We start from the raw sequence: 56,668 nt of genomic DNA on the forward strand, positions 1-56,668 counted from the left end.
GGGTCTCCGGCACGGTCGGCGGTGTCGCCAAGACCGCCACCGGGACCTACACCGTCGTCGTCAGCTCATGAGGGAAGCCCTGACGCGCGGCGGGCGTGCCTTCACGGCGGCCGCTCTCACCACGACGGCCGCGGTGCTCCTGTGCGCGGCAGGGCTGGTCGTCGCCGGCGGCAGCGGGGACGCCCGCGCCGCCGGCGGTGCCGTCGTGCTGGACGAGGGCGAGCTCGACTTCACGCCCCGGCAGGTGGACGGCGGGCTGCGGTTGCAGATCGACGACCGTGGAGCCGGCTCCACGGTCGTACGCGAACCGTCCGAGGTCGTCCTGCACGTCGTCCCGTCCGCCCTCCAGTACACGCCGGACCCGGTGGCCACGGCGCTGGGGACCACGAACATGGACTCCTGGCAGCTGGGCGGCTGGGAGGCGGCGAACATCTTCGCGGCCGAGCCGGGCTGGAAGGGCACCGAGGCGGGCGGGGACACCGAGGTCGCGCTGTCCGGATACGAGGGGCCCGGCATCTTCGGCCTGGCCACGTACACGCGTGAGACCGACAGCGTGAACGGCCCGGCGATCGCCCATCTCGGCAGCGCGGAGGGCGTACCGCGGTCCTTCACCCTGGCCGGGGACACGGAACGGCTGCTGCCCATCTGGCAGTTCACCGCGGAAGGTGTCTACCGGCTCACCTTCACCGTGACCGCGGGCGGCGCCACCGACACCGAGACGCTGGCCGTGGTGGTGGGCGACGACGTCGATCCGTCGAGCGTGGCGCCCGGCGACGGGACCACGCCGACACCGTCCGCGAGCCCCACCCCGACTCCCACCGCCACGACGCACGTCATCTCCGAGGGGCACGTCGACATGGCGGCCCGGAAGGTGGAGGGCGCACTGGAGTTCCAGCTCAAGGAGGGGTCCGAACTCGACCACACGTGGCACCAGCCGGGCGGGGTCGTCCTGCACGTACGGCCCGCCGCCAAGCGGAAGATCCCCGAGGGGTACGACTTCCTCGGCGCCCCGGGCGACGCGGTGTGGTGGCTGCCGTTGCAGCAGAACGCCGGGATCGTGTGGCCCGGCTGGAACACCGGGGAGTTCCCCCGGGCCGACCTCGACGGCAAGGTCTCCTTCCGGCTGGACTCCGTCCAGGGGCCCGGGAACGTCGCGATGTTCTACAGCGACTCGACGGGCACCCCGGTCGTCCCGCTCAACAGCGGCGACGGACTGCCCGACACCCACACCCTCGCCGGGGGCACCCACGCCCACTTCGACTGGGCCTTCTCCGCCGAGGGCGTCTACCGCACCACGTTCACCGTCGGCGCCACACTCGCCGACGGCACCCGGGTCGGTGACACGGAGACCCTCGCCTGGGTGGTCGGGGACGACACCGATCCGTCGACGGTGACACCGGGGACGGGGGACGAACCGACGGCCACGCCCACGACGACACCGACCGCGAGTGCGAGCGGGACCGGCTCGGCGACGCCCACGGCCACCGCTTCCGCGTCGGAATCGGCATCGGCATCGGCATCGGCGTCGGCTGCCGCTTCCGGGGCACCGGGTGCGGCGGCCTCCGGGGTGGCGGTGAGCGTCGACGGCACGTCGGGCTCGCTCGCCTCCACCGGTGCCCAGGTGTCGGCGGTCGCGGGGATCGCGGTGGCCGCCCTGGTGCTGGGTGGCGGTGGGGTGTTCCTCGTACGACGACGCCGTACGACCGACCGGGAGGAGGGAACCCCATGAGGGGCCGTCCCACGCATGTCGCGGCCGTGGTGCTCACCGCCGCCTGTGTGCTGGTCGCCGGCTGCGGCCGGAGCGAATCCGACGCGTCCGAAGCCGAGTTGAAGGTCTCCACGACCACCGCGATCATCGCCGATCTGGTCCGGCAGGTCGGCGGGGACCGGGTCGACGTGACGTCGATCGTGCCGCACCACGGCGACCCGCACTCCTACGAGCCGAGCCCGGGGGACGCGGCGAAGGTCGCGCGAGCCGACCTCGTGTTCGGCAACGGGCTGCTGCTGGAGGAGCCCGGGATCATGAAGATGGTCCACAGCAACGCCCGGAAGTCCACGCCGAAGATCGAGATCGCCGAGAAGCTGGAGCAGTACGGCGGCACGGTGATGAAGCTGGAGGAGGACCTCGGGCTCGACGTGCTGTGGCTCGGCTGGGCGGTGGAGGGCGAGGTCGCCGGGGACGGATCCCAAGTCCGTACGACCGCCACCGGGTTGGAGGGGCCGGGGGATCTGCGGGTCTACCTGACCGACACGCTCGGACGCCCCAAGGTGTACGTCGACTCCCGTGACGGTTTCGACGACTCGGACTCCTTCACCCTGCCGCCCGAGGCGCACACACACGTCAACTGGGCGTTCAGCGAGCCGGGAACGTACCGGCTGACGGTCGAGGGGCGGACCGAGACGCTCGACGGGAGGACCGAGGAATTCGGCAGCGGCACCTTCACCTTCGCCGTCGGCACCGACGCCCCCGAGGGCGCCACCGTCCTCGACGGCGGACACGCCGACCTGGCGCTCAACGCCGGGACCGGGAAGGTGTACGTCCGCGCCGACGACGAGAAGAGCGGCGAGCGCAGGAGGTTCGCGCCGGACGAGGTGGTGCTGAACGTGCCCGACCGGGCGCGGGAGTCGGTGCCCGAGGAGAGTGCGTACTCCTTCCTCGGGGAGGCCGGTGACCCGCTGTGGGTGCTGCCGCAGGCCGTGCTCGGCAAGCACGTGCACGGCGATCTGGACCCGCACGCCTGGGAGGACGTCTCCAACGCGGAGGCGTATGTGCGGCGGATCCAGGCCGAGTTGGCGAAGGCGGACCCCGCCGGCGCGAAGACGTACGCGAAGAACGCCTCGGCCTCTCTGAAGCGGCTCGGAGCGCTGGACGAGGAGGTCGGACGGACGCTCGCGACCATCCCCGAGCGGAACCGCAAGCTGATCACCACCCATGACGCCTTCGGCTATCTCGCCAAGGCGTACGGCATGGAGGTCGCCGGTTTCGTCGTGCCGGTGCCCAACCAGGAGCCCAGCGCGGCAGAGGTGGAGAGGCTCGGCGACACCATCCGGGAGAAGCGGGTCCCGGCCGTGTTCGTGGAACCGAACCTCGCCGCGCGGGCGAACGTGCTGGAACGGGTCGCCCAGGACGAGGGGGTCGACGTCTGCACGATCTACGGCGACTCGTTCGACGACAAGGTCCACGACTACGTATCGATGATGCGGCACAACGCGACGGAGCTCGCCAAGTGCCTTGGAGGGACAGCCGGATGAGGGGCAGTGAACGGGTCGCGGTCGCCGTGGTGCTGGCGGCCGCACTCGCGGGGGGCGGGGTCGCCGTCGCGGACGAGACGTCGAGCGGGATCGGGAGGATCGCTTACGCCGACGGGGAGTTGACGCTCGATCCCGGGGACAGCGCCCATGTCGTCGAGGCGGACTCGGCCGCGCCGGGGTGGGACACGACGGGGGTGCCGTCGGGTGCCCTTGCCGGGGACACCGTGACCTGGGCGCTGACCGGGGTGGACGGGCCGGGTGATGTCACGGTGTACGGGGACGACTCCGTGCTCTTCGACAGCGCGGACGACGTGCCGGACCGGGTCGAGGTGCCGGTGGGTGAACAGGCCTACGGGCGCTGGGAGTTCAGCGAGGAAGGAACCTACCGGCTCATCTTCGAGGCGGCGGGTACGGCGGCGGAGGACGGGCGGGAGCTGTCCGTCGGGACCGTGTACACCGTGGTGGTCGGAGGCGAGGACGAACCGGCGGAGCCGACCGCCACCCCCGAACCTGCGGCCCCGGCGCGCGCGCTCGCCGCTCCGGCGGAGAAGCCGCGCACGGCCGCCGCGTCCGAGGTCGTCTCGACCCGGAAGGTCCTCGACGAGGGCCACATCGACTTCGCCGCCCGCGTGCTCGACGACAAGCTCCAGATCCACGTCAAGGACGGCACGGTCTCCGGGAGGACCACCTGGCGCGAGCCGTCCTCCCTGGTCCTGCGCGTGGGACCAGCCGCGAAGAACACCCTGCCCGACAACGACGCCTTCGCCTTCCTGGGCAGGCCCGGAACCGATGTCTGGCTGCTCGACCAGGTGCAGCAGGAAGGGCTGCTGTGGCCCGGCTGGTCGACGGACCATGTCGCGGCCGGGGCGATGAAGGGCGGCGTGACGTTCACGCTGACCGACGTCGCGGGACCGGGCGCGTACGCGCTGTACACGTACGACGCGATGTCCGGCGCCGAGGTGCTGTTCAACAGCAAGGACGGCGTCCCTGACTCCTTCGAGGTCCCCGCGAACACGCATGCGCACGGCGGGTGGGCGTTCACGAAGGAGGGCGCCTACCGGCTGACCTTCAGGATGAGCGGGAAACTCGCCGACGGGACGGCCGTGAGCGACACGGAGACCGTGGCGTTCGTGGTCGGGGACGGGAAGGCGGACGCCGTGACCCCTGGGGGCGGCTCCTCCGATGCGGGGTCGTCGTCCTCGCCGTCCCCTTCCGCCTCGGACTCGGACTCCGCCAAGGCCGGCGCCGGTCAAGGCACTTCATCCGGCTCCATGGCCGGCACCGGCGCCGGCGATCCCACCCTCCTCGCCACCGCGGCCGCCGGCCTCGCGCTCGTCGGCGGGGGTGCGGTGTGGGGCGTACGGCGTCGGCGGCGGGGCGTGTGAGCGGGGTGCTGCGGGTCGAGGCCGCCTCCGTCGTGCTAGGGGGGCGGCTCGCACTGGAGGACGCCTCGCTCACCGTGGCGGCGGGTGAGCTGGTCGGGCTGATCGGGCCCAACGGGGCGGGGAAGACGACGCTGCTGCGGGCGGCGCTCGGGCTCGTGCCGCTCGTCTCGGGGGCCGTTTCGGTGGCGTCCCGGCCCGGGTACGTGCCCCAACGGCACGAGTTCGCCTGGGACTTCCCGATCGATGTCGCGGGGGCCGTGCTGACCGGACGTACGAGGACGATCGGGTGGCTTCGGCGGCCCCGGCAGGCCGACCGGGAGGCCGCGGAACGGGCCCTGGAGCTCACCGGGCTCACCGGGCTGGCCCGCCGCCCCATCGGCGAGCTGTCCGGGGGGCAGCGCCAACGCGTGCTCGTGGCCCGGGCGTTGGCGGCGGAGCCCCGGCTCCTGCTGCTCGACGAACCGTTCACCGGCGTGGACGTCCCCACCCAGGAGCTCCTCAACCAGCTCTTCCGGCAGCTCGCCGCCGAGGGCCGGGCCCTGCTGATGACCACCCACGACCTGGCGGCCGCCGCCCGCACCTGCGACCGGGTGGTGCTGATCAACCGGACGGTCGTCGCCGACGGCGGGCCCGAACTGTTGACCGAACCGGACCGGATGCTGCGGGCCTTCGGACTCGACCGGGCCATGCCCACGGAGACGATGACGTGATCGACTTCCTGCTCGACCCCTGGGAACTGCCCTTCATGCAGCGGGCGTTCGCCGTCGCCGCCGTGGTGGGGCTGGTGTGCGGGGTGGTCGGGGTGTACGTCGTGCTGCGCGGGATGGCGTTCATCGGGGACGCGGTGGCCCACTCGGCGTTCCCCGGGGTGGCGCTGGCCTACACCTTCGGGGGGAATCTGCTCCTCGGCGGCGCGGCGGCCGGGATCGTCACGTCGGTGCTCATCGCGTACGTGTCGCAGAACCGGCGGCTGAAGGAGGACACCGTCATCGGCGTCTTCTTCGCCTTCGCGTTCGGCCTCGGGATCGTGCTGGTGTCGACGCGGGACAGCTGGACGACCGACCTGTCCTCGTTCCTGTTCGGGCAGGTGCTGGCGGTGTCGCCGCAGGACGTCTGGACGGTCGCCGGGATCGGGGCGGTGCTGGTGGCCGTCGTGCTCGCCCTGCGCAAGGAGCTGGTGGCGGTCAGCCTGGACCGGGAGACGGCACGGGCGGCCGGGCTGCCGGTGTTCCGGCTCGACCTGACGCTGTACGTGGTCGTGACCTCCACGATCGTGATGTCGCTGGAGGCCGTCGGCAACGTCCTCGTCCTCGCCCTGCTCATCACACCCGCCGCGACCGCCCGGCTGCTGACCGAGCGGCTGTGGACCATGACGCTGCTCGCGTCGGTGATCGGCTGCGCGGGGAGCCTGGCCGGGCTGTATGTGTCGTACGTGTACGACCTGGCGGCCGGCGGCTCCATCGTCGTAGTCCTGACCGGGGTGTTCGTGGTGACGTGGTGCCTGGCGCCCAGGCACGGGCTGCTCGCGCGTGCCGCGAAGAAGACGGTGGTCGGTCCGGTCAGTCCGGGAGGAGACGGCCGCGCTGTGCGAGCAGGAACTTCTTGAAGGCCGCCACCGGTGGCGTGTCCGGGTGGCCGTCGAGCCAGGCGACACCGATCTCGCGCACCGCGCGCGGGGCGGTGACCGTCAGCTCGACGACACCGGGACGGGCCACGGCGGGCGGCGGGAGGAGGGCGACCCCGAGGCCGGCGGCGACCAGCCCCCGTAGCGTCTCGGCCTCCTCTCCCTCGAAGGCGATCCGCGGCTTGAACCCGGCCTCCTGGCACAGGTCGTCGGTGATGCGGCGCATGCCGTAGTTGGGTTCCAGGGTCACGAAGGTCTCGTCGGCGGCCTCGGCGAGGCGCACGCGCTTGCGGGCGGCGAGGCGGTGGTCGGCGGGGACGACCAGGCGCAGCTTCTGCTCGTCGAGGCGGCGGCCGACCAGGTCCGGGGCGTCCGGGACCGGGGAGGTCAGACACAGGTCCAGCTCCCCCGCGCGCAGCCGCTCGATCATCGCCTCGCCGTAGTTCTGCACGAGGCTGAAGCGGACGCGGGGGTGGTCGGCGCGGAAGGCGCGGATCAGGCCGGGGACCGTCTCCGAGCCCATGGTGTGCAGAAAACCGAAGGCGACCTTGCCGGTGGCCGGGTCGGCGTCGGCGCGGACCTCCTCGGCGGCGCGGTCGATCTCGGCGAGGGCGCGTTCGACGTGGCCGAGGAAGGCGCGGCCGGCCGGGGTGAGGGAGACGGTGCGGCCGATGCGGGCGAACAGGTCGACGCCCAGGTCCTGTTCGAGGCGGACCATCGCGCGGGAGAGCGTGGACTGCGGGACGTTCATCTCCTGGGCGGCCCGGGTGACGTGCTCGGTGCGGGCGACGCCGGCGAAGTACGCCAGTCGCGGGGCCAGCACCATCGACATCTCCGACATGTCTTGTGTGTCACTGGACGGTGACAGCCGAGGCTGTGAGCTGTGTTGATGCACCATGGGAACGATTATGGAGAGTCCGTGCATTGGACGCATGAACCGAGGTGTACGTAACTTCGAGGCATGCCTGCCAGTACCGAGGCGTCCATGACCATGGGCGCCGTATCCGCTGTTCCTGATCTCGACTCCCGTATGGCCCCGGGCGGCCCCGGCTACCGCCGGATGAGCTTCGCCCTCTTCCTCGCCGGGGTGGCGACCTTCGCCCTCCTGTACTCCACGCAGGCCCTTCTGCCGCTGATCTCCGGCGACTTCGGGGTGGCGGCGAGCGACGCGAGCTGGACGGTGGCGGCGGCGACGGGCGCACTGGCCCTGTTCGTCCTCCCGATGAGCGCGCTGTCGGAGCGGTACGGACGGCGCACGGTCATGACGGGCTCGCTGGCGGTCGCGGTGATGGTCGGCCTCCTGGTCCCGCTGGCTCCCTCGCTGCCGGTGCTGGTGGCGCTGCGGGCGTTGCAGGGCGCGGCGCTGGCCGGTCTTCCGGCTTCCGCGACGGCCTATCTGGCGGAGGAGGTCAGGCCGAAGGCTCTGGTCACGGCGATCGGACTGTTCGTCGCGGGCAACAGTGTCGGCGGGATGAGCGGCCGCGTCATCACCGGCTGGGTGGCGCAGGAGTGGGGCTGGCGGGTGGCCCTGGGCGTGATCGGTGCGATCGCGGTCGGGTGCGCGGTGGCGTTCCGGCTGCTGCTGCCGGCGCCGAAGCACTTCGTCGCCGGGTCGCTGAAGCCGCGGGTGCTGGTGCGGACGGTCCGTGAGCACCTGTCCAACCCGCTGATGTGCCGGCTGTACGCGATCGGCGCGCTGTTCATGACGGTGTTCGGCGGTGTGTACACGGTGATCGGGTACCGGCTGACGGAGGCGCCGTTCGATCTGCCGCAGGGTGTCGTCGGCTCGATCTTCCTGGTGTACCTGGTGGGTACGGTGTCGGCGTCCACGGCCGGGCGGCTGGTGGGCCGTCTCGGGCGGCGAGGTGCGCTGTACGCGGCGGGTGCGACGACGGCGGCGGGTCTGGTGCTGTCGCTGGCGGACTCGCTGGTGCTGGTCCTGCTGGGGCTGGTGCTGATCACCGGTGGGTTCTTCGCGGGGCACGCCTGCGCGTCCTCGGCGGTCAGCAAGACGGCGACCGAGGGGCGGGCGCAGGCCTCGGCGCTGTATCAGTCGGCGTACTACATCGGCTCCAGTGTGGGCAGTACGGTCGGTGCGCTCGCCTTCCACGCGGGTGGCTGGGCCGGGACGGTCGGCGTCGGTCTGCTGGCGGTGCTCGGCGTCGTCACGATCACCGTCCTCGGAACGCGCGCGGCCCGGGCCCAGCAGCGGCTCCTGGCGGCCTGAGCCGCACGCCCCCCTTTTTTTCTTCCCCCTGGTCGAGGTCGGTCGGCCAGGGGGAACGCCTTTTCTCGCCCCCGCCGCCCCTACCCGTTCCCATCCCCAGGGGGCGGCAGCCCCCAGGGACGGGACGGGTAGGGGCGGCGGGGGCGAAAGGCGTCTGGCCTGCATGTTTCGTCACTCGGCACGCCATTGTCAGACCCCTGCGATAGCTTCGAACGTGGTGGGCGCAAAGGCGCGACACAGAACGGCCACAGGGGTGGGTGGACGATGACGGACAGCACGATGACAGCGGACCTCGACGTCAGGCTGGAGAAGCACCGGGTCGAGCTGACCGGGTACTGCTACCGCATGCTCGGCTCGTCCTTCGAGGCGGAGGACGCGGTGCAGGACACGATGGTCCGCGCCTGGCGCAACTACGACAAGTTCGAGGGCCGTTCCAGCCTCCGCTCCTGGCTCTACCGCATCGCGACCAACGTCTGCCTGGACATGCTGACGGCCGGCAACAAACGCGCGAGGCCCATGGACCTCACCGACTCCACGCCGCTCGCCCAGGCCGCCCTCTCCCCCCGCCCGGACCACACCTGGCTGGAGCCGATGCCGGACGCCCGCATCCTGCCCACCGTCGAGGACCCCGCGGAGGCGGCCGTGGCCAAGGAGTCCGTACGGCTCGCCTTCATGGCCGCCCTGCAGCAACTCCCGCCCAAGCAGCGCGCGGTGCTGATCCTGCGCGAGGTGCTGGCCTGGAAGGCGAGCGAGGTCGCCGAGCTGCTCGACACCACGGTCGCCTCGGTCAACAGCGCCCTCCAGCGGGCCCGCGCGACCCTCGCCGAGCGGGACGGGCACGGCGCGGACGCGACGGTGTCCGACCCGCTGGACGAGGAGCAGCAGAAGCTCCTGGACCGCTACATGGCGGCGTTCGAGGGGTACGACATGACGGCACTGACGGCCCTGCTGCACGAGGACGCCATCATGACGATGCCGCCGTTCGACCTGTGGCTGACGGGCCACGACGACATCACGGGCTTCATGACGACCCTGGGCTCGGCCTGCGAGGGCTCACGCCTGGTGCCGGTGCAGGTCAACGGTCTGCCGGGGTTCGCGCAGTACAAGCCGGACCCGGAGGCGGGCGGCTACACACCGTGGGCGGTGCAGATCCTGGAGATCTCAGAGGGCCGGCTCACCGGGTTCCACTTCTTCCTCGACACCAAGAGGTGGTTCCCGCTGTTCGGGCTCCCCCTCCATCTCGACGCTCTCGAAGCGGAGTCCGACCAGGTCGAGGAGGGCGTGTAGGGCCGGGTCGGGGTCTCTGAGCCTGATCCGTCCGCCGGCCCGCCGGGCGGCGAGCTGGAGCCGCGCCAGCAGATCGACGGTCCCGAGCCCCGGCGGTCCGAGCCCGGCCACATCACAGACGACGACCCCGGCCCCGGTCGTGTCCAGCAGTGCCCGCACGTCGTCGCACAGCCCCGCCACCTCGTCCCGGGTGACGGGGCCGGCCAGTACGAGCACGGCGGGTGTCATGGCGTCCACGATCTGTAGACCGGGCGGGCGGGCAGAACTCATCGTCGCTGCGGGGGTCGTGCGGGAGTCCACCGACCGGGATCACATTGACCTGGGCATCCTCTTCCCCAGAGGGTTGGCTGTATGCCCCACGGATCAGCACCGCCCTGGATATCCCACGCCCTCCTCACCGACGAGGAGGTTCCGTGCAGGGGGTGCTGACCGGCTTCGCCGTCATCGCCGTGGTCATCGCGGTCGGGTATCTGATCGGCCGCCGCGGCCACCTCGGTGACAACGGCCGCGAGGTCCTGACCAAGCTCGCCTTCCACGTCGCCTCCCCGGCCCTGCTCTTCACCACACTCGCGCGGGCCGACCTGTCGATGGTCTTCTCCAGCCGCCTGGTCGTGACCGCGCTGAGCACGGCGGCGGTGGCGGGCGTCTTCGTGGCGGTGGGTGTCGTACGCGGCTGGGGCGTGGGCCGTACGACGATCGGCGCGCTCTGCTCCAGCTATGTCAACTCCGGCAACCTCGGGATCCCGATCGCCGTGTACGTCCTGGGCGACGCCTCGCTGGTGGCCCCGGTGCTGCTGTTCCAGCTGCTCCTGCTGACCCCGATCGCGCTGACCGTCCTGGACCTGTCGGCCCGGGACGGCAAGGACCCGCTGTGGCTACGGCTGCTGACTCCGCTGCGCAACCCGATCGCGGTGGGTTCACTGGCGGGGGTCGCGGTCTCGGCGACCGGCCTGCGCATCCCCTCGGCGGTCATGGACCCGGTGACGCTGATCGGCAACATGTCCGTCCCGGCGGTGCTGTTGGCGTTCGGCATCTCCCTGTGCGGCAGCACGATGCCGGGCCGGGGCCCGGACCGCCACCTGGTCCTGCTCTCGGTCGCGCTGAAGTCGGTGGGCCAGCCGGCGGCCGCCTGGGCGCTGGCGGTGGGGGTGTTCGGGCTGCGCGGGCACCAACTCCTGGACGTGGTGGTGACGTCGGCGCTGCCCGCGGCACAGAACCTCTATACGTATGCGTCGAGTTACCGGGTGGGCGAGCGCCTGGCACGGGACGCGATCCTGGTGTCGACCGTGCTGTCGGTGCCGGTCCTGGTGGTGGTCGCGGCGCTGCTGGGCTGACCGTGAGCACGGAAAAGGGGCCGGCGCCCGAAGGCACCGGCCCCTTTCCTGCCACCTCACATCAGGCGATGCGCTCCAGCACCACCGGCGACGCGGTGAAGTCCGTGCCCGCGGCGGCGATGTCGTAGGAACCCTCGACCGCCTCCAGCGCGTAGGCGAAGCGCTCCGGGGTGTCCGTGTGGAGGGTCAGCAGGGGCTGGCCCTCGGTGACCGTGTCGCCCGGCTTGGCGTGCATCTCGACGCCCGCGCCCGCCTGGACCGGGTCCTCCTTGCGGGCGCGGCCCGCACCGAGGCGCCAGGCGGCGATGCCGATGTCGTAGGCGTCGAGGCGGGTCAGGACACCGGAGGCGGTGGCCTTGACCACGTGCTGCTCCTTGGCGACCGGCAGCTCCGCGTCCGGGTCGCCGCCCTGGGCCGCGATCATGCGGCGCCAGACGTCCATGGCCGAGCCGTCGGCCAGCGCCTTCGCCGGGTCGGCGTCCTTCACGCCCGCCGCGGCGAGCATTTCGCGGGCCAGGGCGATGGTCAGTTCCACGACGTCCGACGGGCCGCCGCCCGCCAGGACCTCGACCGACTCGCGGACCTCGAGGGCGTTGCCCGCCGTCAGGCCCAGCGGCGTCGACATGTCCGTCAGCAGCGCCACCGTCTTCACACCGTGGTCCGTGCCCAGGCCGACCATCGTGGAGGCCAGTTCGCGGGCGTCCTCGATCGTCTTCATGAAGGCGCCGGTGCCGACCTTCACGTCCAGGACCAGGGAGCCCGTGCCCTCCGCGATCTTCTTCGACATGATCGACGAGGCGATGAGGGGGATCGCCTCCACGGTGCCGGTGACATCGCGCAGGGCGTACAGCTTCTTGTCGGCCGGGGCGAGACCGTCGCCGGCCGCGCAGATCACCGCACCCGTGGTGTCGAGGACGTGCAGCATCTCCTCGTTCGACAGCAGCGCGCGCCAGCCCGGGATCGACTCCAGTTTGTCCAGCGTGCCGCCGGTGTGGCCGAGGCCGCGGCCGGACAGCTGCGGGACGGCCGCGCCGCACGCCGCGACCAGCGGGGCGAGGGGCAGCGTGATCTTGTCGCCGACGCCGCCGGTGGAGTGCTTGTCGGCGGTGGGGAGAGACAGCCCCGAGAAGTCCATGCGCTCGCCGCTCGCGATCATCGCGGCGGTCCAGCGGGAGATCTCGCCGCGGTTCATGCCGTTGAGGAGGATGGCCATGTTCAGCGCGGCCATCTGGTAGTCGGCGACCTCCCCGCGGGTGTACGCGTCGATGACCCAGTCGATCTGCTCGTCGCTGAGCTCACCGCGGTCGCGCTTGGTGCGGATGACGGAGATGGCGTCCATGGCCATGAAGCATTCCTTCCGGACAATCAGAAAGTGTGCGGCCCCTCCGAGCCGGATGGATCATCAACTCGGAGGGGCCGCACGGTAGTTACTTGGTGAGATGGCCCGGTCCGAAGGCCTGCGGCAGCATCTCGGACAGCGGCAGGATTCCCGCCGGGGTCTCCAGGAGGAGATCCGGGCCACCGAACTCGTACAGCAGCTGACGGCAGCGCCCGCAGGGAACGAGGATCTCACCCCGGCCGTCGACGCAGGTGAAGTGCGTCAGCCGGCCGCCGCCGGTGCGCTGCAGCTCCGAGACCAGCCCGCACTCGGCGCACAGGCCGAGTCCGTAGGAGGCGTTCTCGACATTGCAGCCGGAGACCGTACGGCCGTCGTCGACGAGGGCCGAGACGCCGACCGGGTAGCCCGAGTAGGGGGCGTACGCGTGGGTCATCGCCTCGCGCGCCACCTCCCGCAGGGCGTCCCAGTCGAAGTCGGCGGAGGTCACTTCCCTTGCCCCTTCCGGTAGGGCAGGCCGTCCGCCTTCGGCATCCTCAGGCGCTGTGCGGACAGCGAGAGCACCAGCAGGGTGATGACGTACGGGCTGGCCGTCACGACCTGGTTCGGGACCTCGTTCGTGCTGGTGTACCAGATGAACATCAGGGCCGAGATCGCGGCGGTGATGGCGGCGGGGACGTACTTCTTCTTCCAGATGAGGTACGCGACGCCGAACACCAGCAGGATCGCCAGGAGCAGGATCAGCGCGTGGACGTTGGTCGTGCCGCCGCGCAGCTTGAGGCTGTCGGTGTAGCCGAACAGGCCCGCGCCGAGGGCGAGTCCGCCCGGCATCCAGTTGCCGAAGATCATCGCGGCGAGACCGATGTAACCGCGCCCTGCCGTCTGGCCGTCGAGGTACACGTTGGACGACACGATCGACAGGAAGGCACCGCCGAGGCCGGCGAAGCCGCCAGAGATGATCACGGCGATGTACTTGTACTTGTAGACGTTGACACCGAGCGACTCGGCGGCGATCGGGTTCTCGCCGCAGGACCGCAGCCGCAGACCGAAGGATGTGCGCCACAGCACGTACCAGGTGGCGGGTACGAGGGCGACCGCCACCACGGTGAGCGGAGACAGGTCGGTGATCAGGCCGCCGACCAGGCCGGCGATGTCGGAGACCAGGAACCAGTGCTTCTGGTTGAGGGTCTCCAGCCAGCTGGACAGGCCCGGGACGTCGAAGGTGCCCAGCGACTCGATCGGCGGGGACTGCTTGGAGGAGCCCTGCGGGGCCTCCTCGAAGGTGTACTTCGACAGATAGCGGGTGGTGCCCAGGGCCAGGATGTTCAGGGCCACACCGGAGACGATGTGGTTGACGTTGAACGTCACCGTGGCGATGGCGTGCAGCACGGCACCGAGCGCGCCGCCGATGATGCCGACGAGCACGCCGGTCCAGGGACCCCACTGGTAGCCGGCCCAGGCTCCGAACCAGGTGCCGAGGATCATCATGCCCTCGAGGCCGATGTTGACGACGCCCGCGCGCTCGGCCCACAGACCGCCGAGGCCCGCGAGCCCGATCGGCACGGCGGAGCGCAGCGCGGTGGACATCTGGCCGGTCGAGGTGATGCCGTCCGCGCCGGTGATCAGGCGGACGACGGACGTCAGGATGAGAACGCCCGAGATGATCAGGAGGACGACAGGCAGCGAGATACGGCGGCCGCCCTTTCCGGGCTTCGCCGGCGCCTTGGCGATGGTCGCGGTGCTCATCAGACCGCCACCTCCTTCTTCGTGTTGGCGGCGGCCGCGGCGAGCTCCTCACCGACGCGCTTCTGCTGGCGGCGCAGACCCCAGGTGCGGACGACCTCGTAGGAGATGACGACCGCGAAGACGATCAGGCCCTGCATGATCGTGGCGATCTCCTTCTCGTACGGCTCGGGAGTCGCGTAGTCGAGAGCGGGGGACGCCTTGTCGAGGAAGGCCCACAGCAGCGCGGCGAGGGCAATGCCGCCGGGGTTGTTGCGGCCGAGCAGGGCGATGCCGATGGCGGTGAAGCCGAGGCCGGCCGGGAAGCTGAGGCTGTAGGTGTGGGCGTCGCCGAGCAGCAGCGGCAGGCCCGAGATGCCGGCGACCGCGCCGGAGATCAGCATCGCGGTGAGCACCATGCGCTTGGCGTTGACGCCGGAGGCCGCGGCGGCGGACTCGGACTCACCGGTGGCCCTGAGGTCGAAGCCGAAGCGGGTGCGGTTGAGGACGGCCCAGTAGCCGATGCCCATGGCGACCGCGAGGAAGACCAGGCCGTAGATCTCGCCGACATCCGAGCCGAGGTTGATGCCGGGCACCCAGCCGGAGTCCTTCATCACGCCGGTCGTGACGTTGTCCCCGACCAGCACACCGAAGTTGTCGGTGAGGGTGAGGTAGCCGATGAGGCTGGTGGCGATCGAGTTGAGCATGATCGTCGAGACGACCTCGCTGACGCCCCGGGTCACCTTCAGCAGGCCCGCGATACCGGCCCACATGGCACCGGTGAGCGCGCCGACCAGGATCAGCAGCGGGACCTGGAGGGCCGACGGCAGCGCCACGTGGGCGCCGACCACCGCGGTCATCATGGCGCCGAGGCGGTACTGGCCGTCGACGCCGATGTTGAACAGGTTCATCCGGAAGCCGAGGGCGACCGCGAGGGCGGCGATGTAGTACATCGACGCCTGGTTGATGATCAGAACCTGTACGTCGGAGAAGCCGGCCTGCTCCAGCATGAGCGTGTACGGCTCGATCGGGCTCTTGCCCGAGGCGATCAGCACGACCGAGGTCAGCAGGATCGCCGCGACGAGCGCCAGGGCCGGTCCGGCCACGGCGAGGAGCAGTCGCTCCTTGTCGAACTTCTTCATCGGGCCTCGTCCTCCGGGGCGCTCTCGTCCTCGACGTGCTCAAGGTGTCCGGTGGCGGCACCCGTCATGGCGGAGCCGAGCTCCTCCGGGGTGACGGTGGCCGGGTCGGCGTCGGCGACCAGCCTGCCGTTGTAGATCACGCGCAGGGTGTCCGACAGGCCGATGAGCTCGTCCAGGTCGGCGGAGATCAGCAGCACGGCCAGGCCCTCGCGGCGGGCGTCGCGGATGCGGTCCCAGATCTGGGCCTGTGCGCCGACGTCCACTCCGCGGGTGGGGTGGGCGGCGATCAGGAACTTCGGATTGTGGCTCATCTCGCGGCCGACGATCAGCTTCTGCTGGTTGCCGCCGGAGAGGGAGGCCGCGGTGACGTCGATGCCGGGGGTACGGACGTCGTACTCCTCTACGATGCGGCGGGTGTCGGCCTGGGCGGCCTTCGGGGTCAGCCAGAAGCCCTTGGCGTTGGGCGTCTCGGTGACATGGCCGAGGATGCGGTTCTCCCAGAGGGGGGCCTCCAGGAGCAGGCCCTGGCGGTGGCGGTCCTCGGGGATGTAGCCGACGCCGGACTCCCGGCGCTTGCGGGTGGCCCAGGAGGTGACGTCCTCGCCCTCGAAGAAGATGGCTCCGGAGTCGGCGTTCTTGGTGCCGATCAGGGCGTCGATGAGCTCGGTCTGGCCGTTGCCCTCGACACCGGCGATGCCCATGACCTCACCGGCGTGGATGGTGAAGGAGACGCCGTCGAGGACCTTCTTGACCTCGGCGCCGCCCACCTCGTCCATGAGCAGGGAGGCGGACGACTCGCCGAGCGTCAGCGCGCCCGAGGAGTACACGGTGAGGTTCTTGACCTCGACGACGGCCCGGTCGGTGACGGTCGACTCGGCGGTCTCCGGGGTGGGGAGCTCGCTGCCGACCATCATCTCGGCGAGCTGGCGCGGGGTGGTCTCGGACGGTACGGCGGTGCCGACCGTCGTGCCGCGGCGGATGACGGTGATCTCGTCCGCGACGGAGAGGACCTCGCCCAGCTTGTGGGAGATGAAGATGACCGACAGGCCCTCGGACTTGAGCTCGCGCAGGTTGGCGAAGAGCGCGGCGACCTCCTGCGGCACGAGGACCGCGGTCGGCTCGTCGAGGATCAGGGTGTCGGCGCCGCGGAAGAGGACCTTGAGGATCTCCACGCGCTGACGTTCGGCGACACCGAGGTCCTCGACCAGGGCGTCGGGGCGGACGCCGAGGCCGTAGCGGTCGGAGATCTCCTTGATCTTCTTCCGGGCGGCGCCGCCGATGCCGTACAGCTTCTCGCTGCCCAGCACCACGTTCTCCAGAACCGTGAGGTTGTCGGCGAGCATGAAGTGCTGGTGGACCATGCCGATGCCGCGGGCGATGGCGTCGGCGGGGCTGCCGAAGCTCACCTGGGTGCCGCCGACCGCGATGGTGCCCTCGTCCGGCTTCTGCATGCCGTAGAGGATCTTCATCAGGGTCGACTTGCCGGCGCCGTTCTCACCGACGAGGGCGTGCACCGTGCCTTTTCGGACCGTCAGGTGGATGTCGTGGTTGGCGACGACACCGGGGAAGCGCTTGGTGATCCCCGCCAGCTCTACCGCGATCGTCGACGGTGCGGTGAGCGGAGGGCTGCTGGACGCGTCGATGGCGCACTCTCCTTGGGAAAGGGGCCGCTCTACGCGCGTAGCGCCCCTGCTTTAAATAGTGCCCGGACCTGATCGTTCTTTTCTGACGGACGATCCGTTCCGAGCATTCTGCCGCGCGAACGGGGCGCGAGGAGCCATCCTCTCCGCGCCCCGTTCCGCGGCCGTAACGCTGCCATTACAGCGCTTCTTTGGCCAAGGCCTCTACCCGGAGAGGTCAGGAGGTCTTCACCGTGATGGTGCCGTCCTTGATGCCCTCGGACGCCTTCTTGATCGCGTCCTGGATCTTGGCGTTGTTCGCGAACTCCGGGTTGGAGTTGGAGACGCTCACGCCGCCGTTGGAGAGGCTGCCGCGGACGACGCCGGTCTCCGGCTTGCCGTCGTGGACGGACTTGGCGAGCTCGTAGACCGCGCCCTCGACGTTCTTCATGGCGGAGGTCAGGATCGAGGACTTGTACGCCTTCAGCGCGTCCTGCTTGTACTGGTCGGAGTCGACGCCGATCGCCCAGATCTTGTTGGCGTTGGCAGCCTTGATGACACCCTGGCCGGACAGGCCCGCGGCGGCGTAGACGACGTCGGCGCCGTCGTCGATCTGACCCTCGGCGGCACTCTCACCCTTGTCGGGGCTGGAGAAGCCACCCTCGGCGGCGGTCTCGGTCAGGTACTGCACCTTGACCGTGACGCCCTTCTTGGTGTCCTCGACGCCCTGCTTGTAGCCGGCCGCGAACTTGTGGATCAGCGGGACGTCCACGCCACCGATGAAGCCGACGGTGTTCGACTTGGTGGACAGGGCGGCCGCGACACCGGCCAGGTAGGAGGCCTGCTCCTCGGAGAAGACGAGGTCGGCGACGTTGTCGGCCTTGGTCTGCTCGTCGTCGACGATGCCGAAGGTGGTCTTCGGGAACTTGACCGCGGCTTCCTTGACGGCCGGCGCGTAGGCGAAGCCGACGCCGATGACCGGGTTGTAGCCCTGCTTGGCGAGGGTCTCCAGGCGCTGGACCTTGTCCGCCTCCGACTCGCCGTCCTGCGGCTCGACGGCGGTGGACTTGTAGCCGAACTCCTTGTCGGCCTTGTCCAGGCCGGCGGTGGCGGCGTCGTTGAAGGACTGGTCGCCCTTGCCGCCGACGTCGTACGCCAGGGCCAGGCCGAGGTTCTTGCTGTCGCTGCCCGACGACTCGCTGGACGAGCTGCCGCACGCGGACGCGGTGAGGGCGAGGGCTGCGGTTGCAACGCCTGCAATCGTGATACGGGACACCCGGCGCATGGAACGAGACTCCTTTGTGCAAGCGCCCAAACCAGGCGCTGGTTCCGCCGCAGCGTAACGCGCGTAGACCAGACGGAAAACCCCTTCTGTCCGGTCCGTTACCGAGCTGTGGCCACAGTTGGTGGACAGACTACGGACAGCAGTACGCCCCTTGCGGGAGGCAAGGGGCGTACGAGCTGCAACGCTGCCCGGGCGGGCGTACGAAGGGCCCTTTCGGCCCCGCGTCGGGCCTTACGAAGTCTTCACCGTCACCTTGCCGTCGATGATGTCCTGCTTGGCCTTGTCCACCGCCGCGACGACCTCCGTCATGGCCTTGTACTTCGGGTTGGAGTCGGCGAAGCCCACGCCGCCGGACTTCAGGTCGCCGCGGACGACACCGGTGAGCGGCTTGCCCTCGTGGACCGACTTGGCGAGCTCGTAGACCGCGCCGCCGACGTTCTTCAGCGCCGAGCCGAGGATGTAGTCCTTGTAGCTCTTCAGCGCGTCCTGGTTGTACTGGTCGGAGTCGACACCGATCGCCCAGACCTTCTTGGCGGCGGCCTCGGAGATCACGCCCTGGCCGGAGAGACCGGCGGCGTGGTAGATGACGTCGGCACCCTTCTCGATCTGACCACTGGCAGCCTCCTTGCCCTTGTCAGGGCTGGAGAAGCCGCCTTCCGCGGGCGTCTCGGTCAGGTACTGCGACTCGATCTTGATGCTCGGGTCGACGGACTTGACGCCCTGGACGAAGCCCGCGCCGAACTTGTGGATCAGCGGGATGTCCACACCGCCGATGAAGCCGACGTGCTTGGCCTTGGAGGTCTTGGCGGCGGCGACGCCCGCGAGGTAGGAGGCCTGCTCCTCGGAGAAGACCATGTCGGCCACGTTGGCGGCCTTGGTCTGCTCGTCGTCGATGATCCCGAAGGTGGTCTTCGGGAACTTGGCGGCGACCTCCTTGACGGCCGGCGCGTAGATGTAGCCGACGCCGATCACCGGGTTGTAGCCGGCCTTGGCGAGCTCGGTCAGACGCTGGACCTTGTCCGCCTCCGACTCGCCGTCGCTCGGCTGGACGTCCCGGCCGCCCATCTTGAATTCCTTGTCGGCCTGCTGGAAGCCGGCGTAGGCGGCGTCGTTGAACGACTGGTCGCCACGGCCGCCGATGTCGTACGCCAGGCCGATGCCCTTGCCCGAGTACGAGCCGGACGAGGACGACTTCGACGCATCGTCGCTGCCGGCCTTCGTGCTGGACTCGCCACAGCCGACGGCCGCGAGCGCGATGACCGAAACGGCCACCACTGCTTGAGAGAACCTGGTCCTCCGAGATATGGAACGCACAGCAAGCACCCCTTCATCCCACGGCCCGTCGAACGGCCCGCTTTCCCCAATGCGCCGCCGATGGTGGCCATTTCGGCGCACAGTAACGCGCGTAGACGAGGAGGGGAACGGGGTTCCTCGTGGCCGTTATCGAACCGTGCCGCCATCGGGTTACGTTCACCGCCCCCCGGTTACGCCCGGGTGACACAAGAGGACGAAGGGGTGCCAAACCGGCCACCCCTTCACAAGCTCTTCCACGGACCTCTCAGGAAACCCCATCGAGCAGCGCGGCGGCGGTGAACAGCTCCACGCCCGCCGTGATCGCCGACTCGTCGGCATCGAAGTCACCCTGGTGAAGATCCCGTACGGTCCGCTCCCCCGGGGTACGGACACCGAGCCGGGCCATGGCTCCCGGTACATGCTCCAGATACCAGGAGAAGTCCTCGCCGCCCAGGCTCTGCTCGGTGCCCTCGATCGAGGCGGCACCGCGCCGGGCGGTCATGGCGTCCCGCAACAGATCGATGACGGCCGGGTCGTTGACCACGGGCGGCACACCACGCACGTAGTTGATCTCCGACTTGGCGCGATGCAGGTTGGCGACTTCGTCGATCGCGGCGACCACGACGTCGGGCGCCTCGCGCCAGGCCTCGATGTCCAGGCAGCGCACGGTGCCGGAGAGCTCGGCGTGCTGCGGAATGACGTTGGGCGCGTGCCCGGACTCGATCCGCCCCCAGGTCACGGCGAGCCCGGCACGGGTGTCGATCCGCCGGGCGACGATCGCCGGCACGTCGACGACGACCCGCGCGGCCGCGGTCACCAGGTCCGTCGTCAGATGAGGCCGCGCGGTGTGGCCGCCGGGTCCGCCGAGGGAGATCTCCAGCCGGTCGCAGGCGGAGGTGATGGCCCCGGCCCGCAGTCCGATCCGCCCGGCGTCCACCCGCGGGTCGCAGTGCACGGCGATGATCTGCCCGACGCCTTCCAGCACCCCGCACTCGATGGCATCGGCGGCGCCACCGGGCAGCACTTCCTCGGCGGGCTGGAAGACCAGCCGCACGGGCCGCGGCAGCAGTCCCTGCCGATGCAGATCGGCCAGGACGAGGCCGGCCCCGAGCACGACCGTCGTATGCACGTCATGCCCGCAGGCGTGGGCCCGGTCCGGCACGGTCGAGCGGTACGGGCAGTCACTCTTCGTGTCCGGAATCGGCAGCGCGTCGATGTCGGCCCGCAGCGCGAGGGCGGGACGCCCGCCGCTCCAGTCCCCGATGTCACAGACGAGTCCGGTGCCTACCGCGAGCACACGCGGCCGCAGTCCGGCCTTCTCCAGCCGCGCCTTGATGGCGGCGGTCGTACGGAACTCCTGGTTGCCGAGCTCCGGGTGCATGTGCAAGTCACGCCGGAACGCGACAAGTTCGGCACGCAGCGACTCCGGCAGCGTGCCGGGAAGCGGAGCTTCCGCGGGAAGACCGGCCTCGGACTCTAGGGACATCAATTGCTTCACCCTCTGAAGGGTAGGACGCCGGGCCGACCAACTGCCCCTCGATCAACAAAAGTTCAACCCGTTAGGGGAAGAAAATCCGGCCGCTCGACGCATACGTATCGGCTGGGATGGGTAAACTCGGCCGACTTTCCGGCCGAGTGGATCATGTAATCCCCGGAGAGCGGCCCGGCAGAGGACATCCGGCCACACCCGTCACTCATCCACTCCTCCCTCCACGGATACCACGCCCGGTGCCGCCCCGTCGGCTCTGTTCACCTGTCGGGACCGCGCCGCCCCGTAAATCCACCCTGCCTCCATGGAGACGCTTGTTCCGGTCCCGGAATCATCACCGCCACGCGACGTTTCCGCCACGCGACGTGACGGCCGGCCCGGAGGGGAGCACCCTTCCCCTATGGAGGCATGCGGCTGCGGCGAGGACCAGATCCCACGGATGCTGGCGAAATTCGGCGTTCTGGGGGTGGCGGGCCTGGTCCTGGCGATCCTGGTGATCATGACGCTGGCGGGCTGGCTGCTGATGTCGGCGGTGTTGCTGTTCCAGCGGTGGCGGCACCCACCGCTGACGGTCGACGAACACGCGCCGGGCACCCTGGACGGATTCACCTGGACGACCGAGGACCCCGGCCTCCTTCGAGATCCTCACCCGGGGCCGGACGAGCCTCGCTAGGGTCACCCCCGTGAGCGCCGAGCACCCGGACTTCATACGGGACACCCGAACCTCGTACGACACGATCGCCGACGCATACGGCGAGCGGTTCCCCGCCGACGGGCTGGCCGGCCTGCACGTGGAGCGCGCCCTCTTCGGCGCCTTCGCCGAGCTGGTGAGAGCGAACGGGGCAGCCGCCCCCGTCGCCGACCTCGGCAGCGGCCCCGGGCACATCACCGCGCATCTGAAGGGTCTGGGCCTGCCGGTCTTCGGGGTCGATGTCTCGCCCCGGATGGTGACGCTGGCCCGCCGGGGGTATCCGGAACTCCGGTTCCACGTGGGTTCGATGACGTCCCTGGATCTGCCGGACGCGACGCTGGGCGGGATCACCGCCCTGTACTCGCTCATCCACGTCCCGGACGAGCACCTGCCCGCGACGCTCGCCGAGTTCCGCCGGGTCCTGGTGCCCGGCGGATACGTGCTCCTCGCCTTCCAGGCCGGGTCGGATGCGGATGCGGACACCGAGCACCTGCACCTCGCCGAGCGCTTCGGCCACGAGATCTCGCTCGACTACTACTGGCGCGACCCGGACGCCGTGGCCGAGCAGCTCGGCAAGGCGGGCCTGCGCCCGCACACCCGGGTGCTGCGCGAGCCACAGGAGGGCGAGGTGCGCCCGCGCGCCTTTCTCCTGGCGCGCAAGGAGGGTTAGGGCCGCCGTCTGCGCCCCGCCCTCACACCGCCGCGACCACCGACGACAGCCGGTGCACGTCCCGTGCCGTCCCCGTCACCCCCGACAGGAACCCCTGCGCCCGGGGTGAGGCGTTCTCCGTCAGCCAGCTCGGGTCGATGTCGCACACCGAGACCCGCACGTCGGTGCCGACCAGGGCCAGGGGCAGGGTGTGGACGACCGTCGAGGGGAAACTCAGGATGGTGCGGCCGATCGGGCCCCGGCGGGCGATCAGTTCCAGGGGGAGGTCCGGGCGGACGATTTCCAGGCCGGTCTCGACCGCCAGACGGTGGAGTTTCTCCGTGCTCTCGCGGCGGTGGGCGAAGTAGCGGGTGGTGCCGTGGGCCTTGGCGAGGGTGCGGACCGCCTCCAGGTACCGCTCGCCGTCCACCACTCCCGTCTCCACCAGCGACGTGCCCACCATGTCGGCGCCCTTGGTGATGCGGGGCGGGCCGAAGCGGGCACGGGTCCAGGCGAAGGTGTTGGCCGAGACCGTCACGCCCGCCGGGGTCTCCTCCATCGGCATCGACGAGAAGATCTGCACCCGCCGGCGCTCGCTCGGCGTCAGCCGCCTGCGGGCCGAGGCCGACACCGGAGCGAAGATCAGGTCCCGGGGGCCCGGGCGGCCGCCCTTGCGGTGCCAGCGGACCAGCCTTTCCCCACGGGCGAGTTGGGCCACGAACTCCATCGTGGCCGTGCCGTCGTCGACGACGACCAGCTCGGCCGCGCGCGTGATGGTCAGCAGCAGTTGTACGTAGCGGGAGAACGGGTCGCCGAGGACGACCCGGTCCGCTCTGCGGAGCGTGCCCGCCAGGCCCCCGATGGTCTGGAAGGGGGCCGCGGGGCCGCCCCGGGCCTCCTCCCAGCGGACCGCGTGACCCTCGTCGCGGGCCAGCTCGGCCATCCGGCGGAGCTGGCCGCGGGTCATGGGGTCGGTCGGGGACAGCACGACGAGGGTGAGCCCCGCGCCGGGTGCGTGGGCGTGCGCCCACTCCAGCACGTTCAGGAGCTGTACCGGGCTCTCGACGAACGCGAGAGTGGAGTTGCTGCCGGCTGATCCGGCGCGGCGGCTCATCGACGTACGACCGTCCCCTAAGTGATTCACATCAGAACTTCAGCCTCGGAACTTCAGCCTCAGACCGAGACCGGCTCGCCCGCGGCGGCGGCGATCTCCGCCTCGGCGACGACGCCCGAGACGCGGCGGAGCTTCTTCATCGGGCCGAGCTCGGAGTCGTAGACCTTCTTGACGCCGTCGCCGAGGGAGGCCTCGATGGTGCGGATGTCGCGGACCAGGCGGGTCAGGCCCTGGGGCTCGACGGAGGCGGCCTGGTCGGAGCCCCACATCGCGCGGTCCAGGGTGATGTGGCGCTCGATGAAGGTGGCGCCGAGGGCGACCGCCGCGAGGGTGGTCTGCAGGCCCGTCTCGTGGCCGGAGTAGCCGATCGGGACGTTCGGGTACTCCTCCTGGAGGGTGTTGATGACGCGCAGGTTGAGCTCCTCGGCCTTCGCCGGGTACGTCGACGTGGCGTGGCAGAGCAGGATGTTGTCCGAGCCGAGGACCTCGACCGCGTGGCGGATCTGCTTCGGGGTGGACATGCCGGAGGAGAGGATGACCGTGCGGCCGGTGGCGCGCAGCTCGCGCAGGAGCTCGTCGTCCGTCAGGGAGGCCGAGGCCACCTTGTGGGCCGGCACGTCGAACTTCTCCAGGAAGGCGACGGCCTCGTTGTCCCACGGGGAGGCGAACCAGGCGATGTTCCTGCTCTTGCAGTACTCGTCGATCTGGCGGTACTCGTCCTCGCCGAACTCCACGCGGTGGCGGTAGTCGATGTAGGTCATCCGGCCCCAGGGGGTGTCGCGCTCGATGTCCCACTGGTCGCGCGGGGTGCAGATCTCGGGGGTGCGCTTCTGGAACTTCACGGCGTCGCAGCCGGCTTCGGCGGCCACGTCGATGAGCTTGAAGGCGTTCTCCAGGTCGCCGTTGTGGTTGATGCCGATCTCGCCGCAGATGTAGACGGGCTGGCCGGGACCGGCGAGGCGCTCGGAACCGAAGGAACGCAGACGGGAGTTGGTGCTCATGGCAGGCGATTTCCTTAACTGGTGAGGGAGTCGAGAGAGGGGCCGAGGATCCAGCTGGCGATCTCTCGGATCGCGCCGTCGCCACCGGGGACGGTGGTGACCGCACGGGCGGCGCCGCGTACCACGTCGTGGGCGCTCGCGACCGCCACGGGCCAGCCCACGAGGGCGAAGCACGGGAGGTCGTTGACGTCGTTGCCGACGTAGAGCACGCGCTCGGGCGCGATGCCCTGCTCCTCGCACCACTGCTTGAGTGCGAGGTCCTTCCGGTCGATGCCGTGCAGGACCGGGAGCCTGAGCTTCCGGCCCCGGGCGGCGACGACCGGGTTCTGCTCCGTGGAGAGGATCAGCATGTTCAGGCCGCTGTCGCGCAGGGCGGCGATGCCGAGGCCGTCTCCGCGGTGCACGGAGACGAACTCCTTTCCATCGGCGTCGATCAGCACCCGGTCATCCGTCTGGGTGCCGTCGAAGTCCAGTACGACCGCGTCGATGTCCTCGGCGGTCGGCAGCGAACCGGGCCGGTCCGCGTCCAACAGGGGGGCTAGCGCCCGCGCCCTGGCGAGGTCGTGCGGGTCGTCGATCTCCAGCACGCGGGCCGGGTCCGTGCGGACGAGTTCGGTGCGGCCGAAGAAGCGGTGCTGGTGCTTGCGGAAGCCGGCCGCGTCCATCGCGTAGGCGGCGCCGGTCTCCAGGAGGTCCTGGGGGCGGTCCTGGCGGCGGGGGCGGTAGGACTTGTCGTGGTTGACTCCGTAGCCGCCGCCGGTGGCCTCGTCGTCCGCGTCGCGCCAGATGAACCCGTGGAAGGCGGCCACGGTCACCGCCGTGTCGGCACCGGTCTCGACGACCGCGCCCGCCACTCCGTCGATGTCCTCGCGGACCAGGAACGGGCTGGTGCACTGCACGAAGACCACCACATCGACCGCCGCGCCGTGCAGCGCCTCATGGGTGTCCATCGCGTGCAGCACGGCGGCCTCGGAGGTCGCCGTGTCCCCCGCGATCGCGGCGGGCCGCAGCACGACCTCGGCGCCGGCCTCGCGGGCCGCGGCGGCGATGGCCTGGTCGTCGGTGGAGACGACGACGTCCGTCACCAGCCGGGTCGCCCGGCACTCCCGCACGGCCCGCGCCACGAGGGGCACGCCGCCGACGGGGGCGAGGTTCTTCGCGGGCACGCCCTTGGAGCCGCCGCGAGCGGGAATGACGGCGAGCACGCGACGCACCGCCGGGGAGTCGGACATGGCTTGCACTCCTAGCGCAGGGTTCACAGAGGTAGAGAGAGGGCCGGCGGAGCCGCCCTCCAGGGGCGCGGGGAACTGCGCGACCAGCCCCGACGGCGCCGCAGCCGCGAAACGACCCGTCGCGGCACTCTCGGAGGCGTTCACAGCTCCCCCATCCGCCGGATGACCGGCGCCACCCGCTGCACCCCGTGCCGATACGCCCCCCGAGCGGCCCGCCGCACGATCTGCCGAACCGGCCCGGGCTCCCTGTCATGCGCGGGCGCCCCCGGCAGCGGACTGCCGTCTGGGCCAAGGTGATGGCGGGCCAAAATGCCGGGCAGGTAACCGGGAGCCGTGGCGGGTGTGTAGTACGGGGTCAGCGGCGCCAACCCCCCGGGACGGGCCAGCAGCTTGGCGATCCGCTCCCGCGCCGCGTCGAAGGCGGTCTCGTACGAACCGTCCGCCACCACCCCCTGCCGGGCCACCCACTCCGCGTCGGCCACCGGCCGGTACCCCGCGTCCAGCTGGTCCCAGGACGCGAGGCAGCCGGAGCCGACGAAGTGGTGGTTGCCGAGGACCTCGCGGACGCCGAGGTCGGTCAGGACGACCGTCGGGATCCGGCGGTGCAGGGACTCGAGCGCGGCCGTGGAACTGATGGTGACCAGCAGGTCGGTGCGGTCGAGGACCTCGCCCATGTTCCCGTACACCAGCCGGAAGTTGGCCGGCGGATCGAGTCGCTGGACCAGCTTCTGGTAGGGCTGCTCCTCGATGTGCGTGGTGTGTTCGCCCGGCTTGGAGCGCAGCTTCAGCAGCACCTCGCGCTCGGGGTGCAGCCGGGCGTGCCGGATCAGCCGGTTCAGCAGGTACGTGCGGTCCTTGCGGCTGTCCGGGACGGAGGGCTGCACGGCGAACACCACGGTGTACGGATCGTGCTCGCCCTCGTAGACGGCCCCGCCGAGGAACGGCAGCGCCACTTCCGTGACCGACGAGGCGTCGGCGCCCACGCCTTCGTACACGGCCCGGAAACGGTCCGCGTCCTGGCGGGAGTTGGCGAGGACCAGGTCGGCGCCGTGGCGCAGCAGGAGGCCGTCGGCGAGCTTCTCGTAGACGACACCGACGTAGCCGGTGACGACGACGGGACGCCTCTCGCGGCCCTCCCACACCCGCTTGAGGCCGTGCAGCACGGCCTGGACGCCGCCGCCGACGAGGGCGACGACGACCACGTCGTACTCCTCCTCGGCCATGGCGCGCAGGAACTCGACGGCCGTGACCTCCCGCAGCGAGTCGGCGTGCACGCCGACCTCCGCCAGCTGGCGCGGGGTGGGGGTGGCGCGTCCGCGCAGCAGGAATCCGCTCAGGGCGAGGGGCCCTTGCGCGTCCTCGCGCGGGGCGATGCGATGGGAGGTGAGGGCACCCCATTTCCAGCGGGTGTCCGAGTCCGCTAGGACCGCGATTCGCGTCGGCTTCGTTGTACTTGCTGGCACGTCCAAGACGCTAGAAAGCAATTCCCAGGAATGGCCCAACCGCGAATCAACGAAAAGTTAACAACAGCCCACCGAGAGCCGAACTGGCCCGCCGAAGACCGGGAAGTACAGGGGATGCACCGTTCCGACACATTCAGTTCACCCCCCGTACTATCACCGTCCAGTTCCCCTGCCGGGCAGCCTTCTACCGTTTCCCAGGTGCCAAAGCTTTCCGTGATCGTGCCGTTCTACAACGTGCAGCAATACGCCCCGGACACCCTCAGAACTCTGCGGTTGAACGCCCGGAGCGACTTCGAGTTCATCCTGGTCGACGACAAATCCAGGGATGAGACACCGGCCATTCTCGAACGGGCGGCCGAGTCCCTTTCGGATGTCGCGCAGGTGAGATATATCCGCCATGAGGAGAACGGAGGTCTCGCCACCGCCCGCAACACCGGACTGGACGCGGCGACGGGCGAGTACCTCACCTTCCTCGACGGCGACGACTGGCTCGCGCCGGGCTATCTCGCCGAGCTGGTGGCGGCCATCGAGGACCTGGGCTGCGACTTCATCCGCACCGACCATGTCCAGGCGACCGCCCGCGCCCGGTCCGTCCACCGGGCGCCGGTCGGGCTGCGGGGGGAGGTGCTGAACCCGCGCGAGGCGATCCTGCCCGCCGACCGGACGACCTCCGTCGACTACGCGTACGCGTGGGCCGGCGCCTACCACCGCCGCCTCCTGGACAAGGGCCTGCTGCACTTCACCGACGGGCTGCGCACGGCCGAGGACCGGCCGTGGATCTGGAAGCTGCACCGCGAGGCGGAGTCGTTCGCCGTGGTGAGCCTGCTCGGCGTGTTCTACCGGCGTGGGGTCGCCTCCTCGCTCACCCAGATCGGCGACGCCCGCCAGCTGGACTTCATCCGCGCCTTCGACCAGGTCATCGAGGAGACGGCGACGGACCGGGACGCCGCCCGGCTGCTCCCGAAGGCGGTGCGCACCTACTGCGCGATCATCGCCCACCACCTCTCCGACGAGGCCAAGTGGGAGCCGGGTGTGGCCAGGCGGCTCCAGGCGATGAGCGCGGCGGCCATAAAGCGGATGCCGCAGGACGCCCTCGGCGACGTACTCGACACGATGGACCTGCGCCGCTCGTCCAGGCTGCGGCGGCTGCGGCGCCGGGTCACCACAGCGAAGGCGGCTGCCTGATGTCCCCCCACCCCCGTCGTACGACCCAGATCTTCTGCGCCTCCACGCTGTACGGGGCCGCCACCCTGGCCGCCGCGATCGACTCCGACCTCTTCGAGGAGGCGGAGCGGCGGGTGCTGCTGGTGTTCAACAACTCGGCGAACCCGGAGACCACTTTGGCGGTCGACGCCATGCCGGGCTTCGAGCCGCTGCGCGACCACTTCGACGACGTGCTGTCCTGGAACGAGGCCATCCGCCCCTTCCACCCCGGCTCCTGGACACCGCGCGCCGACGACATCCCGCTCTTCGAGCGCTATCTGCGGCTGCTCTGGGGCCTCGGTGACGACCGCGTCGAGCTGGTCCTGGAGTCCATCCAGGTCACCCCCGCGCTCACCGTGGCCCAGCTGTTCACCGGCGCCCCCGTGCATGTCTACGCGGACGGCCTGATGAGCTACGGCCCCACCCGCAACAAGCTCGACCCGCTGGTCGGCACGCGCGTGCGCCGGCTGCTCCACCTGGACCTGGTGCCGGGCCTCACGCCGATGCTGCTGACCGAGTTCGACGTGCCCGGGCAGGTCGTGCCGACGGGCGCGTTCCTGAAGGTGCTGAGCGAACTCGGCGAGGCCGTACCGGAGCTGCCCGAGCTGCCCGAGAACTCGGCGCTGCTCCTCGGCCAGTATCTGTCCGCGCTGAACATCCTCTCCGTCAAGGAGGAGGAGGACCTGCACGTACGGATGCTGCGCGGCGCGGTCGAGCGCGGGCATCGCAGCGTCGTCTTCAAGCCGCACCCCACCGCGCCGGCCCGCTTCAGCCGCGTCCTGGAGACCGAGGCCGGGAAGCTGGGCGTCGACCTGACCGTCCTGGACACCCCCGTCCTCGCCGAGGTGCTGTTCGAGAGGGCCCGGCCGGGGCTGGTCGTGGGCTGCTTCTCGACGGCGCTGTTCACGGCGTCCGTCTTCTACGGCCTCCCCGTCGCCCGCATCGGCACCGAGCCGCTCCTGGACCGGCTCACGCCGTACCAGAACAGCAACCGGGTCCCGGCGGTGCTGGCCGACGCCGTGCTGGCGGACCTGGAGTCGCGCAAGGGCGAGGACGCCGTGCCCGACGGGGATCTGAACGCTCTGGTCACCGCGGTGGGCTTCACCATGCAGCCGCAGATGCACCCGCGTCTGCGTCCGGCCGCCGAGCGCTACCTCTCGCAGCACTTCGGCCCGCGCACCCAGCGCTACTTCAAGCGCAAGCGCCTGACCTCGCTGGGCCTGCCCGGCGGCATCCCGGAGCGGCTGTCGTTCCTGCCGCGCAACTCCACCGCACGCCGGGTGGTCCGGCGGGCCAAGGCGTTGCGGAAGGCCGTGAAGCGCTGAGCGAATGAGGGATGAACTCCCCGGAAAGGCCGTGGAAATACAGCCCAACCATCGAGCTACTCCGTTGATTCAATGGTGAAGCGGTGTCCGGGTCCCTAGGATCACGGGCACCGCCTATCCGCATCCCGTGAGGCACTCATGACGAAGCTCGGCCGGCTGTACTCCCTCTTCGACACCGTCACCCTGCCGGAGAACCTGCCCTACACCCAGTGCAGCGCCTGGGAGCTGCAGTTCCTGTACCTGGTGGGCCGGCACCACCTCACGGGCCGGGACCGGATCGTCGAACTGGGCTCGGGGGGCGGCGGATCGACGTACGCGCTCGCGCTCGGCCTGAGCGAGAGCCCCGTGTTCGACCGAAAGACCGGGCGGCTGCACGCGTACGACTTCTTCCGGGTCGGCAAGGGCACGTTCGCCTCGGAGAAGTTCTTCGACTCCGGTCACAGGCCCGAGGACGACACCTCCTTCCTGGACGACTTCAAGGGACGCCTGGAGCCGTTCCTGCCGTTCCTGGAGATCCACGCCGGTGACCTGTGGCAGACCTCGGACCCCGAGGACACCAGCCCCGTGGAGTTCCTGCACATCGACATAGCCAAGACCGCCCGGGTGTTCCGGTGTGTGTCGGAGCGGTTCCTGACCCGGATGCGGCCCGGGACGGTCGTCCTGCACCAGGACTTCGCCGGGCCCCGGCTGCCGTGGCTGCACCACAGCACCGGCGCGCTGCTGCCGTACATCGAGATCGCCGGTCCGCCGATCCGCTCCACCCTCGCCTTCGAGGTGACGAAGCCGATCCCGGCGGACGTCCTCGAGCGGATCACCGAGGACGACTACACCGTCGACGAGAAGCTCGCCCTGATCTCCGCCGTCCAGGAGAGGATCGACCGCGACCACACCGGCGGCATCCCCTTCAAGTCCGTCCTGGAGCTGTCCAAGGCGTATGTCGCCCACTACGACGGCCAGCACCGGCGGGCCTGGTCGATCGCCAAGCCGCTGACCTCCGACGAGTACCTGAGCCGCACCCGCGCCGACCACTTCGAGCAGCTGCGCAAGGCGTACGAGAAGGAGCCGCCGGGCGGTTCGAAGCTCACCCGGCTGCTGCACAAGGCCGTCGGCCGCTGAGCTGTCGCATGATGGGCCCATGGACACGGACGCGGCGACAGAGGCGGGCTGGCAGAAGGCGCGGGACGACGGTCGGGTACGGCCGGAGCTGCTGGACCTGGCCTACGCGGAACCCCGGCTGCGGCGCCGGTTTCCCTGGGTCGGGATGGGCGAGCTCCACTTCAGCCGTACCGTCGCGTACCCGTGGACCTGGGACGTCCCCTTCGTTCTGTCCGAGCACGGGGGCACCTACTTCGTCATGGGTCCCTCCCGGCAGGAGTCGGTGGGCCGGGTGGCGACCGCGCGGGAGGCCGTCGACCTGGTTCTGGAACGCCTGCCGGACGAGTGAGGTGCGGGCCCCCTGTGCCGTGGGGGCCCGCCGTCTCTCAACTCCCCAGGATCACCCGGAGGTCGGCCGCGTTGGCCTCGGTGACCTTCCACAGCTCCTGCTGGCGGCCGTGGACGTCGGCGACCGTCTTGGCGTGGTCGGCGAGCAGGTCGCTCGCGCGCTCGACCAGCCGGGCCGCGAGGTGGCGGTCGTGGACCGAGACGCCCCACTCCGGGCGCTCGATGTCCCGCAGGAAGTACGCCATCTTCGGGTGCGAGATCAGGCTGATGACGGGCGTGCCGACGCCGAACGGGATCATCCCGGCGTGGCCGCGCATGCCGATCACCAGCTTGGTGCGGGCGTACAGCTCGCGGATCTGGTCGTTCTCGAAGTCGTACATCGGGATGACCGGCAGCGAGATGCCGTGTTCGCGGCGCAGATCGAAGGCGATCTTCTCGTCGTCGAGCGAGTGCGCCACGCACTGCACCTCGGCGAGCTGCCCCAAGTCCCGTACGGCCTGGGCCATTTGGGCGAGGAAGTAGCCGTAGTCGTGGCCGAAGCGCAGACCCGCGCGGTCGTACGCCGCGTTGACGAGGATCGTGTTCTCGCGCCGCACCGGGTCCTGCCAGCCCGCGACCAGCTGGCGCATGACGGTGGTGGGGCAGGGCTGGAAGCGCACCTTGTCGTGCAGGCGCGACGGCAGCATCGCGCGGACCTTCTCGATCGAGCCGTGGTTGCGCAGGCCGAAGAAGGCGGAGCGCTCGACCAGTTGGAGGAGCGAGTCGCGGAAGCGGTTCGCCCGGTACGACTGGCCGTCGAAGGCGTTGAAGCCCACGGCGAAGACCGCGATCGGCACGTCGATGCGGTTCAGGAGCTCGTCCGGGACGTTCCACTGCCAGGCGCTGTTGCCGTTGGGCATGGTGTCCGGGATGAACAGGCCGCCGCCGCCGATGACCAGGCCCCGCCGCGCGTTGACCCGCTCCAGCGCTGCCTCGTCGAAGAGGCGGTGGGCGTGGACCGAGTGCCAGCGCCGCGAGGTGACGTCGGGGTCGAAGGCGAGCCGGACGGTCTCCGGGAGGAGCTTGTCGCCCGCGTTGCCCTGCCGGTCCATGTAGAAGGCGACGTGGGCGAGCTGGTCCTCGGCACTGCCCCGCTCCTGCGAGGGGACGGCGCCCGCGCGCTGCGCCCACAGCCGGCTGGAGCGGTGGGTCGGGTCGACGGTGATACCGGCGGTGGCGTACCGCAGGGACTCCGTGTGGTCGCCGTGCACCCACGCCATCTGGGCCAGCCGGGCGTACGCCGTGGCGGCCCGGTTGGGGGCGGCGGTGGCCAGCAGCAGCTGGGCCTTGGCCTCCTCGTAGCGGGAGACGCTCATCAGGGCGTGGCCGAGGACCTCGTGCGGCCACGCCTCGTCGAGCGGGATCCGGACGCCGGACAGGACGTCGACGGCGTCCTGGTAGTCGCCGTTCGCGATGTGCGCGGCGGCGACCTTGCGGGCCACCTCGACGTCGCCGGTGCGCTGGACGTGCGGGGTGCCGAAGTGGACGACCAGGTCGTGGTGGAGGCCGCCGCTCGAGGCGAGGTAGGCGCTCTGGAAGTCGGCGTCCGACAGCTCGAACTCACGCCAGCGCTCCTCCGCCTGGCTGTATCCGGCCTCGCCGCCCTGCCAGGGCTTGTGGCGGCCGGTGAAGTGCAGGATCGCGGTGTCCTCGGGGACCGGCAGGTCTCCGGACAGCCGCCGCTTGACGAAGTTGTAGCGCGGGTCCAGGCGCGCGAAGTCGCCGTCGAGGACGGCGTTGAGGATGCCCTGGTCGTGCTTGTCGAGCTCGTAGTCGCCGCTGCGGCCGCACCGGTCGAGCCGGGCGCAGAACTCGTCGCTCAGATACTCGCGCTGGATGACCAGAAGCCCCGAGTTGAGCTTGTGCTGCCCGTAGAAGAACTGCGGAACGGCCGCCAGCCCTTCGCGCAGCTTCAGGAGTTCACTCAGGTCACTCAGGACCACCATGTCGGTGTCGAGGGTGATGATCGTGTCGTACTCGCGGATCCTGAACACGTCGAGGATGAAGTACGCCTTGCGGACCAGGTAGTTGTCCTGGTCGCCCTTCTTGTACGAGTCGTAGTGCGTGTCGCCCACCCGCTTGAGGACGATCCGCGGGTGCAGGGCCCGGATCCTCGCGATCGAGCCGGGGCGCAGATCGTCGTAGAGGACGACGAAGTCCTCGCACACGCCGGGGTTGGAGAGCGCGAGGCTGCGCAGGAGGGTGAGGAACCCGGGCAGGTAGTTCTCGTCGACGTAGGACGCGAAGGCGATGCGGCGCTTGCCGGTGAGCGCGTGGGCGTCGGTGGCGGGGGCCTGTGTCGCAGGCAGGGCAGTGGTCATCGCAGGGAGATCCTCATGTCGGTCACGCTCTGGGCCCGCTGCATGACCCATGCCTTCTCGCTGGTGTACTCGTGCACGGACGTGATCGCGAGCTTCATCGCCTCCTGGACGCGGTAGGCGCCGCTCTCGTAGAAGTCGAAGCCGATCAGGTCGAGGGTCGGGCTGACGTCCAGGAAGTCCAGCAGGTACAGCATGTTGAAGCCGGTGGTCGGGATGCCGGACCAGACGTCGGTGCCGAGCCTGCCGATGTTGCGCACGGGCCAGCGCAGCGACTCGTCGCCGAGGCAGGTCTGGGCGCCGGGGACGAGCCGGTTGCGCAGCGAGTACTTCCAGTCGCCGGAGATGCCGCCGAACACGAGCCGGGTGTCCACCCGTTGGTCCCAGTTGAAGCCGTGCTTGTGGATGGTGGCGTGGATGTCGGTGCGGCTGCCGGTGTGCTTCGGGTCGATCCGGTACGAGTTGAAGCGGACGACGAGGTCGTACGCGTCGATCTCGGCGCCCATGGAACTGGCGCCGACGCGCCCGGAGTTGGCGATCAGGCAGATCGACTTGCCGGCGATCCGGTTGCGGAACTCGCCGAGGCTGATCCACTGCACTCCGCCGACGGTGGGGTCGGTGACGGGGCCGCGCATCCGGTTGCGCCGCTGCTCGGCGTAGAGGGCGAGGGCCTCGGTGAGAGAGGCGAGGTCCGTCGACTCGGTGGTGCGCAGGTCCAGGTACTGGCTGAGGAGTTCCTGCCGGTCGGCGACCGGGGCGCCCTCGGCGGCCAGCGTCAGGAGCGCTCCCACGAGACGCGGCTCGGCCTCGGCCCAGTCCCCCACCGCGTGGGCGGCCAGGCCCTCGGCCCAGACGTCGGTGGCGGCACGGCGGGTGAACTCCGCGGCGCGTGGGCTCTGCCGCTTCAGCAGCGCCAGCAGCTCCCGCTCCTTGTCGGCCGCGACGCGCAGACCGGCGATCTTGGCGCGGACGCCGAAGCCGTCGTCGTCGGTGAGGGCGAGGTACTTCTCGTACGCCTCGACGGCCTCGGACTCCTCGCCGAGGGCCTCCAGGAGCCGGGCGCGCAGCCGCCATCCGGCGCGGGAGTTCTTGCGTTGGGCGAGGACGGTGTCGCTGATGACGAGGGCGAGGTCGAGCTCGTCGTCGTAGCCGCACTGGAGCGCCTTGTTGGCGACGGCGAGCAGCGCGTCGAGGAGCTCGCCCGGGATCGCGGAGGCCGGGGTCGCGGCGCCCTTGACGGCCCGCTTGAGCAGCGCGGTGGCGCCGCCGGCCGGAGCGGGCACGGGGGCGGACGTGGCCGTCGTGCCCCACACCACGAGCAGCTTGCGCAGCTGCTCCGCGAGTTCGACGCGGCGCCGGTCGATGCTGCCGACGACCTTTCCGCTGTGCACCGCGCAGGCGCGCAGGCAGTCGTCCAGCTCCCCTCCACGCGCCCGTGCACGTCTCTTCTGGACCGTCGTCATGGCACTCCTGTTTGTCTTCTTACCAAAGCTCAGGCGAGTTCTTGGGCTTTACCGCTTGTGTGGGGGGATTCTGAGGGAATTTAGGAAGCCAAAACGACATCCAGGTGAACTCACCGGGACCGTGCGGCCAATCGTTGGATCGCCCGCCAAGACATCCCTGTGATTCGGACTAATGTCCCTGTGTGTACCCGTAGGAACAGCTGTATCGAGGGGATATCCGTGACCACGACGACGGTCCGCCAGGTGATCGAGACACCCCGGCCGCCGGACCGGACGGCCCCCCGTGAGACCCGTCTGCGGGCCCTGGACGGACTGCGTCTGGTGGCCGCGCTGATGGTGGCGGCCTACCACTACGGCGGCCGGGGCGGCGAGGTCACAACGGCCTGGGGAAGTTCCCCGAAAGACCAGTTCCCGACGCTGAGCGGGTATTTCGCATACGGCTGTCTCGGCGTACAGGTCTTTTTCGTGATCAGCGGATTCGTGATCTGCATGAGCGGCTGGGGCAGGCCGCTGAAGTCGTTCTTCGCGTCCCGCGCGTCCCGGCTGCTGCCCGCGTACTGGGTGGCGGTCGTGCTCGTCACCGCGGTGTTCGCGCTGCCGACGGTCGCCTTCAAGGCGGTGGCGCCGAGCGACGCCCTGGTCAACATGACGATGCTTCAGCAGCCGCTGGGCGTCGACCGGGTGCTGGGCGTGTGCTGGACGCTGTGGGCGGAGATCCGCTTCTACGCCCTGTTCGCCCTGTGCGTGGTCCTGCCCGGAGCCTCCCGGCGCCGGGTGATCATGTTCTGTGCGGGCTGGACGCTGGCCGCGGCGATCGCGCAGGCCGCCAAGGAGCCGCTGCTCGACATCGTGCTGATGCCCGAGTACGCCCCCTTCTTCATCGGCGGTGTCGGTCTCTACCTCGTCCACCGCGACCGGCGGGACGTCCACGCGTGGGGCATCGTCGCCGTCAGCTTTCTGATCGGCCAGCACTACGCGGTCCGCGGCCTGTGGAACGCGGCCGACCCGAACGCCTTCGCGCACCGCACCACCCTCGGCATCGTCCTCGTCGTCGCCTTCGGCTTCCTCGCCGTCACCGCCATCGCGCTGGGCCGGCTGAACCGGGCGAACTGGCGCTGGCTGACGGTGGCCGGGGCGTTGACGTACCCCTTCTACCTGGTCCACGAGCACCTCGGCTGGGTGGTGATCCACGGGCTGCACACCGGGCTCGGACTGCCCTCCGCGGAGACGTTCGCGCTGACGGTGGCCTCGATGCTGCTGCTGGCCTGGCTGATGAACCGGTACGTCGAGAAGCCACTGACCCCGAAGCTGCGTTCGGCCTTGGCCAAGGCCCGCTGAGGTTGTTCACCGGACGTTCAGCGCGGGGAAAACTGGGCCGGACTCCAGCGAGCAGACATGCACCATGGCCAACGCACAGCAGACGTACACGTACCCCGGTGAACCAGGCGACGTACCGGGCTGGTTCCCTCCCCTCGACCAGGTCCTGTTCACCTGGTTCCTCGACCGGCAGCGAACGCGGGGCTTCGCCGGCGACCTCCTGGAGCTCGGCGCCTACCTGGGCAAGAGCGCGATCCTGCTCGGCCGGCACCTGGCGGCGGGCGAGCGGTTCACGGTCTGCGACCTCTTCGGCGGCGACGCCCCGGACGGGGCGAACAAGGCCGAGACCGCGAAGTCGTACGCCTCCCTCACCCGGCAGGCCTTCGAGCGGAACTACCTCTCCTTCCACGACACCCTCCCGAGGGTGATCGAGGCGCCGAGTTCGGTGATCTCCTCCGAGGTCGCGGCGGGGAGCTGCCGGTTCGTCCACATCGACGCCTCGCATCTGTACGAGCACGTCCGCGACGACATCGGTGCGGCTCGGGAGATCCTGCTGCCGGAGGGGGTGGTGGTTCTCGACGACTTCCGGTCCGAGCACACGCCGGGGGTGTCGGTGGCGGCGTGGGAGGCGGTGCTGAACCGTGGGTTGCGGCCGATCTGTCTCAGTACGCAGAAGCTGTACGGGACGTGGGGTGATCCCTCGGCGGTGCAGGAGGAGTTGCTGGAGATGCTTAGGGGGCGGGCGGACTGCGGGGTGAGTGTGCAGCGTGCGGCGGGGCATCGGTTGGTCCGGGTTCGCTCCGCGGGGGTGCGGGGGCCGGAGTTTCCCAAGTCGCGGCACTTTGTGGAGCCTGTGGTGGAGGTGGTTCCCGCCCCGCGGCCCCGACGCTCCCCGGCCAGGCGTATCGCCGTGGATCTGCTGCCGCCGGTCATCACGCGAGCTGTACGGAAGGTTCGGGCTCGTCAGGTCTGATTTCGGCTGCGGGTGTGTGGGGGCTGGTCGCGCAGTTCCCCGCGCCCCTTAGGGGCGCTCTCGATGCCCTTGATGATCAGGACCAGCCCCTCCTCGAAGTGCCTTTCGTAATCCGCGAAGATCTCCGCGCCCGCCGCGGCCGACAGGGGGAAGTCGGACATCAGGCGGGCGCGTTCGTCGATGTCGTAGCCCTCGCGGCGTTCGCCGGGAAGGGGCTCGACGCCCTGTTCCTCGATGACGAAGCCGAGGGTGTAGAGGTACGTCGTCGAAGAGGCCCTGACCGCTTGGGGGAGGGTGAAGCCCGCGGACAGGAACAGGCGCAGGTTGTCCTCCATCGCCTCCACATGCACGAGGCTCGTGAAGCGTGAGCCGCTGAAGACCCTCGCGCCGTCGCGGTAACCGAGCAGGGCGGCACGCAGCCCGCGGTTGGACTTCAGCAGCCGCTCCTGCCAGGTGTCGCCGGCGTCGAGTGGGGTCCCGGCGACCATGCGCCGGTACATCTCCGTCGCCATCTCGTCGAGCAGCGCCTGCTTGTCCTTGAAGTGCCAGTAGAGGGCGGGCGCCTTGACGTCGAGTTCCTTGGCGATGGCACGCAGGGTCAGCCCGTCCAGGCCCACCTCGTTCAGAAGCGTGAGGGCCGTGGCCGCGACCCGCGTGCGGTCGAGGGGCGCGCGTCGTTCCGTAGTCACGCTTGACAGCTTAACGGCGTTAAGGGCACGCTCATAGCCGACGGAACTTAACAGCGTTAAGGAGAGTGGTCGCATGCGTACCGATATGCACACCGACGTACTGATCGTGGGCGCGGGCCCGACCGGCCTCGCCCTCGGTATCGATCTGGCCCGGCGCGGGGTGGACGCGCTGGTGGTGGAGAAGGCCGAGAAGCTCTTCCCCGGCTCGCGCGGCAAGGGCATCCAGCCGCGCACCATGGAGGTCTTCGACGACCTCGGCGTCCTGGACGCGATCCACGCCGCCGGCGGCAGCTACCCGGTCGGGATGGTCTGGCAGGACGGCAAGCAGGTCGGCGAGCACCAGATGTTCGACCCGGCCGAGGCGACGGAGGACTCCCCGTACAACGCGCCGTGGATGGTGCCGCAGTGGCGGACCCAGCAGATCCTGGCGGCGCGGCTGACGGAGCTCGGCGGCGAGGTCGCCTTCGGACGCGAGCTGACCGGTCTCACCCAGGACGGGGAAGGAGTGACGGCCCGCTTCACGGACGGCGAGGACATCCGGGCCCGGTATCTGGTGGCGGCGGACGGCGGCCGCTCGGCGGTGCGGCGGGCGCTCGGCATCGGGATGACGGGCGAGACGGTGGACCCGCAGCCGATGCTGGTGGCGGACGTACGCCTGACCGGCCTGGACCGCGACTACTGGCACGTCTTCCCGCCGAGCGCGGAGGGCGACGGCTTCCTGGCGATCTGCCCGCTCGCGGGCACGGAGGACTTCCAGGTGGCGGCCCAGTTCCCCGCGGACACCGCGGTGGACGTGTCACCGGACGGCATCCGCAAGGTGGTCGCCGCCCGCTCCCACCTCGACCCCTCGGATGTGACGGAGGTGCGCTGGGCCTCGGACTTCCGGCCCCGCATGGCCCTCGCGGACCGGTTCCGGGAGAAGCGGGTGTTCCTCGCGGGCGATGCCGCGCATGTGCACTCACCGGCCGGCGGGCAGGGGCTCAACACCAGCGTGCAGGACGCCTACAACCTGGGGTGGAAGCTGGGCGCGGTACTGCGGGGCGGCGCCTCGGCGACGCTGCTGGACAGCTACGAGGAGGAGCGGCGCCCCATCGCCGCGGACATGCTCGGCCTGTCGGCGAGCGTCCACCGCGGGGAGACCCGGCGCGGTGACGCGACCCGTCAGCTGGGGCTGGGGTACCGGGACTCCTCCCTCACCCGGGAGACGAGGGCCGCGGCGACCGGGGTACGGGCGGGCGATCGCGCACCGGACGGGCTGCTGGGCGGGACGCGGCTCTTCGACGCGTTCCGGGGGCCGCACTGGACGCTGGTGGCGGTGGGCGGCGAGGCGCCGGGGGTGCCGGAGGCGATCAAGGTCGTACAGGGAGACACGCAGGCTTCGTACGGGACGGGCCTGTTCCTGGTACGCCCGGACGGCTATGTGGGCTGGGCGGGCGAGACGCCGAGCGGATTGCGGGAGTACCTGACGGCAGCGGGCCTGTAGGAGCACGGGGGCCGTATCGATATGCGGCTCCGCCGCGCGGGCGCGACCAGCCCCCACCGACCCGCAGCCGCCATCGAACATGAAATCGAACTTGAAAGGGAGCGTCGCCCGCTAGAACGCATCCGCCGGAACGTAGGTCCCCCAGACCTCCCGCAGCGCGTTGCACACCTCGCCGACCGTGGCCCGGGCCCGCAGCGCCTCCTTCATCGGGTACAGGACGTTGTCCTCGCCCTCGGCGGCCTTCTTCAGGGCCGTCAGGGCCGAGTCCACCGCCCGCTGGTCACGCTCGGCGCGCAGCCGGGCCAGCCGCTCGGCCTGCTGGGCCTCGATGGCCGGGTCGACGCGGAGCGGCTCGTACGGCTCCTCCTCGTCGAGCCGGAAGCGGTTGACGCCCACGACGACCCGCTCGCCCGAGTCCGTCTCCTGCGCGATGCGGTACGCGCTGCGCTCGATCTCGTTCTTCTGGAAGCCGTGCTCGATGGCCGCCACCGCGCCGCCGAGGTCCTCGACCCTGCGCATGAGGCCGAGGGCGGCCGTCTCCACGTCGTCGGTCATCCTCTCGACGACGTACGACCCGGCGAACGGGTCGACCGTCGCCGTCACGTCCGTCTCGTACGCCAGGACCTGCTGGGTACGCAGGGCCAGCCTCGCCGACTTGTCGGTCGGCAGCGCGATCGCCTCGTCGAAGGAGTTCGTGTGCAGGGACTGCGTGCCGCCCAGCACCGCCGCGAGGCCCTGGACGGCGACCCGGACGAGGTTCACCTCCGGCTGCTGGGCCGTCAGCTGCACCCCGGCGGTCTGGGTGTGGAAGCGCAGCATGAGGGACTTGGAGTTCTTCGCGCCGAACTCGTCCCGCATCACACGAGCCCAGATACGCCTGGCCGCACGGAACTTGGCGACCTCCTCCAGGAGCGTCGTACGGGCCACGAAGAAGAAGGAGAGACGCGGGGCGAAGTCGTCGACGTCCATTCCGGCCGCCACCGCCGTGCGGACGTACTCGATGCCGTCGGCCAGCGTGAAGGCGATCTCCTGCGCGGGCGAGGCCCCCGCCTCCGCCATGTGGTAGCCGGAGATCGAGATGGTGTTCCACTTCGGGATCCCGGTCCGGCAGTACTTGAAGATGTCGGCGATGAGCCGGAGCGAGGGCTTGGGCGGGAAGATGTACGTCCCCCGCGCGATGTACTCCTTCAGCACGTCGTTCTGGATCGTGCCCGTCAGCTGCCGCGCCGGCACGCCCTGTTCCTCCGCCACCAGCTGGTACATCAGCAGCAACAGGGCCGCGGGCGCGTTGATCGTCATCGACGTCGAGACCTGGTCCAGCGGGATCCCGTCGAACAGCACCCGCATGTCCTCGACCGAGTCGATCGCCACCCCCACCTTGCCGACCTCGCCGTGCGCGATCGAGGCGTCCGAGTCGTGGCCCATCTGGGTCGGCAGGTCGAAGGCGACCGACAGGCCCGTCGTGCCGTGGGCGATCAGCTGCCGGTAGCGGGCGTTGGACTCCGTAGCCGTACCGAAGCCGGCGTACTGGCGCATGGTCCAGGGGCGGCCCGTGTACATCGACGGGTAGACGCCACGGGTGAAGGGATACGCACCCGGCTCGCCCAGCTTCTCCGCGGGGTCCCAGCCGTCCAGGGCCCCGGGGCCGTAGACCGGTTCGATGGGCAGTCCGGACTCCGACTCGCGCGCCATGGTGTGCCGCCTCCCGCTGAGAAATCACTCGCCGGTTGTTCACCACCATGCCGTGCCGTTCGCAACCAGTCATCCGCGGGAAGCCATCTCTGGTGACACGAGTGGTGAGAAGGCGGGGGCGGACATGCGTACAGAGGGCATGAGGAGAGTGATCGCCGCGTTGGTGGCGGTGGCGGCCGTGGGCGGCTGCACCGTGCAGGCGTCCGAGGGCGACGGGAAGGGCCCGGTGCGGGTCGAGCTGCCCAAGAGCTCCCCCTCCTCCTCGGCCGGCGCGAAGGACGACAAGCCCGCCGCCGAGCCGACGAAGGCCCCGCCGAAGGTGCTCCTCTCCCCCGGCGACACCGGCCGTGACGTCCGTGAGCTGCAGGCCCGGCTGCGACAGGTGGCCTGGATCTTCGAGGGGCCGACGGGGACGTACGACGGGACGACCGAGGAGGCCGTCAAGGGGTTCCAGGGCAAGCGCGGGCTGCCGAAGACCGGCGAGACCGACGCCGTCACCTGGCAGCGGCTGCTGGGGATGACACATGAGCCCGGCAAGTGGGAGCTGTATCTGATGGGCGGGCAGCCGGCCGACAAGCCGGACGCGCGCTGTCTGACCGGCCGGGTGCTGTGCATCAGCAAGTCGAGCCGCACCTTGCGCTGGATGGTGGACGGGCGGACCGTCACCACCGTGCCGGTGCGGTTCGGCTCGGAGTACACACCGACCAGGGAAGGCGTGTTCAGCGTCTACTGGAAGTCGCGCCACCACGTCTCGACGCTCTACGACTCACCGATGCCGTACGCGATGTTCTTCAGCGGCGGCCAGGCGGTGCACTACTCGTCCGACTTCGCGGCCCGGGGTTACGCGGGCGCCTCGCACGGCTGCGTCAACGTGCGGGACGAGGCGGTGATCGCGGAGCTGTTCGACGAGGTCCGCGACGGCGACAAGGTCGTCGTGCACTGGTGACGTGTGGGGCGCGGGCGGGACCGGGGGAACGTGTCCCGCCCGCGCCGAGGTGCACGAGCCGTGAGTACGGGGGGAACCCCGGCTCTGTGCGACGGCCGATGACCAGTCGGCTCACTCATCTCAGCGCCACCGCGGCCGAAAATGTCACACCGGTCGCGAAAAAAGTTCGGCAGCCTGGGGAAACGCAGGTCACAGGGCGGAGTACGACGGGTTGGGCGACGGTTCGGGAACGGCGGCGGCCCGCTTCGGCTGAAGCGTGGCGTCGTCCGACGGGGACGGCGAGGGGGTGGCGAGGCCCCCGTTCTGGTGGTGGTCGTTGCCGTTGCCGTGGCCGTTGCCGCCGGAAACCCCGTGGTGGCTGTCGTCGTCACTGCCCGGACCGTCCTGGTCCTTGTCCGAGTCCTTGCGGTCGTCTTCCCGGCGGGCCTGGCCGTCGGAGGTCTTCAGGACGTCGTTGCAGTACTTCCACACGCGCGTGGAGCCGCCCGCCAGCCCTTCCAGGGCTCGTCTGCGGTCGGTGGACAGCCGCCGGCCGTCGCGGATGTCGCGGCAGGCCGACCGGGCCCCGTCCCATGAGGAGCCGAAACCGCCCGTCCGGCCGTGGCCGTCGGGGTCGGCGCTCGGAGCGCCGCCCGCGTCGTCGGTACGCGGGGCGGCTTGATCGGGGGAGGCGCCGACGGAGCCGTCGGGTGTCGGCTCGTCCTTCGCGGCGCCGTCGGGCGTCGGCGACACCAGCGGACGGTCCGGCGTGACGGCGGCCGACACCGAGGCTCCGGGCCGCGGTTCGGCGTCCCCGAACGGTGTCGGCAGCATTCCGGTCGCCGCCGCGGCCACCACTCCACCGACCATCCCGAACGCCACCACGGCGGCCAGCCCGACCCGCACGGTCCGCCGGGGGCGCGGGGCGCGGTGGCCGGGGGCGCCGATGCGGATGAGCCCGGTGTCGGCGGAGGAGGCGTGGCCGGAGGTGGCGCCAGCCGTCGCGCGGTTCGCGTGTGCCGTGCGGAAGGCGGCCAGGGCGGCGGCCTCGCCGGGGAATTCGGCGCTGCTCATCGGGGGTTCGACGGAGAGCGTGCCGAGGGTCTTGGCGAGGCGCTCAGCATCGTCGCGGTCGGCGGGGTCGACAGCGTTGTCCAGTGACTCGCCGCGCAGCAAACGCTCCGCCGTTTCGCGGTCCAGCCACCCGTACTGCTTGTCGGCCATCACATGTCCTTCTGCGTCCGCGGACGCATATGCGTCACACTCGCGGACGTCACCGCACGAGTGTGCGGTTCTCGCTGGGGCGGGAGCGCGTCGAGCACGCCGTCCGCTTCCGGATCGCCGCCGAGCAGTTCGGCGAGCCTCTTCAGACCCCGGTGCGCGGCGGTCCGTACGGCCCCCGGCCGTTTGCCCAGCGTCTCCGCGGCGGTCTTGGCGTCGAGGCCCACCACCACCCGCAGCACGACGGCCTCGGCCTGGTCCTGCGGAAGACGGGCGATGAGGGAGAGGGTGCTGTCGGTGGCCAGGGCCTCCATGGCCTCGCCCGCGGTGTCGGACTCGCCGGCCTTCCCGGTCAGCTCGGTCTCGTCGCCGCCGATGGCGGGGCGGCGGCCGCGCATACGTATGTGGTCCAGGGCGCGGTTACGCGCGATACGGGCGGCCCAGCCGCGAAACCGGTCCGCGTCCCCGCTGAACCGCTCGAGGTCCCGGGCGATCTGCAGCCATGCCTCGGAGGCGACGTCCTCGGCGTCCGGGTCGCCGACCAGCGTCCGGACGTATCCGAGCAGCCGTGGGTGCACGGCGCGGTACACAGTCCGGAACGCGGTCTCGTTCCCGTCCTGTGCCGCAAGCACCGCGGCGGTCAGCTCCGCGTCATCCCCCAGCACGCATGGTTCCTCAGTAGATGGTCGCGGCCCCGATGCCGCCTGCGATTGCGGTGATCTCTCGCTTCCGCGCTCGGCGCGAAAGGCACGTTACGACCTGAAACCGCTGCTCGTCCATGTCCGTACAGGATGCAACTACCTCGTGATGGGGCGGGTACTCCCCGGGTGTGACAGAAAACGCATCCATGGCGCTGTAGGAAGTACGGGTCGCCGCGCGGCCCGTGCCGCGCGACGGCCGGGGCCTCTCCTGTGGGGGGTGGCGGCCCCGGCCGTTGCTTTGGCCGCGGGGTCCTGCCGGGCTACTGCTTCTTCTTGCCGGCCGTGTCGTCGGCGTTCTTCTCGCTCTTGCCGGGCTTGTCCGCCTTCTCGCCCTGTGCCAGCTGGTCCGCGCAGTACCGCGCGACGTTCCCCTCGCCGCCCGCCGCCTCCACGAGCCGCTGCCAGGCCGTGGAGTTCAGTGCGTTGCCGCGGCCCCGCACCTTGTCGTAGGCGCGGCAGTGGGCCTCGGTGTCCTGCGCGGTGACCGGGCGGTCGGGCCGCGCGGAGGGGCTTTCGGTGGCGGGGGCGGTGGTGGCCGGGGGCCGGACCGGGGCGGATGTCTGCGGCCGGGGCGGGTCCTTCTTCTCGGCCTCGGGCGACGAGCCGCCCGTGCCGTCCGTGCCGATCGTGGCGAACGCGACGCCGCCGAGGGTGAGGCTGGCCAGGAACACGGAGAGCGTGGTGCGCAGTGAACGGGACAGCCGGCGCTGCTCCCGGGGCCGCCAGTCGTCCCGGCGGCGGGTGCGGGCCCGGTGCGCCCCGGCGTCGCGGGCGGCCCGGAACGCGGCGACGGCCTGCCGCTCGCCCTCGGCACCGGCGGGGTTCTCGCGCGGGCCGGCGTCCCCGCGCATGGCGGCGGCGAGCAGCGCCTCCAGGCCGTCGGCCCCGTCGGCGTCCGGGGAACCGGTACCGCCAGGGTGCACATGCCGACGGCCGGGGACCCCGCCGCCGCTCCGCCCTTCACCCATGCCCGTTCCCGTCCCTGTCCCTGTCCCTGTCCGGCCTGTCGCCGTCGTCGTCCTTCACTACTTCGACTCCCCCAGCGTCCGGGGATCGTCATCCGTCACACTCTCGACGCCCAGCTGCTGAGCCAGCCGCTTCAGACCCCGGTAGGCGGCGGTACGCACCGCGCCCGGCCGCTTGCCGAGGACGCGGGCGGCGGCGGGCCCGTCGAGGCCGACGACCACCCGCAGCAGCACGGCCTCCGCCTGATCGCGGGGCAGGCCCCGGACCAGCTCCAGGGCGTGGTCCGTGGAGATGGACTCCAACGCCTGGTCGTGGGTGCTGTGCGGGCCCGGCAGATCCAGTACGTCCTGCTCCAGCGCCGCCGACCGGGGCCGTACCTTCAGCCGGCGCAGATGGTCCAGCGCCCGGTGCCGGCCGATGGTGGCGGTCCAGCCGCGGAAGCCGGCCCCGTCGCCCTTGAACCGGCCGAGGTCGCGGGCGATCTCCAGCCAGGCGTCGGAGGCCACGTCCTCGGCGTCGTCGCCGACGATCCCGCGGAGGTAGCCGAGCAGGCCGGGCTGCACGAGCCGGTACGCGACCGCGAAGGCGGCCTCGTCACCTTCCTGGGCCCGCGCGACGGCCGCGCCAAGCTCCCCGTCGTACGCCTGCACGCGGCGGGGTTCCCCTCCTCGACCCAAGAACTGTCCTCGTCCGTACCGTTTCGTGGCGGTCCGGCACCGTTCTGCCCGACCGCCCCCCTGCGGGGAGTCCCCCCACGGTCAACAGCGCCGGACGCCACAAATGTGTCACTGCGCCCCGCGTGTCGCGGGGACGGCCGTGGACGCGGCGGGCTTCCCCGGTCCGCCGCGTCCACGGCCTGGTCAGGTGCGGGCCTGCGCCGTGCTCGGCTCCGCCCGGTGCAGGATCAGCATGTCCGCCACGAAGCACGTGACCTCGCCCTCCCGGTCCCGGCCCACCCACACCGGGTAGGAGCCGTCGCCCCGGCCGCTCGGGTAGGCGACGAGGTTGGTGCCGTTCGCCGGGTCGTCGACGACCGCGACACCGTGGGCGTCCTCCTCCTGCGTACCGGCGACGAGGCCGTCCCAGTACCGGCGCCCGAGGTCGGGGGCGGCGGTGGCGTCGGTGAAGGCGGCGGTACCGGCGTCGACCCCGAAGCCGTAGAACTCGCCCTCGCCCAGCAGCCGTTCGTCCTGCCCGTCGAGCAGCGCGGCCTCCCAGCGGACGGTCGGCCGGTCGCGGACCAGGACGCGCGCGGCGACGTACTCCTCGAACCTCGCGGCGGCGCGGGCGATCTGCACCGGGTACCTCCCGGGCGCCACCGTCGCGGTGAACCCGGAGTCCTCGTCGCTCGCCCCGTACGTGGGGTCCTTCGCCACCAGCCGCCCGCTGGGCAGCAGCAGCGTCCCCGCCTCGATCGGCTCGCGCACGGTGTACTCGCCGTCGGGTGAGGAGAACCGGGTGCCCGCGACGAACAGTTCGGCCAGATGCCCGGGCCGCATCCCTTCGGGCGCCCGCCAGTTGGGCTCGACGGCCGCCCCCTGCGGTACGTCCGTGATCTCCCGCAGCTCGACGCGGTCCGCGCCCTCGATGCCCAGCGGCGCGAACAGCCGCTCCCAGCACCCGAACCGGGGGACCTCGAACCACCGCTGCTCGTCCGGCACCTTGGCGGTCGTGTGCCGCGCGCCGCCCTTGTCGCCCTGTGGCTCGACGACCTCGGAGCCCCGCCCGTCCGGCCACAGCGACACCGTGACCCGCCCCGCGTCCGGCGCGAACTCGGGCGCCAGGTCGTCCGGGTAGACCCACGCACTCCGGCGCCGCAGGAAGAGCCGGTCCGCGTCCAGCTGCCGCAGGTCGACCTCCAGGAAGCGCCGCCCCTGGGCGTCGTACACGGCTACGCCGAGGTGGTTCCGCGCCCGCGCCACCTGCGCCACGACGGCCTCGGCGCCACCGGTCTCCCGCAGTACGACGGCGTACGGCTGCCCCGCCGCGTCCCGCGCCGCCGCCTCCTCGGGACCGATCGGGCCGAGGACGGACCCGGCGTCCCAGCCCATGCCGTACGCGACGTCGATGGTCCGCCTCACGCCGCGCTCCTTCGCCGGGCCCGCCCGTGCAGCGTCAGATAGAAGGTCTGCAGGGACTCCTCGGGGCCGCCCGCCTCGAAGCGGTTGAGGACCTTGCCGAGGGGGTTCCAGACCCGGCCGTCGGGCATCCGGACGCCGACCGGCTGACCGAAGTACCCGCGCTGCGCCTCGTCCAGATCGACCCACACCGCGCCCGCCCGGCGCACCAGCACCTCACCGACGTAGGCGCCCAGCGCGAGCAGCGGCCCGCTCACCCGCTCCCGGTCGGCGCCCCCCTTGCGCAACCCGTCGACCAGGAAGTCGACGACCCGCAGGCTGGCCACGGAGTAGTCCAGCGGCAGCCGGTTGCGGGCGGTGACCCGGGCGACGAACTCCGCCGCCCGCGCCCGCATCCCGCTCGCGCACGGCACCCGTTCGGCCTGCTTCTCCATGGGCCCCACCCCTTCGTTCGGCTTGCACTCCCCGCTGTCCCAGCGGATGCCGCCCCGGGAACATCACGGGTCACGGGCGTGGCTCTTCCCACACAGATGTCTCACAGACTCCGTGCAACCTTCTGTTTTCTCGTACGTCCCGGTCACGGGACGCGTGATGTTTGGCCAAAGCTGCGCGCTGTCTGTAGGTGCTGCCCAAGTGGCGGCCGATACGACCGTGTTCATCTTTCAGGGGTGGGATTCTTGAGTCCTCGCAACAGCCGTGCGTACAGACCGCTCAGTCTCAGAAGACGGGCCTGGCTGACCGCCGGGGCCGTTCTGCTGAGCGGCGCGGGCATCGCCACGTACGCCATGGCCGATCCGGGAGCGCAGTCCGACAGCAAGGCCGGGGGGCGTGAGCCGGCCGTCCACACGCTCAGGCTCCAGAGCGAGGGCGCGGGCCGCAAGGGGCTCGACCGGCGGGAGACGGACCGGTTCAGCGCGGTCCTCGTCACCTGGGACAACCCCGACGCGAAGTCCCCGGGCACGGCCGAAGTGCGCACCCGGGACGCCGAGTCGGGCAAGTGGTCGGGCTGGCAGAAACTCCAGGACGACCCGAGCCAGGCCGACGGCGCCGAGGGTGAGCGGGCCGCGCTGCGGGGCGGTACGGAGTCGTTGTGGACCGGTGACTCCGACGGGGTCGAGGTGCGGGTCGTGAACGCGGACGGCACGGAGGCGGGCGGGCAGCCGGCCGGGATGGACGTCAAGCTCCTCGACCCCGGTACGGATCCTGAGAGCAGCGGGGTGGAACCGGCGGCGTTCGTGGCCGAGACCCAGACACCCGTGGCGGTGACGACGAGCACGCCGACGGCGACCGACACCCCCACGGCCGGCCCGACGGCGACGGTCACACAGACTCCGAGCGGCACTCCCTCGGAGTCGGCCTCCCCCTCCGCGTCCCCCTCCCCCACCTCCACCGTCCCGGCCCCGCGCGCCTCCACGGTCGTGAAGCCGCCGATCATCACCCAGGCCGAGTGGGGCGCGTCCACGGACTACGACGGCACACCCGGCTACGGCACCGAGATCAAGGCCGCCGTCATCCACCACACCGGCATGGACAGCGACAACACCCTGTCCTGCGCCGACTCCCGGGCCCGGCTGCGCTCCATCCAGCAGGAGCACTTCACGCGCGGCTACTACGACATCGGCTACAACTTCGTCGTCGACAAGTGCGGCCAGATCTTCGAGGGCCGCAGCGGCGGCATGGACCTGCCGGTGACCGGCGCGCACGACATCGGGTTCAACACGAACACGGTCGGCATCTCGTACATCGGCAACTACGAGAGCGCCAGGCCGAGCAAGGCCGCGCTCGACGCCATCGCGCGGATCGTGGCGTGGAAGTTCGGGATGTACGGCATCGACCCGACCGGCAAGGTCACCCTGGTCTCCGGCAGCGACGCGGGCATCGACGGCAACAAGGTCGCCAAGGGCTCCTCGATCACGCTGCCCCGGGTCTTCGGGCACCGGGACACCAACGCCACGGCCTGCCCCGGCGCCAACCTCTACGCGAAGCTGCCGAGGATCGCCACGCTCGCGAAGACGCCGGGCATCTCGCACGCCCTCCCCACCTCCGACTACAACCGGGACGGCGTGACCGACCTGGTCACGGGCGTACCGAAGGCGAACGCGGTGAAGGTGATCCCGGGCAGCGTCGACGGACCCGTCACGGCGTCGAAGGTGACCCTCACCCAGAACAGCGCGGGCGTCCCCGGCTCCTCCGAGACCGGTGACGCCTTCGGCACCTCGGCCGCCTGGGGCGACGTCAACGGCGACGGCTACGCCGACCTCGCCGTCGGCTCCCCCGGCGAGGACGACACCAGCGGCAACGCCGACCGGGGCAACGTCACGGTGATGTACGGACCGGCGCTGAACACCGGCTTCTCGTACACCACTTCGGGTGTCACGGCGGCCGGTGCCAAGCTCGGTTCGACGGTCGCCGTCGGTGACTTCGACGGCGACGGCAAGGCCGACGTCTTCTCGGCGGGCACCGGCAAGGGCGGCAACTGGAACGCGCGACTGGGCGCCGGAAAGTACACGTACGGCACGCTGACCTCCGCCACCGGCGCGGTCGCCTACCTGGACGCCGCGACGGGCGACTTCAACCGGGACGGCTATGCGGACGTCGCCCTCAACTACCGCGACACCGGCTCCATCGGCCGCGTGGTCCGCTTCGCGGGCTCGGCGACCGGACTGACCAAGGCCGGCGTGATCTCCGTCAAGGGCGGCCGGTCCATCGCCGCCGGTGACGTCAACGGCAACGGCTACGACGACATCGTCATCGGCCAGCCGGTCGCCGCCGAGTCCGGCGGGAAGTCGGGCGGCCAGATCACGATGGTGCCGGGCACGTCGACCGGCTTCACGACCACGGGCATGACGGTGATCCACCAGGACACGGCGTCCGTCCCCGGCGGCAACGAGTCCGGCGACGCGCTCGGCAGTTCGGTCTCCGTCAGCGACTACGACGCCGACGGCTACGCGGACGTCCTCGCGGGCGCCCCGGGCGAGGACCTCGTCCGCGACGGGGTGAACCGCACCAACGCGGGCAACGCGATCCTGGTCAAGGGCACGGCGTCGGGGCTCACGGGCGCCGGCTCGGTGGCGGTCTCTCAGGACACCTCCGGCATCCCCGGGTCGACCGAGACCGACGACCGCTTCGGCTCCTCGGTCTCCCTGACCGACCTCTCCGGCTACGGCCGCGCCGACCTCACCTTCGGCGCCGACAACGAGGACGCCGGCGACGGCATCCTCCTGCACCTGCCGAGCAACAGCAGGGGCCTCGGGTACGCGGACGCGGTGATCTACAGCAGGACCACACTGGCGACACCGACGGACGCGCGGCTGGGCCAGGTGCTGGCGCCGTAAGGCACCGGAACCGCCGGAACGACGGCCGGGACCCCGCCCACTGCCCGGGGCCCCGGCCGTCTCAGGACGCCGCTCGGGAACCGGCCCTCACGGCCGGGCGGCACCCGTCGCGTCCCGGCACAGCAGCCGCAGCGACCCGTGCCCGGCGAAACACCGCCGGGCCTCGTCCATCGGATCCCACAGCAGCCCGTCGGGCGTACGGATCCAGTGGTCACCCCCGCTCGTCCACCACTCGGCACCGGACTGACGGGCGATCACCTCACCCGCGTACGCGCCGAAGCCGCGCAACACCGCTTCGACGGCGTCGTACGGCGTGCCCTCGCGGCGCAGGTCCTCGACCATCCGGTCGACGCGCCACAGACTCTGCGCCGAGTAGTCGAGCCGCACCCGCGCGCCCTCGCGCATCGTCGCCACCGCGTCCGCCGCCCACCGCATCGGCTTCGCCGCCGCCGGGGGCCTGGTCATCTGCTGTGTCGTCACATGTGTCGTCACATCCCCATGAGCGTGCGGCGCGGCCGGTTCGTCACCCGTTTGCGGCCCGATTCCCGATACCGGCGCAGGACCGCCCCACCTCCGCCCCACGACGGGCACAGACCGCTCCCAAGTGCGCGTTTTGCCCGGGAGTGACGGTTCGCCGTCCCCGTGCGCTCCTGTCACTGATGAGCATGTACTTCCACTTCCGCGCCATTCCGCCCGCCGCACTGCGCAACAGCCCGGCCTGGCTGGAGAAGCTCTTCGAGGACGACTGGGACGCCGTACGGGTGCGGATCGGCCGCCACCGGGAGGAGGTGCTGGACGGCGGCTACCTCGACCAGGAGCGCCTGTACGCCGACGCTCTGACCGGCGAGGGCCCGCACACACAGGTGGTCACGGGGGGCCGGCCGATAGCGCACCCCGACCCGTCGTCACCGCCGTTCCTGCTGCTCACCGCGGCCCAGACGAACCGCGTCGCCGCCTATCTCGCCACCGCCGACTTCGAGGACCTGTGGCGGAACGCGCGCGCCGACCTGCTGAAGCCCTACGACGGCCAGGACGCGGAGCCGGAACTGCGCGGCGTGTTCGCGGCGGCCCATCGGGATCTCACGGCGTTCTACGGGCAGACGGCGCAGTACGGCGATGCGGTGGTGAAGTGGCTGGTCCTCTGAGCCTCGTTGCGGTCGGGTGGCTGAGTGGCCGGGTGGCTGGGTGGCTAGGTGGTCGAGTGGCCGACCCACCGAGCCTCACCGCAGCGGACTGACCGGATGGCTGGGCGGCCGAGTGGCCGACCCACTCACCCTTCAGGCCATCAACTCCGCCCCCGGGCCCGCCGCGACACCACCGCCCGCAACACCCGCCGCCCCTCCACCGACACCTCCAGCGCCCGCCGCAACCCCGCCGTGCCGTGCCCGGCGAGTACCTCCAGGACGATGACCTGGCGGCGCAGTTCGGCGGCGACGAGCGGGGGCATGCCCTCCGTGCGGCCTCCACGACGGGCGTCGAGCGGGGCGTCGTCGGCGGCGGGGTCGAGCAGCCGGTGGATCTGGAGCGAGGCGACGGAGCAGGCGTCGGCCCACACCCGCACCTCGGCGGCGTCCGGCGTGGCGGGCGCGGCGTCGAGCATCCGGCGGGCGAGCAGAGCGGCCGCGTCCTCGGCGGCGTCCTCCCCGCCCCCGAGTTTGCCGCGCGCGACCTCCAGGCCCGCGCCCCAGTCGCCGGTGTCGGCGAGGCTCGCCCAGAGCGGTCTCAGGAGCTCGTCGTCACCGCCCAGCAGGGGCACGCACCGGTCCAAACAAGCCAACCCGCTGGCGGCCAGTCCGCGTTCGTCGGCCTGAGCGATCAGCTCCACCAGACTCATCCACGCCTCCCTCGCCTGCGGTTTCCCTGACGGAGCCCGCACTTCCCCTTACTGCGTGCGACGGCGCGGGAGTGTCACAGGGGCACCACGGCGAGTCGGTCGAGCAGTCGGAAGAACAGGTTTTCGGCCAACGGGTCGGGGTCCGCGGTCAGCACCTCCACCACCCCCTCGGCCGTCACGGCGTACCCGGCCTCCTCGGCCCAGGAGACGGCCCGTTCGGCGGCGTCCCGGGGCTCCAGGAAGTAGTCCTCCAGCGTGAGGCCCTCCTCGTCGGCGCCGATGTACTCGGCCATCGCGGCCCGCCCCAGACACGTCGTCCACGCCCCGCTCTCCGGCCCGGCCGCCTCCACGACCACACAGTCGCTGTCCATCACGTACCCGAAGAGCGCGGGCGCCCCGGTCTCCCGGGCCAGGGAGTTCATGGACCCGACGTCCCCCTCCCCGCTCGGGTACTCCCACACCTGCCATCCCCCGGACGCCTCCGCCCGCAGGCTCAGCCCCTCGGCCCCCGCCAGCGCGTCCAACTCCCCGAGCGGCCGCTCACTGCGGCCCACGACGAAATACCCCCAGTAGCCCATTCCCGGCTCCCCCCGGCGTCTCGGCTGCGGCTCGGGGCCGAATACACCACAGTCGCACGGCAGTTCGCAGCCGTATCGGACAATCCGCCCCATCAGACGTGCACAAGGACCGACCCATCAGGCGAGGGCGGGGGCCGACCCTCCAGTCGGGAACGGGGACAGGCCCGTCGCGCAGGAACGGGAGCAGGTCGTCAGGCGGAGGCGAGAACGGGAGCGGCCCTTGGGTGGAGGCAGGGGCCGAATCCCCAGGCGGAGACCGGGGCGAGCCCCCCTCAGACGGCGACTCGGGCCCGCCCCCCCCCGGCAGCGAAGATGGCCCACGCATCAGGCGCAGGGAGGGGCCGATCTCCAGGCCGACACGAGGCGAGCCCCTCGGACGGAGACGCGAACCCGCCCCGGCAGCGCGGGAACCGAACCGGTCCCTCGGCTCGGGACAAGGGCCGGCCCATGCAGCCGCCGGTCGCTCAGGCGAAGACAGGGGCGGGTCCCTGCCGGACCTTCTCGTTCTGCATCCGTGTCAGCCGCAGCACGACGGCGATGGCGAGCGCGGCGGCCACGATGTCGACGACGTCCGCGAACAGCATCTGTCCCGCCGCGTCCTGGATCTCCTCGGCACTGTCGGCCTTGGTGTACGCGCGGGACGCGGCCCGTCCGGAGAGCAGCGAGATGACCCAGAACATCCACCAGGTGTTGACGAGCCCGTGCGGCCGGGGCGCGCCCCAGGGGCTGCTGGCGTCCCAGCTGTCCAGCGTGATCCGGCGCGGGAACCAGAGGTTGACGATCGGCACGATCCAGCCCCAGATCGCCCAGCTCCGCGTCTTGCTGTGGCCGTCCGGCCGGAACACCTCGGCGTTGACCCGCACCCGGTGGAACCAGCACACGAACAGGACGGCGGTCGTGAGCAGCGCCGCCGTCTGAACGGTGCCGGCGACGGAGTAGAGCCGGTCCGCACGGTCGGCGCGGTCGCCGACCGCCACGCCGCTCGCGAGGTCGCCGGTCACGTCGCGCATGACGACGTCCGCCCAGACCGCGAACAGATCGGTGGCGATCACGACACCGAGCCCCGCGACGGCGGCCCACCCGAGCCCGATCGGCGACCGCAGCCAGGCGGTCGGTACGGCGTTGAGCTGGGCCTGCGGATCTTCGGTCATGGTGAGGCTGTCCCCCCGAGTACTGAGATGACGGAACGCCGCACCGGCCCTCCCCAGAGCCTCGCGCACGGCAAGCGGAAGATACGGTTCGCCGGCGCCGTAAGTCCACTCGCCGCCCTCAGTCCAGTCGATCGGCCAGCGCCTTGAAGTCCGTCCAGGACAGAGCCGGTTTCTCCGCGTCCCACAGCTTCTGGACGAGGGCCCTCAGCGGCATCCGGACGCCGGCCGCGACCTGGTCCTGGGTCTGGGAGTTCGCGAGGTCGCACCAGACCGCGAAGTACCCGCCGCGGATCCGGTCGTCGTACTTCGCCGGGACCGCGAGCGTGCCGCGCACCACCCGGGGCGTCCACAGCTCGTAGATCCGCTGCCCCGTCGGGTACACGAAGTTGTTGGGCTGTCCGAGGACGTAGTACAGGAACTCGTCGTTGTAGTTGATCAGTTCGCGCCCCGCGCTCAGATACTCCACGGGCTCCCGCGCCCCGATCTCCTTGCCGGTCCAGTAGGCGACCTGGATGCCGGCGTCGGGCCGCACGGACGTACCCCGGAAGAAGCCGTCGTTCCAGGCCAGCGGGGTCCTGTCGTGGGCGCGGACGGTGTCGGCGCGGTCGTTGAGCCACCCGGTGGTGAGGTCGGCGACGGTCCCGCCGGAGCCGTACGCCTCCTTCGCGGCGGCGGCGAGCTGCGGGTACGACGCCTCCGGGTTGCTCACCACCAGCGCCTGGTACTCGTCGCCACCGAGGTGCCAGGGCACGCCGGGGAACAGGCCGGCGTACTCGTCGAGCAGATCGTCGACGATCTTGGCGGACCCGTCCTTGGAGATGTCGATCGCGCCGCGGGTGGCGACGCCGGAGACGTTGCGCAGTTGCAGTTCGGGATGCGCGGCGAGCACGGCACCCAGGTGTCCGGGTGAATCGATCTCGGGTACGACGGTGATGTGCCGCTGGGCGGCGAGCTCGACGATCTTCCGGACCTCGGCCTTGGTGAGGTGCTGGGCGGACACGATCTCGGGGTGCGAGTCGGACTCGATCCGGAACCCCTGGTCGTCGGAGAAGTGCAGCTGGAGTTGGTTGAACTTCAGATCGCCCAGCTCCCGGACCCGGTCCTCGATCCAGCCCGCGGTGAAGTGCTTGCGCGCGATGTCGAGGGAGAACCCGCGTACCGCCTTGGCCGGCGCGTCCCGTACGACGCCCTCCGGCGCCGTACCGCCGTCGTGCACCTCCTGCTTGAGGGTGCGGGTGCCGTAGAAGACCCCGGAGTCGGCGGGTCCGCTGATGCTGACCCGCCCGCCGCGCACGGTCATGGTGTACGACTCCGGGCCGCTCCCTGCGCCGTCGTCGAGGGCCAGCCGCAGGTCCCCGTCCCTGTCGTCGCTCCGCTCCCCCGCGTACGTCAGGCCCAGCTCACCCGCGACCAGCCGCCCCTCCCCGGCCAGTTCCGCGTCGCTCACCACGACCCGCGCCCCGCGCTGCGGCCGCCAGCCGGGGCCCCGCGCCGGGGTGTGCGCCTGGACGGCGGGAATCGTGCGCGGGCTCCGCGAGAGGGGGTAGGAGCGGGTGGGAGACGGACTCGGCGTCTCCCGGGAAGCGCTGGGCGAGGCCGCCGAGGCCCCGACGGAGGACGTCGGCCGCGCGGATCCCGCGGGCCCGCCGTCACCGTCGTCCCCGGAGGCCCACAGTCCGAGCCCCACCCCCGCGGAGACGGTCGCGGCCACCGCCGCGACGACGACCGCCCGTGTCCTCATCTGCCGTGTCTGCCGTGCTTTCTCCGCCGACGGCCGGCGCCTGTGCTGGCTCACTACGCCAACCTAGACAGGAAGGGTGGCCGGAAGTGTCCACCCGACGTTCCGAAACTCTGCCGTTCGGGTGAAATTCGGTTGTCCGTCGGACACGTGATGCCCACTCTCGATAACGTAACGCCACACCTCACACAGCTTCCCCTGCCGAAACACACGTGACGCCCACACACCTTCCCGGCCGAGTCGCTATACCGGCCCTGCCCGAGCAGACCCGCGCCCCACGGTCGCCGACTCTGCTGGACGCCTTCAACACCGCGTCCCCCGAAGAAGCCCACCACCTCCTTCTCACCTGCCTCCGCAGCCTCCGCTGGGCCCGCCGGGTGGCAGACCACCGCCCGTACCCGGACCTGGACTCCTTGCAGGCCGCGTCCGACGAGGCGGCGTACGACCTGTCGCCGGGCGACCTGTCGGAGGCCCTGGCGGGAGAGACGCTGCCGGCACTGCCGGACGGAATGTACGAAGCTGCCCATATGGCCCTGAGTGCGGCACACGCGGCATACGAGGCGAAGTTCGGCCATTCGTTCGTCATCTGCCTGGACGGGTTGCCTCCGGGCGAGGCCCTGAACCACGTACTGGCGGGAATCCGGTCACGTTTGGCGAACGATCCGGAGGACGAACGGGTGGTGGCGGCAGAGGAACTGCGGCGCCTGGCCAAAGGACGCCTGGTGAACGCCCTCGGCGGCGCGGGGCTGTGACATCGGCGGTTGCGCCGCGGGGAGCGGCCCGCCACAACGGCACCGCACCCGGTGAATAACCACACACACCACCCCAGACCCCGCCAACGCTCACCCAAACGCGTGCCACTTTGATCACACCGCGATACCCCGGCTCAGCCCAGCGGCAGCGCATGGCTACGATGCTGGGGGCCGGTGGACCGTACCCGGCCGGGCCAGGCCGACAGCACAAGCCGGCGGCCCCAATCCCCGCTCCCGGAGGGACTTCCGTGCCGGCTGGAACGCTGTACCGCGGCCGGGAAGGAATGTGGTCCTGGGTG

General features: G+C 70.9%; 51 protein-coding genes and 1 pseudogene (2 of these 52 only partly in view). 23 read left to right on the top strand and 29 right to left on the bottom strand.

The features are described from left to right. The 6 genes in view from QF037_RS18560 to QF037_RS18585 are tightly spaced (each overlapping or abutting the next) and all read left to right on the top strand, a layout consistent with a single transcriptional unit that may run on beyond the window. Window positions 1-71, top strand: partial view of a choice-of-anchor M domain-containing protein gene (locus QF037_RS18560; RefSeq protein ID WP_307026692.1) — the end only. It extends 574 nt beyond the left edge of the window; 71 of the gene's 645 nt are visible here — the last part of the coding sequence; the start codon falls outside the window, past its left edge; it ends in the stop codon at window positions 69-71. Further along, a complete protein-coding gene (locus QF037_RS18565) occupies window positions 68-1,729 on the top strand; it encodes a choice-of-anchor M domain-containing protein (protein ID WP_307026695.1) in 1,662 nt (553 codons plus the stop codon). Before QF037_RS18560 ends, QF037_RS18565 begins: the two co-directional genes overlap by 4 nt. Then, complete coding sequence (locus QF037_RS18570; RefSeq protein ID WP_307026697.1) at window positions 1,726-3,252, top strand: anchored repeat ABC transporter, substrate-binding protein; 1,527 nt, start codon at window positions 1,726-1,728, stop codon at window positions 3,250-3,252. The genes QF037_RS18565 and QF037_RS18570 overlap by 4 nt, the downstream gene beginning before the upstream one ends. Further along, on the top strand, window positions 3,249-4,637 hold the full coding sequence (locus QF037_RS18575; RefSeq protein ID WP_307026699.1) for a TIGR03773 family transporter-associated surface protein: 1,389 nt from the start codon (window positions 3,249-3,251) through the stop codon (window positions 4,635-4,637). Before QF037_RS18570 ends, QF037_RS18575 begins: the two co-directional genes overlap by 4 nt. Then, window positions 4,634-5,347 carry an anchored repeat-type ABC transporter ATP-binding subunit gene (locus QF037_RS18580; protein WP_373463747.1) on the top strand — a complete coding sequence of 238 codons (714 nt, stop codon included), beginning with the start codon at window positions 4,634-4,636 and terminating at the stop codon, window positions 5,345-5,347. Before QF037_RS18575 ends, QF037_RS18580 begins: the two co-directional genes overlap by 4 nt. Next, window positions 5,344-6,243, top strand: a complete 900-nt coding sequence (locus QF037_RS18585; RefSeq protein WP_307026701.1) for an anchored repeat-type ABC transporter permease subunit — start codon at window positions 5,344-5,346, stop codon at window positions 6,241-6,243. Before QF037_RS18580 ends, QF037_RS18585 begins: the two co-directional genes overlap by 4 nt. Here the strand turns inward: QF037_RS18585 and QF037_RS18590 are convergent. Next, complete coding sequence (locus QF037_RS18590) at window positions 6,197-7,159, bottom strand: LysR family transcriptional regulator (protein WP_307026703.1); 963 nt, start codon at window positions 7,157-7,159, stop codon at window positions 6,197-6,199. The genes QF037_RS18585 and QF037_RS18590 overlap by 47 nt on opposite strands. 63 nt (window positions 7,160-7,222) lie before the next feature. Between QF037_RS18590 and QF037_RS18595 the strand changes: the two genes are divergently transcribed. Both QF037_RS18595 and QF037_RS18600 read left to right on the top strand, forming a co-directional pair. Next, window positions 7,223-8,488, top strand: coding sequence for an MFS transporter (locus tag QF037_RS18595; protein ID WP_307026705.1), 1,266 nt, complete (start codon window positions 7,223-7,225; stop codon window positions 8,486-8,488). 264 nt (window positions 8,489-8,752) lie between these two features. Next, window positions 8,753-9,775, top strand: a complete 1,023-nt coding sequence (locus QF037_RS18600) for a sigma-70 family RNA polymerase sigma factor (protein ID WP_307026708.1) — start codon at window positions 8,753-8,755, stop codon at window positions 9,773-9,775. A 30-nt stretch (window positions 9,776-9,805) separates the two neighbouring features. On the opposite strand, the pseudogene QF037_RS18605 reads toward QF037_RS18600, so the two are convergent. Then, window positions 9,806-10,045, bottom strand: a pseudogene (locus QF037_RS18605) (STAS domain-containing protein); the annotation flags it as partial. Window positions 10,046-10,188: 143 nt separating this feature from the next. On the opposite strand from QF037_RS18605, the gene QF037_RS18610 reads away from it, so the two are divergent. Continuing rightward, the gene (locus QF037_RS18610; protein WP_307026710.1) at window positions 10,189-11,109 is read left to right on the top strand and encodes an AEC family transporter; all 921 of its coding nucleotides are present in this window, start codon (window positions 10,189-10,191) and stop codon (window positions 11,107-11,109) included. A gap of 61 nt (window positions 11,110-11,170) precedes the next feature. On the opposite strand, the gene QF037_RS18615 is transcribed toward QF037_RS18610, so the two are convergent. The 8 genes from QF037_RS18615 to QF037_RS18650 form a co-directional block, all read right to left on the bottom strand. Then, window positions 11,171-12,454: a thymidine phosphorylase gene (locus tag QF037_RS18615; RefSeq protein WP_307026711.1), complete on the bottom strand. Its 1,284-nt coding sequence runs from the start codon at window positions 12,452-12,454 to the stop codon at window positions 11,171-11,173. An 82-nt stretch (window positions 12,455-12,536) separates the two neighbouring features. After that, window positions 12,537-12,935 carry a cytidine deaminase gene (locus QF037_RS18620; protein WP_307026713.1) on the bottom strand — a complete coding sequence of 133 codons (399 nt, stop codon included), beginning with the start codon at window positions 12,933-12,935 and terminating at the stop codon, window positions 12,537-12,539. Then, window positions 12,932-14,191 (bottom strand): ABC transporter permease, encoded by a 1,260-nt coding sequence (locus tag QF037_RS18625; RefSeq protein WP_307026715.1) that lies wholly within the window; start codon window positions 14,189-14,191, stop codon window positions 12,932-12,934. The genes QF037_RS18620 and QF037_RS18625 overlap by 4 nt, the downstream gene beginning before the upstream one ends. Continuing rightward, complete coding sequence (locus tag QF037_RS18630; protein WP_307026717.1) at window positions 14,191-15,309, bottom strand: ABC transporter permease; 1,119 nt, start codon at window positions 15,307-15,309, stop codon at window positions 14,191-14,193. The genes QF037_RS18625 and QF037_RS18630 overlap by 1 nt, the downstream gene beginning before the upstream one ends. Beyond that, complete coding sequence (locus tag QF037_RS18635) at window positions 15,306-16,952, bottom strand: ABC transporter ATP-binding protein (RefSeq protein WP_373463962.1); 1,647 nt, start codon at window positions 16,950-16,952, stop codon at window positions 15,306-15,308. The genes QF037_RS18630 and QF037_RS18635 overlap by 4 nt, the downstream gene beginning before the upstream one ends. 214 nt (window positions 16,953-17,166) lie before the next feature. Next, complete coding sequence (locus QF037_RS18640) at window positions 17,167-18,213, bottom strand: BMP family lipoprotein (RefSeq protein WP_307026720.1); 1,047 nt, start codon at window positions 18,211-18,213, stop codon at window positions 17,167-17,169. Between the two features lie 231 nt (window positions 18,214-18,444). Beyond that, on the bottom strand, window positions 18,445-19,485 hold the full coding sequence (locus QF037_RS18645; protein ID WP_307037244.1) for a BMP family lipoprotein: 1,041 nt from the start codon (window positions 19,483-19,485) through the stop codon (window positions 18,445-18,447). A gap of 286 nt (window positions 19,486-19,771) precedes the next feature. Beyond that, window positions 19,772-20,992: an amidohydrolase gene (locus QF037_RS18650; protein ID WP_307026722.1), complete on the bottom strand. Its 1,221-nt coding sequence runs from the start codon at window positions 20,990-20,992 to the stop codon at window positions 19,772-19,774. Window positions 20,993-21,395: 403 nt separating this feature from the next. Here QF037_RS18650 and QF037_RS18655 point away from each other — a divergent pair, with 403 nt between their 5' ends. Then, the gene (locus tag QF037_RS18655) at window positions 21,396-21,668 is read left to right on the top strand and encodes a hypothetical protein (RefSeq protein ID WP_307026724.1); all 273 of its coding nucleotides are present in this window, start codon (window positions 21,396-21,398) and stop codon (window positions 21,666-21,668) included. Window positions 21,669-21,678: 10 nt separating this feature from the next. Then, on the top strand, window positions 21,679-22,356 hold the full coding sequence (locus tag QF037_RS18660) for a class I SAM-dependent methyltransferase (RefSeq protein ID WP_307026726.1): 678 nt from the start codon (window positions 21,679-21,681) through the stop codon (window positions 22,354-22,356). Between the two features lie 22 nt (window positions 22,357-22,378). On the opposite strand, the gene QF037_RS18665 is transcribed toward QF037_RS18660, so the two are convergent. The 4 genes from QF037_RS18665 to QF037_RS18680 all read right to left on the bottom strand — a co-directional run bounded on the left by QF037_RS18665 (window position 22,379) and on the right by QF037_RS18680 (window position 27,145). After that, on the bottom strand, window positions 22,379-23,449 hold the full coding sequence (locus QF037_RS18665) for a hypothetical protein (protein WP_307026728.1): 1,071 nt from the start codon (window positions 23,447-23,449) through the stop codon (window positions 22,379-22,381). A gap of 59 nt (window positions 23,450-23,508) precedes the next feature. Continuing rightward, window positions 23,509-24,450: an N-acetylneuraminate synthase family protein gene (locus QF037_RS18670; RefSeq protein ID WP_307026730.1), complete on the bottom strand. Its 942-nt coding sequence runs from the start codon at window positions 24,448-24,450 to the stop codon at window positions 23,509-23,511. Window positions 24,451-24,464: 14 nt separating this feature from the next. After that, window positions 24,465-25,682, bottom strand: coding sequence for an acylneuraminate cytidylyltransferase (locus tag QF037_RS18675; RefSeq protein ID WP_307026732.1), 1,218 nt, complete (start codon window positions 25,680-25,682; stop codon window positions 24,465-24,467). A gap of 140 nt (window positions 25,683-25,822) precedes the next feature. After that, window positions 25,823-27,145: a DUF6716 putative glycosyltransferase gene (locus QF037_RS18680; protein WP_307026734.1), complete on the bottom strand. Its 1,323-nt coding sequence runs from the start codon at window positions 27,143-27,145 to the stop codon at window positions 25,823-25,825. Window positions 27,146-27,343: 198 nt separating this feature from the next. On the opposite strand from QF037_RS18680, the gene QF037_RS18685 reads away from it, so the two are divergent. The 4 genes from QF037_RS18685 (at window position 27,344) to QF037_RS18700 (ending at window position 31,117) form a co-directional block, all read left to right on the top strand. Further along, window positions 27,344-28,330, top strand: coding sequence for a glycosyltransferase family 2 protein (locus QF037_RS18685; protein ID WP_307026736.1), 987 nt, complete (start codon window positions 27,344-27,346; stop codon window positions 28,328-28,330). Then, the gene (locus QF037_RS18690; protein ID WP_307026737.1) at window positions 28,330-29,673 is read left to right on the top strand and encodes an alpha-2,8-polysialyltransferase family protein; all 1,344 of its coding nucleotides are present in this window, start codon (window positions 28,330-28,332) and stop codon (window positions 29,671-29,673) included. The genes QF037_RS18685 and QF037_RS18690 overlap by 1 nt, the downstream gene beginning before the upstream one ends. 138 nt (window positions 29,674-29,811) lie before the next feature. Next, window positions 29,812-30,789: a hypothetical protein gene (locus tag QF037_RS18695; RefSeq protein ID WP_307026739.1), complete on the top strand. Its 978-nt coding sequence runs from the start codon at window positions 29,812-29,814 to the stop codon at window positions 30,787-30,789. Between the two features lie 19 nt (window positions 30,790-30,808). Further along, window positions 30,809-31,117, top strand: a complete 309-nt coding sequence (locus tag QF037_RS18700; protein ID WP_307026741.1) for a DUF6193 family natural product biosynthesis protein — start codon at window positions 30,809-30,811, stop codon at window positions 31,115-31,117. Between the two features lie 37 nt (window positions 31,118-31,154). On the opposite strand, the gene QF037_RS18705 is transcribed toward QF037_RS18700, so the two are convergent. Next, the gene (locus tag QF037_RS18705; protein WP_307026743.1) at window positions 31,155-33,476 is read right to left on the bottom strand and encodes a glycosyltransferase; all 2,322 of its coding nucleotides are present in this window, start codon (window positions 33,474-33,476) and stop codon (window positions 31,155-31,157) included. Then, window positions 33,473-34,936, bottom strand: a complete 1,464-nt coding sequence (locus QF037_RS18710) for a tetratricopeptide repeat protein (RefSeq protein WP_307026745.1) — start codon at window positions 34,934-34,936, stop codon at window positions 33,473-33,475. The genes QF037_RS18705 and QF037_RS18710 overlap by 4 nt, the downstream gene beginning before the upstream one ends. Window positions 34,937-35,155: 219 nt before the next feature. On the opposite strand from QF037_RS18710, the gene QF037_RS18715 reads away from it, so the two are divergent. Both QF037_RS18715 and QF037_RS18720 read left to right on the top strand, forming a co-directional pair. Continuing rightward, window positions 35,156-36,274, top strand: coding sequence for an acyltransferase family protein (locus tag QF037_RS18715; RefSeq protein ID WP_373463748.1), 1,119 nt, complete (start codon window positions 35,156-35,158; stop codon window positions 36,272-36,274). A gap of 64 nt (window positions 36,275-36,338) precedes the next feature. Further along, the gene (locus tag QF037_RS18720) at window positions 36,339-37,226 is read left to right on the top strand and encodes a class I SAM-dependent methyltransferase (RefSeq protein WP_307026747.1); all 888 of its coding nucleotides are present in this window, start codon (window positions 36,339-36,341) and stop codon (window positions 37,224-37,226) included. Here the strand turns inward: QF037_RS18720 and QF037_RS18725 are convergent. Continuing rightward, window positions 37,217-37,915 (bottom strand): TetR/AcrR family transcriptional regulator, encoded by a 699-nt coding sequence (locus QF037_RS18725; RefSeq protein WP_307026749.1) that lies wholly within the window; start codon window positions 37,913-37,915, stop codon window positions 37,217-37,219. The genes QF037_RS18720 and QF037_RS18725 overlap by 10 nt on opposite strands. A gap of 85 nt (window positions 37,916-38,000) precedes the next feature. Here QF037_RS18725 and QF037_RS18730 point away from each other — a divergent pair, with 85 nt between their 5' ends. Next, a complete protein-coding gene (locus QF037_RS18730) occupies window positions 38,001-39,398 on the top strand; it encodes an FAD-dependent oxidoreductase (protein ID WP_307037248.1) in 1,398 nt (465 codons plus the stop codon). A gap of 111 nt (window positions 39,399-39,509) precedes the next feature. Here the strand turns inward: QF037_RS18730 and QF037_RS18735 are convergent, their stop codons facing one another. Next, entirely contained in the window at window positions 39,510-41,090 is a 1,581-nt protein-coding gene (locus QF037_RS18735; RefSeq protein ID WP_307026751.1) for an acyl-CoA mutase large subunit family protein, read from the bottom strand. Window positions 41,091-41,229: 139 nt separating this feature from the next. On the opposite strand from QF037_RS18735, the gene QF037_RS18740 reads away from it, so the two are divergent. Beyond that, the gene (locus QF037_RS18740; RefSeq protein ID WP_307026753.1) at window positions 41,230-42,036 is read left to right on the top strand and encodes a L,D-transpeptidase family protein; all 807 of its coding nucleotides are present in this window, start codon (window positions 41,230-41,232) and stop codon (window positions 42,034-42,036) included. A gap of 189 nt (window positions 42,037-42,225) precedes the next feature. Here QF037_RS18740 and QF037_RS18745 read toward each other — a convergent pair whose 3' ends face one another. The 6 genes from QF037_RS18745 to QF037_RS18770 form a co-directional block, all read right to left on the bottom strand. Next, on the bottom strand, window positions 42,226-43,239 hold the full coding sequence (locus tag QF037_RS18745; RefSeq protein ID WP_307026755.1) for a hypothetical protein: 1,014 nt from the start codon (window positions 43,237-43,239) through the stop codon (window positions 42,226-42,228). Continuing rightward, window positions 43,239-43,901, bottom strand: a complete 663-nt coding sequence (locus tag QF037_RS18750) for an RNA polymerase sigma factor (RefSeq protein WP_307026757.1) — start codon at window positions 43,899-43,901, stop codon at window positions 43,239-43,241. The genes QF037_RS18745 and QF037_RS18750 overlap by 1 nt, the downstream gene beginning before the upstream one ends. A 296-nt stretch (window positions 43,902-44,197) precedes the next feature. Next, window positions 44,198-44,905, bottom strand: a complete 708-nt coding sequence (locus QF037_RS18755; RefSeq protein WP_307026758.1) for a hypothetical protein — start codon at window positions 44,903-44,905, stop codon at window positions 44,198-44,200. A 57-nt stretch (window positions 44,906-44,962) separates the two neighbouring features. Continuing rightward, window positions 44,963-45,580 carry an RNA polymerase sigma factor gene (locus QF037_RS18760; RefSeq protein WP_307026760.1) on the bottom strand — a complete coding sequence of 206 codons (618 nt, stop codon included), beginning with the start codon at window positions 45,578-45,580 and terminating at the stop codon, window positions 44,963-44,965. 183 nt (window positions 45,581-45,763) lie between these two features. Beyond that, window positions 45,764-46,984: a DUF4241 domain-containing protein gene (locus QF037_RS18765; RefSeq protein ID WP_307026762.1), complete on the bottom strand. Its 1,221-nt coding sequence runs from the start codon at window positions 46,982-46,984 to the stop codon at window positions 45,764-45,766. Then, complete coding sequence (locus QF037_RS18770; RefSeq protein ID WP_307026764.1) at window positions 46,981-47,415, bottom strand: hypothetical protein; 435 nt, start codon at window positions 47,413-47,415, stop codon at window positions 46,981-46,983. Before QF037_RS18770 ends, QF037_RS18765 begins: the two co-directional genes overlap by 4 nt. A 243-nt stretch (window positions 47,416-47,658) precedes the next feature. On the opposite strand from QF037_RS18770, the gene QF037_RS18775 reads away from it, so the two are divergent. Beyond that, window positions 47,659-50,316, top strand: a complete 2,658-nt coding sequence (locus QF037_RS18775) for an FG-GAP-like repeat-containing protein (RefSeq protein WP_373463749.1) — start codon at window positions 47,659-47,661, stop codon at window positions 50,314-50,316. Window positions 50,317-50,403: 87 nt separating this feature from the next. On the opposite strand, the gene QF037_RS18780 is transcribed toward QF037_RS18775, so the two are convergent. Continuing rightward, a complete protein-coding gene (locus QF037_RS18780; protein WP_373463750.1) occupies window positions 50,404-50,781 on the bottom strand; it encodes a hypothetical protein in 378 nt (125 codons plus the stop codon). 194 nt (window positions 50,782-50,975) lie between these two features. Between QF037_RS18780 and QF037_RS18785 the strand changes: the two genes are divergently transcribed. Next, window positions 50,976-51,461 carry a DUF1877 family protein gene (locus QF037_RS18785; protein WP_307026770.1) on the top strand — a complete coding sequence of 162 codons (486 nt, stop codon included), beginning with the start codon at window positions 50,976-50,978 and terminating at the stop codon, window positions 51,459-51,461. Between the two features lie 140 nt (window positions 51,462-51,601). Here the strand turns inward: QF037_RS18785 and QF037_RS18790 are convergent, their stop codons facing one another. From QF037_RS18790 to QF037_RS18805, 4 genes are all read right to left on the bottom strand, one after another. Beyond that, window positions 51,602-52,150: a hypothetical protein gene (locus QF037_RS18790; RefSeq protein ID WP_307026772.1), complete on the bottom strand. Its 549-nt coding sequence runs from the start codon at window positions 52,148-52,150 to the stop codon at window positions 51,602-51,604. Between the two features lie 74 nt (window positions 52,151-52,224). Next, window positions 52,225-52,728 carry a hypothetical protein gene (locus QF037_RS18795; RefSeq protein WP_307026774.1) on the bottom strand — a complete coding sequence of 168 codons (504 nt, stop codon included), beginning with the start codon at window positions 52,726-52,728 and terminating at the stop codon, window positions 52,225-52,227. A 464-nt stretch (window positions 52,729-53,192) separates the two neighbouring features. Beyond that, window positions 53,193-53,879, bottom strand: coding sequence for a DUF4328 domain-containing protein (locus QF037_RS18800; RefSeq protein ID WP_307026776.1), 687 nt, complete (start codon window positions 53,877-53,879; stop codon window positions 53,193-53,195). Between the two features lie 118 nt (window positions 53,880-53,997). Continuing rightward, a complete protein-coding gene (locus QF037_RS18805) occupies window positions 53,998-55,620 on the bottom strand; it encodes a beta-N-acetylhexosaminidase (protein WP_307026779.1) in 1,623 nt (540 codons plus the stop codon). Between the two features lie 209 nt (window positions 55,621-55,829). Here QF037_RS18805 and QF037_RS18810 point away from each other — a divergent pair, with 209 nt between their 5' ends. Together QF037_RS18810 and sdhC are read left to right on the top strand one after the other, a co-directional pair. Continuing rightward, the gene (locus QF037_RS18810; protein WP_307026781.1) at window positions 55,830-56,369 is read left to right on the top strand and encodes a 2-oxo-4-hydroxy-4-carboxy-5-ureidoimidazoline decarboxylase; all 540 of its coding nucleotides are present in this window, start codon (window positions 55,830-55,832) and stop codon (window positions 56,367-56,369) included. Between the two features lie 248 nt (window positions 56,370-56,617). Further along, a protein-coding gene (sdhC, locus tag QF037_RS18815) for a succinate dehydrogenase, cytochrome b556 subunit (protein ID WP_307026783.1) crosses the window boundary here: on the top strand, window positions 56,618-56,668 show its beginning. It continues 330 nt past the right edge of the window; only the first 51 of its 381 coding nucleotides appear in the window; it begins with the start codon at window positions 56,618-56,620; the stop codon falls past the right edge of the window.

It is taken from the genome of Streptomyces canus (assembly GCF_030815415.1).
In the GTDB taxonomy this organism is placed as follows: Bacteria; Actinomycetota; Actinomycetes; order Streptomycetales; family Streptomycetaceae; genus Streptomyces; species Streptomyces canus_F.

Excerpts from the sequence above, each read along its gene's own strand:
- QF037_RS18705 (WP_307026743.1), bottom strand. The coding sequence starts at position 33,476 with ATGACCACTGCCCTGCCTGCGACACAGGCCCCCGCCACCGACGCCCAC.
- QF037_RS18675 (WP_307026732.1), bottom strand. The coding sequence starts at position 25,682 with ATGTCCGACTCCCCGGCGGTGCGTCGCGTGCTCGCCGTCATTCCCGCT.
- QF037_RS18735 (WP_307026751.1), bottom strand. The coding sequence starts at position 41,090 with ATGGCGCGCGAGTCGGAGTCCGGACTGCCCATCGAACCGGTCTACGGC.
- QF037_RS18650 (WP_307026722.1), bottom strand. The coding sequence starts at position 20,992 with ATGTCCCTAGAGTCCGAGGCCGGTCTTCCCGCGGAAGCTCCGCTTCCC.
- QF037_RS18670 (WP_307026730.1), bottom strand. The coding sequence starts at position 24,450 with ATGAGCACCAACTCCCGTCTGCGTTCCTTCGGTTCCGAGCGCCTCGCC.
- QF037_RS18740 (WP_307026753.1), top strand. The coding sequence starts at position 41,230 with ATGAGGAGAGTGATCGCCGCGTTGGTGGCGGTGGCGGCCGTGGGCGGC.
- QF037_RS18780 (WP_373463750.1), bottom strand. The coding sequence starts at position 50,781 with ATGACCAGGCCCCCGGCGGCGGCGAAGCCGATGCGGTGGGCGGCGGAC.
- QF037_RS18690 (WP_307026737.1), top strand. The coding sequence starts at position 28,330 with ATGTCCCCCCACCCCCGTCGTACGACCCAGATCTTCTGCGCCTCCACG.
- QF037_RS18630 (WP_307026717.1), bottom strand. The coding sequence starts at position 15,309 with ATGAAGAAGTTCGACAAGGAGCGACTGCTCCTCGCCGTGGCCGGACCG.
- QF037_RS18710 (WP_307026745.1), bottom strand. The coding sequence starts at position 34,936 with ATGACGACGGTCCAGAAGAGACGTGCACGGGCGCGTGGAGGGGAGCTG.
- QF037_RS18570 (WP_307026697.1), top strand. The coding sequence starts at position 1,726 with ATGAGGGGCCGTCCCACGCATGTCGCGGCCGTGGTGCTCACCGCCGCC.
- QF037_RS18800 (WP_307026776.1), bottom strand. The coding sequence starts at position 53,879 with ATGACCGAAGATCCGCAGGCCCAGCTCAACGCCGTACCGACCGCCTGG.
- QF037_RS18785 (WP_307026770.1), top strand. The coding sequence starts at position 50,976 with ATGAGCATGTACTTCCACTTCCGCGCCATTCCGCCCGCCGCACTGCGC.
- QF037_RS18655 (WP_307026724.1), top strand. The coding sequence starts at position 21,396 with ATGGAGGCATGCGGCTGCGGCGAGGACCAGATCCCACGGATGCTGGCG.
- QF037_RS18755 (WP_307026758.1), bottom strand. The coding sequence starts at position 44,905 with ATGGGTGAAGGGCGGAGCGGCGGCGGGGTCCCCGGCCGTCGGCATGTG.
- QF037_RS18790 (WP_307026772.1), bottom strand. The coding sequence starts at position 52,150 with ATGAGTCTGGTGGAGCTGATCGCTCAGGCCGACGAACGCGGACTGGCC.
- QF037_RS18720 (WP_307026747.1), top strand. The coding sequence starts at position 36,339 with ATGGCCAACGCACAGCAGACGTACACGTACCCCGGTGAACCAGGCGAC.
- QF037_RS18745 (WP_307026755.1), bottom strand. The coding sequence starts at position 43,239 with ATGGCCGACAAGCAGTACGGGTGGCTGGACCGCGAAACGGCGGAGCGT.
- QF037_RS18615 (WP_307026711.1), bottom strand. The coding sequence starts at position 12,454 with ATGGCCATGGACGCCATCTCCGTCATCCGCACCAAGCGCGACCGCGGT.
- QF037_RS18770 (WP_307026764.1), bottom strand. The coding sequence starts at position 47,415 with ATGGAGAAGCAGGCCGAACGGGTGCCGTGCGCGAGCGGGATGCGGGCG.
- QF037_RS18695 (WP_307026739.1), top strand. The coding sequence starts at position 29,812 with ATGACGAAGCTCGGCCGGCTGTACTCCCTCTTCGACACCGTCACCCTG.
- QF037_RS18700 (WP_307026741.1), top strand. The coding sequence starts at position 30,809 with ATGGACACGGACGCGGCGACAGAGGCGGGCTGGCAGAAGGCGCGGGAC.
- QF037_RS18730 (WP_307037248.1), top strand. The coding sequence starts at position 38,001 with ATGCACACCGACGTACTGATCGTGGGCGCGGGCCCGACCGGCCTCGCC.
- QF037_RS18595 (WP_307026705.1), top strand. The coding sequence starts at position 7,223 with ATGCCTGCCAGTACCGAGGCGTCCATGACCATGGGCGCCGTATCCGCT.
- QF037_RS18795 (WP_307026774.1), bottom strand. The coding sequence starts at position 52,728 with ATGGGCTACTGGGGGTATTTCGTCGTGGGCCGCAGTGAGCGGCCGCTC.
- QF037_RS18665 (WP_307026728.1), bottom strand. The coding sequence starts at position 23,449 with ATGAGCCGCCGCGCCGGATCAGCCGGCAGCAACTCCACTCTCGCGTTC.
- QF037_RS18600 (WP_307026708.1), top strand. The coding sequence starts at position 8,753 with ATGACGGACAGCACGATGACAGCGGACCTCGACGTCAGGCTGGAGAAG.
- QF037_RS18590 (WP_307026703.1), bottom strand. The coding sequence starts at position 7,159 with ATGGTGCATCAACACAGCTCACAGCCTCGGCTGTCACCGTCCAGTGAC.
- QF037_RS18640 (WP_307026720.1), bottom strand. The coding sequence starts at position 18,213 with ATGCGCCGGGTGTCCCGTATCACGATTGCAGGCGTTGCAACCGCAGCC.
- QF037_RS18625 (WP_307026715.1), bottom strand. The coding sequence starts at position 14,191 with ATGAGCACCGCGACCATCGCCAAGGCGCCGGCGAAGCCCGGAAAGGGC.
- QF037_RS18565 (WP_307026695.1), top strand. The coding sequence starts at position 68 with ATGAGGGAAGCCCTGACGCGCGGCGGGCGTGCCTTCACGGCGGCCGCT.
- QF037_RS18805 (WP_307026779.1), bottom strand. The coding sequence starts at position 55,620 with ATGAGGACACGGGCGGTCGTCGTCGCGGCGGTGGCCGCGACCGTCTCC.
- QF037_RS18575 (WP_307026699.1), top strand. The coding sequence starts at position 3,249 with ATGAGGGGCAGTGAACGGGTCGCGGTCGCCGTGGTGCTGGCGGCCGCA.